At 67.3% G+C, this 54858-nt stretch carries 62 protein-coding genes and 1 riboswitch; of the genes, 24 read left to right on the top strand and 38 right to left on the bottom strand.

The genetic code is table 11. The features are described 5' to 3' along the window. Positions 1-246: 246 nt before the first annotated feature. The 3 genes from FE633_RS33470 to FE633_RS47490 form a co-directional block, all read right to left on the bottom strand. On the bottom strand, positions 247-555 hold the full coding sequence (locus FE633_RS33470) for a helix-turn-helix domain-containing protein (RefSeq protein ID WP_138048925.1): 309 nt from the start codon (positions 553-555) through the stop codon (positions 247-249). A gap of 243 nt (positions 556-798) precedes the next feature. Next, positions 799-1131: a hypothetical protein gene (locus FE633_RS33465; RefSeq protein WP_138048924.1), complete on the bottom strand. Its 333-nt coding sequence runs from the start codon at positions 1129-1131 to the stop codon at positions 799-801. Beyond that, positions 1128-1277 carry a hypothetical protein gene (locus tag FE633_RS47490; protein WP_171060213.1) on the bottom strand — a complete coding sequence of 50 codons (150 nt, stop codon included), beginning with the start codon at positions 1275-1277 and terminating at the stop codon, positions 1128-1130. Before FE633_RS47490 ends, FE633_RS33465 begins: the two co-directional genes overlap by 4 nt. Before the next feature lie 328 nt (positions 1278-1605). On the opposite strand from FE633_RS47490, the gene FE633_RS33455 reads away from it, so the two are divergent. From FE633_RS33455 to FE633_RS33450, 3 genes are all read left to right on the top strand, one after another. Further along, a complete protein-coding gene (locus FE633_RS33455) occupies positions 1606-1833 on the top strand; it encodes a GntR family transcriptional regulator (protein ID WP_138048922.1) in 228 nt (75 codons plus the stop codon). Between the two features lie 30 nt (positions 1834-1863). After that, positions 1864-2007 carry a hypothetical protein gene (locus FE633_RS47485; RefSeq protein ID WP_171060216.1) on the top strand — a complete coding sequence of 48 codons (144 nt, stop codon included), beginning with the start codon at positions 1864-1866 and terminating at the stop codon, positions 2005-2007. Between the two features lie 235 nt (positions 2008-2242). Then, entirely contained in the window at positions 2243-2788 is a 546-nt protein-coding gene (locus FE633_RS33450) for a hypothetical protein (protein WP_138048921.1), read from the top strand. 42 nt (positions 2789-2830) lie between these two features. Here FE633_RS33450 and FE633_RS33445 read toward each other — a convergent pair whose 3' ends face one another. The 16 genes from FE633_RS33445 to FE633_RS33370 all read right to left on the bottom strand — a co-directional run bounded on the left by FE633_RS33445 (position 2831) and on the right by FE633_RS33370 (position 19234). Then, positions 2831-3481, bottom strand: a complete 651-nt coding sequence (locus FE633_RS33445; RefSeq protein ID WP_138048920.1) for a hypothetical protein — start codon at positions 3479-3481, stop codon at positions 2831-2833. Positions 3482-3487: 6 nt separating this feature from the next. Continuing rightward, positions 3488-4876, bottom strand: a complete 1389-nt coding sequence (locus FE633_RS33440; protein ID WP_138048919.1) for a putative T7SS-secreted protein — start codon at positions 4874-4876, stop codon at positions 3488-3490. Next, entirely contained in the window at positions 4873-5175 is a 303-nt protein-coding gene (locus FE633_RS33435; RefSeq protein WP_138048918.1) for a hypothetical protein, read from the bottom strand. Before FE633_RS33435 ends, FE633_RS33440 begins: the two co-directional genes overlap by 4 nt. Next, complete coding sequence (locus tag FE633_RS33430) at positions 5172-5837, bottom strand: hypothetical protein (RefSeq protein ID WP_138048917.1); 666 nt, start codon at positions 5835-5837, stop codon at positions 5172-5174. Before FE633_RS33430 ends, FE633_RS33435 begins: the two co-directional genes overlap by 4 nt. Before the next feature lie 491 nt (positions 5838-6328). After that, entirely contained in the window at positions 6329-7621 is a 1293-nt protein-coding gene (locus tag FE633_RS33425) for a hypothetical protein (protein WP_138048916.1), read from the bottom strand. After that, entirely contained in the window at positions 7611-9794 is a 2184-nt protein-coding gene (locus FE633_RS33420; protein WP_138048915.1) for a hypothetical protein, read from the bottom strand. The genes FE633_RS33425 and FE633_RS33420 overlap by 11 nt, the downstream gene beginning before the upstream one ends. Before the next feature lie 73 nt (positions 9795-9867). Continuing rightward, positions 9868-10398 carry a hypothetical protein gene (locus FE633_RS33415; protein WP_138048914.1) on the bottom strand — a complete coding sequence of 177 codons (531 nt, stop codon included), beginning with the start codon at positions 10396-10398 and terminating at the stop codon, positions 9868-9870. A gap of 39 nt (positions 10399-10437) precedes the next feature. Further along, a complete protein-coding gene (locus FE633_RS33410) occupies positions 10438-11328 on the bottom strand; it encodes a hypothetical protein (RefSeq protein WP_138048913.1) in 891 nt (296 codons plus the stop codon). A gap of 47 nt (positions 11329-11375) precedes the next feature. After that, positions 11376-12041, bottom strand: coding sequence for a hypothetical protein (locus FE633_RS33405; protein WP_138048912.1), 666 nt, complete (start codon positions 12039-12041; stop codon positions 11376-11378). Positions 12042-12092: 51 nt separating this feature from the next. Beyond that, a complete protein-coding gene (locus tag FE633_RS33400; protein ID WP_138048911.1) occupies positions 12093-13307 on the bottom strand; it encodes a methyl-accepting chemotaxis protein in 1215 nt (404 codons plus the stop codon). 2 nt (positions 13308-13309) lie between these two features. After that, on the bottom strand, positions 13310-13612 hold the full coding sequence (locus FE633_RS33395; RefSeq protein WP_138048910.1) for a hypothetical protein: 303 nt from the start codon (positions 13610-13612) through the stop codon (positions 13310-13312). Positions 13613-13752: 140 nt separating this feature from the next. Further along, complete coding sequence (locus tag FE633_RS33390) at positions 13753-14838, bottom strand: hypothetical protein (protein ID WP_425473260.1); 1086 nt, start codon at positions 14836-14838, stop codon at positions 13753-13755. Further along, positions 14835-15506, bottom strand: coding sequence for a hypothetical protein (locus FE633_RS33385; RefSeq protein ID WP_138048909.1), 672 nt, complete (start codon positions 15504-15506; stop codon positions 14835-14837). The genes FE633_RS33390 and FE633_RS33385 overlap by 4 nt, the downstream gene beginning before the upstream one ends. 349 nt (positions 15507-15855) lie before the next feature. After that, positions 15856-16878 carry a hypothetical protein gene (locus FE633_RS33380; protein WP_212747315.1) on the bottom strand — a complete coding sequence of 341 codons (1023 nt, stop codon included), beginning with the start codon at positions 16876-16878 and terminating at the stop codon, positions 15856-15858. Positions 16879-17010: 132 nt separating this feature from the next. Then, positions 17011-18234, bottom strand: coding sequence for a PQQ-binding-like beta-propeller repeat protein (locus FE633_RS33375; protein ID WP_171060215.1), 1224 nt, complete (start codon positions 18232-18234; stop codon positions 17011-17013). A gap of 190 nt (positions 18235-18424) precedes the next feature. Then, positions 18425-19234 carry an ArsR/SmtB family transcription factor gene (locus FE633_RS33370; RefSeq protein ID WP_138048907.1) on the bottom strand — a complete coding sequence of 270 codons (810 nt, stop codon included), beginning with the start codon at positions 19232-19234 and terminating at the stop codon, positions 18425-18427. Positions 19235-19339: 105 nt separating this feature from the next. On the opposite strand from FE633_RS33370, the gene FE633_RS33365 reads away from it, so the two are divergent. The 5 genes from FE633_RS33365 to FE633_RS33345 all read left to right on the top strand — a co-directional run bounded on the left by FE633_RS33365 (position 19340) and on the right by FE633_RS33345 (position 23117). After that, a complete protein-coding gene (locus FE633_RS33365) occupies positions 19340-19774 on the top strand; it encodes an SMI1/KNR4 family protein (protein WP_138048906.1) in 435 nt (144 codons plus the stop codon). A 174-nt stretch (positions 19775-19948) separates the two neighbouring features. Beyond that, positions 19949-20596 (top strand): hypothetical protein, encoded by a 648-nt coding sequence (locus FE633_RS33360; RefSeq protein WP_138048905.1) that lies wholly within the window; start codon positions 19949-19951, stop codon positions 20594-20596. A 300-nt stretch (positions 20597-20896) separates the two neighbouring features. Further along, positions 20897-21196, top strand: coding sequence for a hypothetical protein (locus tag FE633_RS33355; protein WP_212747314.1), 300 nt, complete (start codon positions 20897-20899; stop codon positions 21194-21196). An 863-nt stretch (positions 21197-22059) separates the two neighbouring features. Then, complete coding sequence (locus tag FE633_RS33350; RefSeq protein ID WP_138048903.1) at positions 22060-22356, top strand: zinc-ribbon domain-containing protein; 297 nt, start codon at positions 22060-22062, stop codon at positions 22354-22356. Positions 22357-22487: 131 nt separating this feature from the next. Continuing rightward, entirely contained in the window at positions 22488-23117 is a 630-nt protein-coding gene (locus FE633_RS33345; RefSeq protein WP_212747313.1) for a hypothetical protein, read from the top strand. Here FE633_RS33345 and FE633_RS33340 read toward each other — a convergent pair. Then, positions 23036-24016: a phosphotransferase enzyme family protein gene (locus tag FE633_RS33340; protein WP_138048901.1), complete on the bottom strand. Its 981-nt coding sequence runs from the start codon at positions 24014-24016 to the stop codon at positions 23036-23038. The genes FE633_RS33345 and FE633_RS33340 overlap by 82 nt on opposite strands. Positions 24017-24591: 575 nt before the next feature. Continuing rightward, positions 24592-24742: riboswitch (cyclic di-AMP (ydaO/yuaA leader) on the top strand. 2 nt (positions 24743-24744) lie between these two features. Between FE633_RS33340 and FE633_RS33335 the strand changes: the two genes are divergently transcribed. Then, positions 24745-25539 (top strand): transglycosylase SLT domain-containing protein, encoded by a 795-nt coding sequence (locus FE633_RS33335; RefSeq protein ID WP_138048900.1) that lies wholly within the window; start codon positions 24745-24747, stop codon positions 25537-25539. Between the two features lie 66 nt (positions 25540-25605). On the opposite strand, the gene FE633_RS49590 is transcribed toward FE633_RS33335, so the two are convergent. Both FE633_RS49590 and FE633_RS49585 read right to left on the bottom strand, forming a co-directional pair. Next, positions 25606-25953: a hypothetical protein gene (locus FE633_RS49590; protein ID WP_342791230.1), complete on the bottom strand. Its 348-nt coding sequence runs from the start codon at positions 25951-25953 to the stop codon at positions 25606-25608. A 17-nt stretch (positions 25954-25970) separates the two neighbouring features. Continuing rightward, positions 25971-26171 carry a hypothetical protein gene (locus FE633_RS49585; RefSeq protein ID WP_342791229.1) on the bottom strand — a complete coding sequence of 67 codons (201 nt, stop codon included), beginning with the start codon at positions 26169-26171 and terminating at the stop codon, positions 25971-25973. 149 nt (positions 26172-26320) lie between these two features. On the opposite strand from FE633_RS49585, the gene FE633_RS33325 reads away from it, so the two are divergent. Next, on the top strand, positions 26321-27082 hold the full coding sequence (locus tag FE633_RS33325) for a hypothetical protein (RefSeq protein WP_246113956.1): 762 nt from the start codon (positions 26321-26323) through the stop codon (positions 27080-27082). 375 nt (positions 27083-27457) lie between these two features. On the opposite strand, the gene FE633_RS33320 is transcribed toward FE633_RS33325, so the two are convergent. Next, positions 27458-28414, bottom strand: coding sequence for a hypothetical protein (locus FE633_RS33320; protein WP_246113955.1), 957 nt, complete (start codon positions 28412-28414; stop codon positions 27458-27460). A gap of 435 nt (positions 28415-28849) precedes the next feature. Here FE633_RS33320 and FE633_RS33315 point away from each other — a divergent pair, with 435 nt between their 5' ends. From FE633_RS33315 to FE633_RS33270, 10 genes are all read left to right on the top strand, one after another. Further along, positions 28850-29584 carry a hypothetical protein gene (locus tag FE633_RS33315; protein ID WP_138048899.1) on the top strand — a complete coding sequence of 245 codons (735 nt, stop codon included), beginning with the start codon at positions 28850-28852 and terminating at the stop codon, positions 29582-29584. Between the two features lie 23 nt (positions 29585-29607). Next, positions 29608-30435: a hypothetical protein gene (locus FE633_RS33310; RefSeq protein ID WP_138048898.1), complete on the top strand. Its 828-nt coding sequence runs from the start codon at positions 29608-29610 to the stop codon at positions 30433-30435. Further along, complete coding sequence (locus tag FE633_RS33305; RefSeq protein ID WP_119100324.1) at positions 30432-31742, top strand: TadA family conjugal transfer-associated ATPase; 1311 nt, start codon at positions 30432-30434, stop codon at positions 31740-31742. Before FE633_RS33310 ends, FE633_RS33305 begins: the two co-directional genes overlap by 4 nt. A gap of 2 nt (positions 31743-31744) precedes the next feature. Further along, positions 31745-32794 carry a type II secretion system F family protein gene (locus tag FE633_RS33300; protein ID WP_246113961.1) on the top strand — a complete coding sequence of 350 codons (1050 nt, stop codon included), beginning with the start codon at positions 31745-31747 and terminating at the stop codon, positions 32792-32794. Next, entirely contained in the window at positions 32791-33714 is a 924-nt protein-coding gene (locus FE633_RS33295) for a type II secretion system F family protein (protein WP_171060214.1), read from the top strand. Before FE633_RS33300 ends, FE633_RS33295 begins: the two co-directional genes overlap by 4 nt. Before the next feature lie 69 nt (positions 33715-33783). Next, positions 33784-34035, top strand: a complete 252-nt coding sequence (locus FE633_RS33290) for a hypothetical protein (RefSeq protein ID WP_055610899.1) — start codon at positions 33784-33786, stop codon at positions 34033-34035. A 97-nt stretch (positions 34036-34132) separates the two neighbouring features. After that, positions 34133-34513: a TadE family protein gene (locus tag FE633_RS33285; RefSeq protein WP_246113960.1), complete on the top strand. Its 381-nt coding sequence runs from the start codon at positions 34133-34135 to the stop codon at positions 34511-34513. Beyond that, on the top strand, positions 34514-34978 hold the full coding sequence (locus FE633_RS33280) for a TadE family protein (RefSeq protein ID WP_138048896.1): 465 nt from the start codon (positions 34514-34516) through the stop codon (positions 34976-34978). 8 nt (positions 34979-34986) lie between these two features. Then, the gene (locus FE633_RS33275; protein WP_138048946.1) at positions 34987-35487 is read left to right on the top strand and encodes a pilus assembly protein TadG-related protein; all 501 of its coding nucleotides are present in this window, start codon (positions 34987-34989) and stop codon (positions 35485-35487) included. A gap of 67 nt (positions 35488-35554) precedes the next feature. Further along, complete coding sequence (locus FE633_RS33270) at positions 35555-36208, top strand: hypothetical protein (RefSeq protein ID WP_138048895.1); 654 nt, start codon at positions 35555-35557, stop codon at positions 36206-36208. Positions 36209-36320: 112 nt separating this feature from the next. On the opposite strand, the gene FE633_RS33265 is transcribed toward FE633_RS33270, so the two are convergent. From FE633_RS33265 to FE633_RS33225, 8 genes are all read right to left on the bottom strand, one after another. Beyond that, entirely contained in the window at positions 36321-36953 is a 633-nt protein-coding gene (locus FE633_RS33265) for a hypothetical protein (RefSeq protein WP_138048894.1), read from the bottom strand. Positions 36954-37082: 129 nt separating this feature from the next. Then, complete coding sequence (locus FE633_RS33260; protein ID WP_138048893.1) at positions 37083-37436, bottom strand: hypothetical protein; 354 nt, start codon at positions 37434-37436, stop codon at positions 37083-37085. A gap of 57 nt (positions 37437-37493) precedes the next feature. Further along, the gene (locus FE633_RS33255; RefSeq protein WP_246113954.1) at positions 37494-38153 is read right to left on the bottom strand and encodes a hypothetical protein; all 660 of its coding nucleotides are present in this window, start codon (positions 38151-38153) and stop codon (positions 37494-37496) included. A gap of 14 nt (positions 38154-38167) precedes the next feature. Then, positions 38168-38794, bottom strand: a complete 627-nt coding sequence (locus FE633_RS33250) for an SMI1/KNR4 family protein (protein WP_138048892.1) — start codon at positions 38792-38794, stop codon at positions 38168-38170. Between the two features lie 14 nt (positions 38795-38808). Continuing rightward, entirely contained in the window at positions 38809-39615 is an 807-nt protein-coding gene (locus tag FE633_RS33245) for a hypothetical protein (RefSeq protein ID WP_138048891.1), read from the bottom strand. Continuing rightward, positions 39615-41210, bottom strand: a complete 1596-nt coding sequence (locus tag FE633_RS48815) for a putative T7SS-secreted protein (RefSeq protein WP_246113953.1) — start codon at positions 41208-41210, stop codon at positions 39615-39617. The genes FE633_RS33245 and FE633_RS48815 overlap by 1 nt, the downstream gene beginning before the upstream one ends. 61 nt (positions 41211-41271) lie before the next feature. Beyond that, complete coding sequence (locus FE633_RS33230) at positions 41272-41475, bottom strand: DUF397 domain-containing protein (RefSeq protein WP_138048890.1); 204 nt, start codon at positions 41473-41475, stop codon at positions 41272-41274. A gap of 8 nt (positions 41476-41483) precedes the next feature. Then, positions 41484-42335 (bottom strand): helix-turn-helix domain-containing protein, encoded by an 852-nt coding sequence (locus FE633_RS33225; protein WP_138048889.1) that lies wholly within the window; start codon positions 42333-42335, stop codon positions 41484-41486. A gap of 236 nt (positions 42336-42571) precedes the next feature. On the opposite strand from FE633_RS33225, the gene FE633_RS33220 reads away from it, so the two are divergent. Then, positions 42572-42985 carry an ATP-binding protein gene (locus FE633_RS33220; RefSeq protein WP_138048888.1) on the top strand — a complete coding sequence of 138 codons (414 nt, stop codon included), beginning with the start codon at positions 42572-42574 and terminating at the stop codon, positions 42983-42985. 46 nt (positions 42986-43031) lie between these two features. Here the strand turns inward: FE633_RS33220 and FE633_RS33215 are convergent, their stop codons facing one another. From FE633_RS33215 to FE633_RS33205, 3 genes are all read right to left on the bottom strand, one after another. Beyond that, positions 43032-44114: a hypothetical protein gene (locus FE633_RS33215; protein WP_138048887.1), complete on the bottom strand. Its 1083-nt coding sequence runs from the start codon at positions 44112-44114 to the stop codon at positions 43032-43034. Beyond that, on the bottom strand, positions 44111-44764 hold the full coding sequence (locus FE633_RS33210) for a hypothetical protein (RefSeq protein WP_138048886.1): 654 nt from the start codon (positions 44762-44764) through the stop codon (positions 44111-44113). The genes FE633_RS33215 and FE633_RS33210 overlap by 4 nt, the downstream gene beginning before the upstream one ends. A 187-nt stretch (positions 44765-44951) precedes the next feature. Further along, a complete protein-coding gene (locus FE633_RS33205) occupies positions 44952-45371 on the bottom strand; it encodes a MerR family transcriptional regulator (protein WP_138048885.1) in 420 nt (139 codons plus the stop codon). 53 nt (positions 45372-45424) lie between these two features. On the opposite strand from FE633_RS33205, the gene FE633_RS33200 reads away from it, so the two are divergent. Beyond that, positions 45425-46378: an oxidoreductase gene (locus FE633_RS33200; protein ID WP_138048884.1), complete on the top strand. Its 954-nt coding sequence runs from the start codon at positions 45425-45427 to the stop codon at positions 46376-46378. A gap of 103 nt (positions 46379-46481) precedes the next feature. On the opposite strand, the gene FE633_RS33195 is transcribed toward FE633_RS33200, so the two are convergent. From FE633_RS33195 to FE633_RS33185, 3 genes are all read right to left on the bottom strand, one after another. Further along, a complete protein-coding gene (locus tag FE633_RS33195) occupies positions 46482-46883 on the bottom strand; it encodes a hypothetical protein (RefSeq protein ID WP_138048883.1) in 402 nt (133 codons plus the stop codon). Positions 46884-47076: 193 nt separating this feature from the next. Further along, positions 47077-48156: a hypothetical protein gene (locus tag FE633_RS33190; protein WP_171060218.1), complete on the bottom strand. Its 1080-nt coding sequence runs from the start codon at positions 48154-48156 to the stop codon at positions 47077-47079. Beyond that, positions 48156-48797, bottom strand: a complete 642-nt coding sequence (locus tag FE633_RS33185; protein WP_138048882.1) for a hypothetical protein — start codon at positions 48795-48797, stop codon at positions 48156-48158. Before FE633_RS33185 ends, FE633_RS33190 begins: the two co-directional genes overlap by 1 nt. A 325-nt stretch (positions 48798-49122) precedes the next feature. On the opposite strand from FE633_RS33185, the gene FE633_RS33180 reads away from it, so the two are divergent. Further along, positions 49123-52119 (top strand): BTAD domain-containing putative transcriptional regulator, encoded by a 2997-nt coding sequence (locus FE633_RS33180; RefSeq protein WP_138048881.1) that lies wholly within the window; start codon positions 49123-49125, stop codon positions 52117-52119. Positions 52120-52315: 196 nt separating this feature from the next. Here the strand turns inward: FE633_RS33180 and FE633_RS33175 are convergent, their stop codons facing one another. Next, positions 52316-53725 (bottom strand): cytochrome P450 family protein, encoded by a 1410-nt coding sequence (locus FE633_RS33175; protein ID WP_138048880.1) that lies wholly within the window; start codon positions 53723-53725, stop codon positions 52316-52318. A gap of 154 nt (positions 53726-53879) precedes the next feature. On the opposite strand from FE633_RS33175, the gene FE633_RS33170 reads away from it, so the two are divergent. Next, on the top strand, positions 53880-54611 hold the full coding sequence (locus FE633_RS33170) for a prepilin peptidase (RefSeq protein WP_246113952.1): 732 nt from the start codon (positions 53880-53882) through the stop codon (positions 54609-54611). Positions 54612-54858: the final 247 nt, after the last annotated feature.

The following is a 54858-nucleotide window of genomic DNA, read 5'->3' as shown; positions in this document are numbered from 1 at the left end:
CAAAGGTTCAGTCAAGAGTAATGACGGTATCTATGTGGCGATCAGTTTGGCCACAGTGAAGTTCCTTGCACGGCTGGGCGGATGGGGAGGAAGCAGGGCAAGTTGATTGTGCTGCGGCCAGCTTGCACCTGTGCATGTGATGGCTCTGAACGCCGCGTGTGCCTTCGAGTCAGGATATGAGCTGTTGTGTGCCGGGTTCCGTGCGTTGCTTGAGCGACCAGCGCCGCGATGCTGTGATGTGGCCGTTCAGGCCTTGAGGTCCTCGAAGTGGAACTCGGGTTGGGTGTCCGGAGTGAACCGCGCCGCCGACTTGAGAGCCGCGGCCAGTTGTTCCGTGAGTTCGAGAGTCGGGTCGACCCCGCTCGCTTCGATGGAATCGATGTCTGCTTCGGGCATCCCGGCCCGGCGTGCCAGCTCCGATGTGGTCCAGCCCAGTTCCGAGCGCCGGTTGTAGACCGCCTGGGCGAAATCCATCCGCCGCCCCGCGGCGCGGTAAGCGGGGTCTTCGCGGTGCTCGGGCGGGACCTTCCAACTGGTATGGCATCCGCTGCTCATCGCGCCTCCTCGCCCTTACTGCAGACGTCGTGCTCGTCGGACGGAGGGTACTCGGCTGCGGGGGATGACAGATCTGGCAGATGTGTCATCCCCCGCAGCCAACATCCCGCCAGAGACACCCTGGGGTACACGGGCGCGTCTGCGGGAGTGGCGTATTGCCGAGCGTGTGTCGACTGGCGGCGCTACTCGGAGAACCCTCGCCCCGAACAGCCCTCTCACGTGGTACTGGCCGCCCTGGAGGGGTTACTGGTTCTGCGTGGAGGGGTGGCCCGCAGGCGACGTGTGCGGTGCTGGGGCGGGGTGGCTGCCGGCCAGGATTTCGATCTCTCCCCGGTCCTCGGTGACCGCGCCTTGCGCGTTGAGTTTGTAGACGCGGAGGGTGAGGCGGGAGCGGCGGGGGAGGGCTTCCAGGAGTTGGAGTGCGTCGGTCATGGGTGGGTAGTGGTGGGCGCACTCCGGGCAGGCGTAGACGTTGAAGCCGGGGCCCGTGGCCGCGTGGACCTCGTGGACGAGTACCGGTTCGCTCGTCGTGCACTGGCAGCGGGCGCACATCCGTACCGGTGGGCGGCCGTTCACCGGGCGGCCGCCGGGACGCGTACGCCGTGGATGTGGTCGGGCCCTGCGTCGATGCCGAGGGTTGCCAGGTAGAGGGCGTGGCGGCGCTCGCGTTGGCGGCGGCGTTCCAGGTGTGCCTCAGGGGTGCCGAGAAGGTACGGGCGCACCAGGGGGGAGGCCGAGCCGTCAAGTGGTGCGCTGTAGAGGGGGAGTCGGGGGCAGCCGGGTGTTGGAGCGTGTGCTGCGGGGCTCGTTGCTCGATGTCGGCCCCGCGGCTGTGGCGTTAAGCAGGTCAGGATCCATTCGAGGAGTCGGAGGATAGGGTTTCGCATGTCGGCGCTCCTTCGAAGCGTTCGGCCATGCCCCCGGACCGTCCCATCGGTCGCGGGGGTCTGCTGTTGTCTCACCGTAGGCTGACATGTAATCGCCTGTCTATACCTAGGCTATTAAAGGGGCTGCTATGCCTAGCTCCACGTGCCTACGTACAGTTCGCCTGTGTTCGAATTTGACCCCACCAGGCCCAAGTGGCAGCAGATTGCCGAGGTGATCCGCCAGAGGATCGCCAGCGGTGAGTACCCCGTGCGCGGGCTCATCTCCGAGGTGAAGCTGGAGCAGGAGTTCGGCGTTTCCCGGGTTACGGTGCGGAAGGCCACGGCCGCGCTGCGCGAAGAGGGCCTTATTACTACGACCCCCGGCATGGGCTCCTTCGTCGCCGACCGGTGAACGGCCCCTCGGCCCTCATGAAGTGACGCCGTGTACATACCTTCCAGCGCCCTCAACGGCAGCCGACGCCACCGCCTCGCCGTCGGCACGTTGCTCTTCGTCTCCATGCTGCTCGCCGGCGTGGCCCTGACCGTCACCGCGTTCCAGTCGATCGGTGGTGACGCGCCGCGGTGACAGCAGCGGGTGGTTCGGTATCGGGCTCGCTGTGGTGTTCGGGTTGCCCACCGTCGTGTGGCTTGTTGCGGCGGTGCTGCTCGTGTTCTTCCGGAGCGGGAGCGATGACGCCTCCGCCGCGTCCGCTCGTACGACCGCGCCGCCGAGGCCACGTCGCGACTGGGGTCCCATCGGCTGAACGTGTCGCCGTTGGCCAGCTATCCTCTACCGGACCTCGCGAGGAATGGGAGAGTCCATGTCTGTTGGATCAGGGGCCGGAGAGTCCCAGGCGCAGAATGGTGGGCGCTCGTTCGCAGGGAACCTCGCCTTCGGCGTGGGGCTGCTGCTCGTCCTCGCGACCATGACGCTGGGCGGCTATGCGGGCGTCGGCCTGGCCCTCGGCCTGTCGGATGACTCGTTCCTGTCGTCGGCGGTCCCTGACGACGGACGCAACGCGGTGGTGGTCGGGGGTATCGGCGGGGGTGGCATCGTGGGGCTGATGTTGCCGCTGATCCTGTTCGCCGCGGTCCGAGGGACCGAGGAGAAGCCCAGGCTCCGGCCCGGCGAGGCCCTGCTCAAGATGCTTGGTGCCCTCGTTGTCGGCGTCTATCTGCTGGTCGTGTCCCTGGTCGCCGCCCAGCTCGGGTGGATCCTCCCCAAGGGGCTCGTCACCCTGCTGAGCGTCTTCGTCGTCGGCTTCAGCTGGATGCCGCTGGCGCTGATCCCGTGGGAACGGCTCGGGCTCGGGGGCATGGCAGGCCTGATCGATGTCTCCCGCGATCGGGGCAGTTCGGATAAGTGAGGCGGCTCAGGCAAGCAAGGCCGTTCAGGCAAGCGAGGCGGTTCAGACAAGTCGGAGTGACGCCGCCAACTCGTCGGCCATCTTCCCCAGTTCCTCGCCCAGTCCCATAGCTCCCCACAGGAGCCGGCACTCCAGCGCGGTGGGGTGTGCCCGGGGCAGGACGTAGTGGGCCACACCTTCCAGTACCGAGCCGCTGTCTGCATCAGGGTCCGTCGGTTCCAGACGATGCACTCGCAGCGCGGCACCCAGGGGGAGTTCGACCTCCGTGATGCGCGGGGGCACGAAGTACGGTCCTTCGGCGCTCTCGGCCTCCGCTCGCAGCACATCCAGGCGCAGCGACTCGGACGGGACGTTCAACTCCCGTACGGAGTAGAACGCGACGACCCCGCTGTCCTGCGGCGTGAGAAGAGCGGCGCAGAGCGACTTCTGCCGCGCCGCCGCCACCCAGTACCAGAGGACATCCTGGGCGAACGCCTCGCGCCATTCGGCGGGTACGTCTGCCGGTACGTCTGCCGTGAAGTGTTCGTCGGCCACCGACCGCGCCCATGCGTCGGGTTGCTGGGTGGTGAGGTCGAGGACGAGCCAGTTGTGCGGGGCAGGGAGGGTGACGCGGCACTGCTGCCAGTCCGCGTCCGCCGCGGCGCCCGCTCCGGCCGCGCCGCCTGGCGCGTCCGCGGTGTCCCGGGTATGCATCAGCCGCTACCTCCCGGCCAACGAAGCATCGGGCCCGGTCACATCGATGTCGTTGCTCTCGAAGAGCCCGATGAAGCTGTTGGTGTCCGAGGCCGCCCCGGTGCCGGTCGCCCCGATGGCCCAGGAGTTGTACTGCATGGCCTGTTTGAAGGCGTCGGGCGTGCCGATGAAGCTCAGATCCGCCGGATCGATGTTCTTGATGCGAGACAGTTCGTCGACCATCCCGGGGCCCGCGTACATGCTGGCCAGGCCGCGTGCCCCGCCCGCGTTCCAGGCCCCGCGGGCGGCGGCGAGGTTGTCGCCGGCCTTGAACAGGTCCCGCCAGTTGCCCCGGATCGTGCCGAGGTCGTCGGCGAAGGACCGAGGCAGGCCTCGGAACGCGGCGCCCAGGGACACATTGGGCAGCGCGGCGGTCGTGGTCGCTCCGGCGCGCGAGCCGACCATCTCCACGACCAGTGCGCGTCGCGCCGCCGAGCTGAGACCGGGATGCCAACCGCGTACGTACTGCGTCGCCGCGGTCCAGACGCGGCTGCGGCCGACCGTGGCGGCCATCTTCGCTCCGGCCGAGAAGACGCGCCCGATTCCGAAGGTCGCGAGGCCCAGAACGTCCATGGCGACGTCTCCCCACGACCCGTCGCCATTGATAGCGAGGAGCAGATGGCAGACGAGGGATATCGCTGTCGCGATCAGCGCGATGGTGCCCAGTACGCCGGCGATCGCCTGCCCGATGATCGGGATCCAGCCGACCAGCAGTGCCACCAGCCCGCAGACGGCCGCGACGGCTCCCGCGATGTCGGCGACGATGTTCAGGGTGTCGCGCAGCTCGTCCAGCCAGGAGTCGTTGAGGTCATCGCTCTCGGTGATCTCATGGATCCGCTTGGCGGCCGCGTCCCCTGCTGTGCTGTGGCGGCTCTTGAGCGTGGCGAGCTTCCCGCGCAGCCCGTCCAGGTCGCCCTGCAGGTCCGTCACCTTGGTGTCGAGCTTCTTCTGCCCGCCCTCGTCGGTGTCCTTGGGCGGGTTGTCCGCCTGGGACTTGGCGGAGGAGAGATCGCCGCTCTTCGTCTCCGCCTGTTCCAGAAGCCGGTCCGCTTCGCCCTGGATCGTTTCGAGTTCGGTGTAGTACTCCTTGAGAGCGGCACCTGCCTCGCTGTAGCGGTCGTGCGCCTTGCTCACGGTCTTGGCCGTGTCGTCGGCCTTCTCGGCGAACTCCCGTCCCGCATCGGAGTCCCAGCTCTTCTGGTCTCCGAGGCGGCGCAGTGCCGCGGCCGCGTCCGAGATGGTCTTCGCCGTGGCGGTGAAGCGCTTGGAGAGCGCCTGGAGGTCGTAGACGTCACCCGGCACCGGGTCGTCGCTCTCGCCCAGTACCTCCCAGCGGTAATCGGCCGGGCGGGTCACTTCTTCTTGTCCTTGCCGACGAGGGCCTTGTAGAGCTCCGTGTCGATCTCGGTGTACGCCTCGCCGGCCGTCTTGGCCACCTCGCCCAGGCCCTTGATCTCCTCGATCATCTTCTCGCGGTTGTCGTTCCAGCCGTCGGAGAACTCCTGCAGCCGTTCCTGCAGCAGGTTGTGCCCGACCGTGCGCCGGTCGTAGGAGTCCATGAGCTTGTCGAGCCCCTCGAACTCCGTGGCCACGGTGCGCAGTCCGACCCCGGCCGTGTGCAGATCGTCGGTGGAGACCCTGAGTCGCTTGCTCATCCCTGTTGCCCCCGTGGTTTCCGTGGTTCCCGTGGTTCCCGTGATTCATGAGTGCTTTTTCGCCAGCGCAGAGTACCGGCGACCGCGTCGAAGAGCTCCACCATCGCGTCCGCGATCGGTTCCAGTGGCGTGCTGAACGTCAGCATCAGCACCTCGTCCCGATCCGGTACGGGGACGAAGTACTCCACGATGGTGTCCTCGAACTCGGTACCGAGCCGCCGGGCTTCCCGGGTTCGTTCACCGCGCCGCCGACGCGCCGCGCGCCCGGCGGCCGGCAGCCGCACCGGAGTCACCTCGCCCTTGCCCGCCAGCGCCGCGACAGCGTCAAGACTGTCGAATCGCTGGTGGAGTTGGGAGATCAGCAGTGACGCGGACAGAGGGATGCCGGCTGCTTCCAGGAACGACAGATAGAGGACCACGCCCCCTTTGTCGGCCCCCGCCTCGGCGGCACCCAGCAACTGCTCCTCGGACTGGCGGCGCAGCACCGGCTGATCGTCCACACCGGCGAACTGCCTTTTCATCAAGGCGCTCACGGACGCTTCCCGGCGCTCCAGAGGCTGGAGCGGAATGCGATACCAGTCCTCGGGGGTGATCAAGCCGAAGACGTTCTCGCCATCGGCGTGGGCGTCGGCGTTCCGGTCGGACGGCTCGGTCTGCTGCATGCTGACCGACGCTATCCGGGGGGTACGTGTTTTAGCCACAGCGAACTTTTCCGCAAGTGTCGTGAGGGACAGCAGACGGGGTCAATTCGGACCGGGTTGGCCGACGTCCTCGGTGCCGGAGCGTCCCGGGCTCGGGCCACGAAAAAGGCGATCAGCATCGGTAGTTGCTGAAGACCCAGCTGAGGGAAGTCGAGGATCCGCGGCCCCACTTGCCGCTGTCCTGGGCTGCAACCGAGAGAGCGGACCTTGTGCGTTTTCCAGGACTTCCAGTCCGGAGGAGGGCGACGCATCGGGCGTGCAGGGACAGGGGGGGCGAGGGCTGATCGTCCGGTTCTTCGGACGGTCGTGGCCACAGGCCTCGTGGTGGCGCTGGGGGCAGGCTTCCCGGCGGGCTTCCCGGCGTACGCACCTTGATTGCGGCTCGCGCCCGGCTTCTCGGACGCGGCGGGGCCGAGGCGTGCGATCCGTACCGCAGGCTCCGGGCTCTGCTGTCAGTCCCGCTCCGGGGTCGTGGAGGCCGGGAAGGTGCGCGAGAAGTCACCCCGCCCGACCAACTGCGCCAGCCCGCCGTCCGGGTCTTTGAGGAGCGAGCCGTAACCCGTCCTCGCCCAGAGGCCGTCGGACAACTCGAAGTACGGTAGCGGGCGGCCGTCCTCCGTCGTGTCCATGAGGACCTCCGGGGCGCGGCGCGTTCGCACCGCCTCAGCGCAACTCGTGCAGGCCGCCACACGGAGTGATTCGCGGCGGCCCAGGGCGCGCCAGGCGATGCGGTCGGTGGCGCGGCCGTGGAGGGGGTTGAAGAAGCAGAGGGGGAGCGGGGTAGGGGTGGCCTCCAGGGCGTCGCGGCCCTCCGCGGCCAGGGCCAGGACACCGGCCAGGTCCGGGAGACCGCGCGCCGCGTCGAGGACGGTGCCGGCGGCGGCGTAGGCGTCGAGGGCGCTTTGCAGGCCGGGGGTTGAAGGGGGCGCCGACTGGATCGACTCGCCCAGGGACAGGACCTCTGCCTCTGCTCGGCGGCGAACGTCCGCCTCGTCGGCCGTGCGGGCCGCGGTGAACACCGCCCGCGGGTACGTGAGGCGGGCGAGGCGGGCGCCCCTCCGACGTACGAAAAGGAAGGTGACGAAGCCGGCCGCGAGCGCCGGCACAGCGACCAGTGTCGGCCAGAGCCACGATGAAGTGGCCTCGCCACGAGGGGACTTGGGCGTTGATGCGGAGTCGCCGCCCTCGCTGCCCTCACCGCCCAAGTCCTTTGTCGCTTCTTCGTAGGCGTTCGTCCCGTCGCCGTCCTCGATCAGCTCGATCGCCTTCGCCGTCCGGTCCGCCAGGCCCGCGTCGTCCATTTCGTCCAGGAAGCCGACTGTGGCGACCGCGTCGTCCGCCTGGTGGGCCTCGCCAGGCCACTCGTAGCCGTTGAGGGAGTCCGTGAAGTCGCCGTCCGTGGTGATGAGGATGAGGTCGCGCACGCCGAGGCGGTCGTGGACGATCTCCGCGAGGGTGGACGAGTCGCCGTTGAAGGAGTCGCCCTTGGTGAGGGGCGTCAGAGCTACCTTGACGGGCAGGCCCGTTCGCGCGATCTGATGGGCCAGCTCCTTCTGGCGGGCGGGTGGGACAGAGCCTTCGTACGACGGGTCGACGTACACGGGTGACTCGCGCAGGGCGGTCGCGATGCGCTCGCCGGGACTCGGGTCCTTTGCCCAGGAGGCCGGGGCCGCCGAGATGAGCAGTACGGTCACGCAAGCGGCGAGGAGGGCTGAGAGGCCGGCGTGGACTCGCTTAGCGGACACTGACGAACTCCCGTACCTTGTCGATGAGTTGGGGAATCCCGTTGCGTACGGCGGGGAGAGGGCCCGTGGCCTCCTCGTACGGCATGCGCTCGCCGTCCCCCTGTCCTCCCTGCCCCGGCGGCAGCGTCATCCGAAGCGTGTGCACCGTGCTCGGCTCGACGATGGCCGTCTCGCGGCACGGCTGACAGACGGGGAGCAGGCGCCTGCGTACGGTCTCGGCCGGGCCGGAGACGCGTAGGTGATGGCGGCTGACCGCCGGGCCGTGCAGGGGGTTGAGGCCGCAGCACAGGTTGTTCGTGTCGCCGGTGAACGCCGCCCGGCCGGCGCGGGCGAGGACGATGACCGCCACGAGAGACGCGGGGTCCACGTCGTCGTCGGCGAGGGCGTCGATGTCGCCGTCGACGAGCAGCATCGCGGAGTCGAAGCAGTCCCAGGCGCGGATGTCTGCCAAGGGTTCGGCGCCGGCGCCGACGGGGTTGGGAACCTGGTCCTCGGTGAACATCCTTGCCAGTTCACTGAGTTCGGTCTGCGCGGTGCGGCGCAGATACGCGGTGGACGGATCGGTCGGCGCCTCGAAGGGGAGCGCTGCCGTGGGCAGGGGTGCAGGGTTCCGTCGCCGCAGCACCGCGCCGACGATCCCGAGCACGCCCGCGACGATCGCGAAGACGAGCAGCGCGGCAAAGGCACCGACGAGCAGCCCGGGCCAGAAGTCGCCGGAGAAGAGCGGGCGGAGGGCGTGGCTCTCGATGGGTTCCGGCTTCAGGTCGGGGTCGGGGGAGTTGGGGGCGTCCGTACGAGGTGTCTTGTCGAGGAAGGTCATGAGCCGGTCTAGGCGTTCGCTGAGCCGATAGCCGTCTGACTCGCCCGACTCGCCGGAGTCGTCACCGTCGCTGATGGAGTCCGGCAGGTCGAAGAGGAGGTGGTTGTTGTCGAGCCGCAGGCCGTAGCTGACGACGCTGATGCCGCCCTCGAGCGGGTCCGCCACGACGTACACGCCGTCCTTGCCCACCTTGGCGTGCACCGCCTCCGCGAAGACGTACGGGTCACCGGCGGACTCGTCCTCGTACATCTGCGGGACGACGAAGACGAAGACCGGGCCTCCGCTCCTGGACCTGCCGAACTCGCTTATACGGTCGCGTAGTCGGTCTTTCTCTCCGGCATCGAGAACCTGCGGGCTCTCCGGATCCGTGTAGACCGGATCCTGCTTCAGCCGTGCCGCGACCCGCTCGACCCGTGCCGACAGATCGGCGGCGGTGGGCGTCCGCGCGGCGCTCGACGTGGTCTGGTCGAAGGTGAGCCAGGCGGTGAGGGCGATCGCGACGGCGGTGAGGAGCGCGACGCCGGCCACCGCACCGCGGGGTACGCGGGATGCGGCGGCTCGCGGCTTTGTGCTGCCCGGCTTCGCTGCGCGCGCCGAGGGCAGACGGCGCCGCCAGCGACGTACGAAAGCTGTGAGCAGCAGCATCAGCAGAGGTACGCCGACGACCAGGATCCCGGTGAGGAAGGACTGGTTCTCGCGGTCGGCCGGGCCGATGTACAGCTGCTCGGGTTCCTCGCCCCCGTCGCTTCCGTACTTCTCTCGCGCCGCCTCCGCCCGCGCGGCCGCCTTCTCGCCGCCCTGCGCGACGACTTCGGCGAACCGCTCGAAGCTGCGCAAGGGCCCCGCGTCATAGGGCAGTTCATAGAGCGCCGCCGTCTCGGCATCCGCGGCCGGCGCCCGCACCCCGAACGCCACCGCGTTCGTGACGCCCATGTAGTCCACCAGCACGTACAGACCGTCCCGCCCGAGCCGGTCGTGCACCGCACCGAGCAGCGCGTCTCCGTTGGTGGTGGACTGTCCCGGAAGGACGAGGACGTAGGTGGGTACGCCTGTGCGTTTGGCGAGCCTTGCGAAGTCGGGGGCGGTGGAGTGGGGGATTTCTCGCGGGAGTTGGTCGGTGACGTAGACCGGGTTGGCGCGGAGACGGTCGGCTAGGTGGGCGGCCTGGCTCGTGTCGTCTGCGGCCTGAGGCGAGGCTTGTGCCGGGGTGGCGGTAGCGGCGCCGGTGGCGGTCCAGAAGGCGCACAGGAGAAGGAGGACGACCCCGAGGACGTGCCCCCGGTGCATCCGGTGCCTCAGGCGTACGTCGCCCGATGCGAACGCCGTTGCCCGTGCGTACCGTACGTCCCGCATGCCCCGTGGTCTCATTCGCGGCACTCTACTTATCCGTTCGCTTCAGCGAAACGGGTGTCGGCCGGCCACGGTTCTACGGCTGATCCTTCGGCTCCCGCTTCGGGCGCGGGTGAAGATATCCGCTGACCGTGCCCCAGAGGATGGTCACGAACATGACTCCCGCGCCGACGGCCAGCGACGACAGCCCGAACGTCGCCCGGTTGTCCTGGATCGTGAGGTACGGGCTGTCGGCGGATACGTATCCCTCGTCTATGAGGTACGTGCCGACCAGGAGAGCGAACGCGCCGCTGAGGGCGACGACGACCAGGAAAACGGTGCGCGCACGCAGCCAGACATTGACCAGTGCTCCGATGGCGAGGACAAGCGGAAACGCCGCACTGACCAACCGGTCGTCGTACGGCACGAGTTTCGAGGCGAACCACGCGCCGACGGGAACGCCAGTCACCGCGAGGGCGAGGACAGCGGCACCTCGCCAGGCCGCCCCGAAGGCTGTGCGGGGTGACCACGTGTCGTCGGTGCTTGCTTCGCGCATCTCGTCGCTCGGTGGGCTCAGCTCGGACTGCGGCATGGGGGCCTGACTTTCGTCGATCTCGTTCGCCGGCACGGCGTGATGTCCTGAGTCAGGTCATAGAAGTGACCCGCATTACAGTTCACCCGGTTCCGGCACCGCCGGGTCACCCGAGGCGTTCATCAAAATCCCATGCGTATCAAGAAGACCCTTTCCGGCTTTGGCAGGAGTGCAGGACTCGACGAGGACGATTCCGCTGGGAAGCCTGATGTACAGGGGTGGCTGTGCGGTTTCGGGGAGGTTGGACATGAAACGGGACACTCGCCGGCGCTGTGCTTCCGTCAGGGCACTTTCGGGAAGTGCCTCCACACGTCCGGAGAGGACCCCGGCGATTCTCTCGGCGTTGTTCGGATTGCCCGTGAAGAGACGGATCCAGGACTGATCAGTAAACGTGATGCGTACATCGGCGCCGATTTCGCTGAACTCCATGTGCCGAGCCCCGGCGATGGACTCCCGTGGGAACTCACCCAGGACGTCGGCTTCGTCGAGGGCGCCGCTGTGGGTGCCGAGGAAGAGCAGTCGTCGGCTGGTCAGCACGAGATCGGAGCCGTATCCCTCCGGACGTCGCCCGGGGTCCAGTTGCCACGGCACCGTACGGGCGAGGGCACCGGAGGCGGCCCACATCACGGGGAAGTCGTGGACCTCGTTCTCGGGTTCCTCTGGTTTTCCTCTCCCGGATACGCCACCAAGAGGTGAGCCGGCGGCGCCACCGATGTTGGCGATGAGGTTCGCGATCAGCGGGATACCTGTGAGGAAGGCTCGGCCGGTGCGGCGGGCGGCCTGGTCGCCCGCCGTGCGCGGGGTGAAGACGGGGCCAGGAGGCCACCCCGTCAACTCGTCCTGGATGTCGTTGCGTTCGAGGTCGCGGAACCATCTGCAACCGGAGACCGTGGGAGCCACACCGGTCGCGAATTTGACGGTGATGCGGAGAAGTAGGTGTTCATCGGCGGCGGGATACCAGTCCATCAGTACGTCATTTCTCCTGAGATTCCCCGTGGGCGAATTCGGTCGAGTCAGCCGAGCTGACCACTCTGCGCGGGCGACACCGGAAATTCCAACGATCCAACAATTCCGGCAATAGCGTGCGTGAACTCGTCCCACTGTGCCAGGGAAGCCGTATCCAAAGTGATCACAACGGTGTACGGGCCGGTCGAAAAGGGGACGTGCACCTGAATCTGCCCCATCGTCAGTTCCTCGTCGTTGCCGCTCTTCGTGTACTCGCCGTCCACTATGAGCTTACGGAAGGAGATCAGCGAGACTGCGGGACCACAGGGCAGGTCGAGCCAGGTCACGTCGCGCAGGGGATCAGGGCTGTGGATAGCGAAGATGCCCTGGGCGACGACATCCTGGTCCGTCTCGCCCGACTCGAACACAGCCACGGTGAGCGAACAGTGTGCTACGCCGCCGTCTCCGATGTCGTACAGGCCGATACCGAAGAATGAGACGCCGGCTGACGACATCTCCTGTGCTGTCGCGCTGTACACAGCGCTCATGGCCTCCCACAATGACTCCTCGCCTCGTGGGTAGATGTCCCGGACCAGCCTCGCTACGGCTTCCGTCCGCTCGGTCTCGTCCAGGGAGACCTCGATTGCGTGCATGCCCTCGGGGAGCCGAATGGTCATGGGCGGTAGCGCGATGCCTTCCACGCCCAGGACCTGGACTTCTTCGGCGTTGTCCATACTGTGGCTGTTTCTTTCTTACGGGCCGGTGGTGATCGAGTACGGACGCGCTCAGTTTCCGTAGTCGTTGTGGGCAATGGTGTTGGCCTTGTGACCGGTGAGCCCCGCCTTGATGGTGGCGTCCAGGGCACGACCCGCGTTCCCCATCGGCGCGATCACTTCAGCGCTCTTGACGAACGGTAGCTTTGATCCGATCAGGTTGATTCCCTGAGTACCGAGCCATTGCCCCTGGCGGATGTTCTGCAGCCCGCTCTCGACGGCGAGAGCCGTACGGCTGCCGCCTTCGCCGAGTTTGATGACGGGAATGGTCTTCGCGGGACCGAAGAGAACGAACATCTTGCTGGTGGCCTGAGCCCCTTCATAACCCGAGCCGAGCTTGGCAGCGCGTGCCATCGCGTTGGTGCCCTTGGCGAGCTCGGCGGTTCCGGTGAGTCCCTTGATGCCGGGAAGGATGCCGAGTGCATCGAACCCGATATCGACCCAACTGACATCCGCACCAGCCGCTTTGGCCACCAGGTGGGTGAGCAGGGCCGCTCCGCTCGTGACCATCGCCGCGGCGGCGAAGATCGCCCCGATCGGTTCGAAGGGAGCGGTGATGATGGCCAGGACGCCCAAGGCGCTGCTGATCAGACTCAGTACATCACCGATCTGTTTGATGAGGTCGGCGTGCTCCTTGAGCCAGTCACCGACGGCGTCCCACGCTTCGGCGACCCCCTGGGTGAGCTTGTCCCAGAACCCGGGCTCGTCCGGGGCGATGTCGCCGGCCTTGTCGAGCTCCTTGCTGATGTTCCCGGCGGCCCGCTTGTACCGCTCTTCGAGGTCGTGGACCTTGCTGGTGACCTCGTCCACCGCGCCGGAGGCCTTGCCGAGAGCCTCGCTGCCCTTGCCGTCGCCCTTCGCATCGGATTTCTGCTGGGCCGTCTCCTTGGCTTCCAGCTTCTCCCCGGCGGACTTCTCGAGCCGGTCCGCCTCATCCTGGAAGTCCTGGAGCTCTTTGGCCCATCGGTGCAGCGCGCGCGAGGCCTTGTCGAAGGAGCCGTGGCTCTTGCGGATGAGAGGGGTGACGTCCTTCCCGACGTACTCGGTGAAGGCGACTGCTGTCCTGCCCTTCCAGGCGCCGGCCTCGATCCGCTCCAACTCATGCAGAGTGGTGCTGAGTTCGCTCGCCAGCCCGCCGAGCTTCTTGGCGAGGTCCCGGGTGTCGTCGACGTCGCCGGGCGTCGGGTCCCAGCCTATGTTCGGAAAGGCGGGGCGCTTGCCTGCCACGTCTACTTGCCCTTCTTCTTCGTCGACTTGAGGGACTCGGCCAGATCGTGGTCGAGCTTGCCGAACTCCTGGCCTATCTTGTTGATCATCTTCACGGCGCCGTGCGTGTGCTTGCCGAGCTGTTTGATGCCGTAGCTCCAGTCGTCGGCGAATTCGTGGATCTCCTCAATGAGCTTGCTCTCGCCCACCGCCGATCCGTCGGCGCCGCGGAGTGTGCGGCGCGCGGTGTCCATCCGGTCGCTGATCGTCGAGAAGGTCTTCTTCAGATCCTCGAAGACGGTGTCTTCAAGGCGCAGGTCGCTCATGCTCTGGTCCGGGTTTCCTGAGTGGTTCGTCAGTGGGGGGGTGGTGTTTTCAGGAGGTGAGGGATGGTGTCCTTAAGAGGAGGCAGAGCTGCGGCCGGCTCCGTGGGGTGAACCGGCCGCGCGTCACGTGCTCCGCTCGCTCAGCGGTTGATGGACTGGATTTCTTCGACGGTGACGTTCTGGACGGCCTCGATCGTGCCGTCGGGCAGGTTGACCGCTCCGGCCTGGCCGGTGCCCGTCCAGCTGATCTCCCAGGTGAGTTGTGCCTTGAGAGGGAACGTGCCGCCGTTGGAGGAGCGGCGGTAGATGATGCCGCAGGGAGGGGTTTCCTTGGACTTGCCCTTGGCGTAGGGCTCGCCGATCTTGCCGTCGACGATGGGGCATTCGCCGTTGGCGGGGATGGTGGTGGCGTCTTCGGTGCCGGGGTCGAGGGTGAGGGACTTGGGGGTGGCGGTCGTTGTCGCCTGGATGTTGAATCCGGGGACGTTGATGGCCGCCGTGGCCTGGACGTCGTCGAAGACGGCGTCGTCGAGCCAGGCCCAAGTCGGCAGGTTCACCTTCGTGTTGCCGTTGGGAGCGAGCGTGACCTTGGTGCCGGGGAGCTCCATGTGCTGGTAGGCGAGGGCGGCAAGCATCTCCGGAGTGATGGCCTCTTCGTACTGGGGCGGCGGGGGCTCGCCGTTGTCGACCCAGAAGGGGAGGTCGCTGCACGAGTTCCGCTTGAGGAAGTCCGGCTCGTTGGGGTTCTCGACACCGGCCCAGAACATCCCCTCGCCGTCCTTCTCGACGTTGTAGTCCTTGTAGCCAGGGGTGTCGGTCCAGCCGTACTCGTCCTCGTAGTGGCGCTGCATCTCGCCGAACGCCGCGCCCGCGCTGCCCCCCATGCCGGGCGTGTTCTTGGCGTTGTCGATGTCCTTGGACATCTTCTTTTTGAAGTCCTTGGCGCCGAGGTAGGGGGCGTACCAGCAGGGCGGCGGATCCCAGTTGATGTCGGAGGACGTCACGTTCCCGGCGCTGCCGTCCTTGGTGACGGCTCCGGAGTACTGGACCTGTGCGGCGGCGTAGATGCCAGTGCCGTCTCCGCCGCCTCGTTCGTCGGTGCTGGCGCCCTTGCCGTTGCCCGTCTGCTCGGCCGCGTAGGCCGGTTCCGCGAGGATGAGGGAGCCGAGGGCCAGCATCAGGGCAGCCGTGCCGGTGCTGAGGGTCGTACGCCGTGATCTGTTCACCGGCACTTCTCCGCCTTCGTCTCGACGAACACCTTGGATGCCTGCCACAGGCCTTCACTGGTGGGGGACTTGACCATCACGATCTTGAAGTAGTCGAAGTCCGCGATGCTGGGCGTGCTCTTCAGGACCTTCCCGGTCTTGACCTCTTTGCCATAGAACTTGCTTGAGTCCGCGCAGAACGCGACCTCCACCGAGTTGCCGTTCGGGGCGGACCGGGTGGTGGCCTGGTAGTGGCGCCGGGTGCCGGTGGCCGTCCAGCCGCCGTCGACCCTGCTGTCGATCTGCGTCTTCGCGTAGTGCAGCCCCTCGCCAGTGGAGTAGGCGGTCACGGCCCCGTCCTTGGACGTGCGCTTGTCGACGCCCCGGTAGATGGCGCGGAGGTAGTTGGCGGCGTCGGCCATCGCGGCCGCTTCGTTCTTGTTCTTCGGCTTGTCCCAGTCGAAGACCAGGTTCATGTCCTTGGGCAGGGACACGTCCACGCCGTCCGGCTTGTCCTCCGCCGGTGCAGCCGCGGGGGCCGCCGACTTCTCCGGCTTCTCCGCTCCCTGATCGGCTCCCGCGATCTTGTCGTTGTCCTTCGACTTACCGTCCCCGCCGCCGCAGGCCGTCAGTAGTAGGACTGCGGTTGCGGCGAACGCTGCTGCAACGGGCAAAGTGCGGCGCTTCACTGTGATCTCCCCGTGAGACATGAATCCAGCCAAGAGTCATGACGGTATCCGTGGGGCGAATGGTTTCGCCACAGCGAACTTCCTTGCACGGCTGGGCAGATGAGGATGAACCGGGGCAGCTTGATTGCTCTTGTGGCCTGATCGTGTCTGGGCGCACGGTGACCCCGACGCCAGCCTCGTGTACGGGCCGTGGGGTGGGGTGTTGCTGCCTGTGGGGGTTGTGAGTTGCTTTCGTGACGAGGGTGCTGCGGCCCTGTGAAAGTTGCCGATTCTTCCCGTCGTGGAGGTCTCTCGTGGGTGATGGCCCGCGCCTCCTGAAAGGCCAGGGACCTGAATCGGGTCAGGTGGGTCAGGGAGCGGAATCGCTGACGTGATTCGTCCGCGTTGACGAAACCTCGACCCCTGAAGGCGGCAGCTGACGCGGTTTCATCAGCATCCGCAGCTCCTGCTGCGCGTCGGGCGAGTAGTCCTCCCAGTGGTACTTCATGAGGTCGACTTCAGCGCCGTCCGTGTCCATGAGCATGTCCCGGTCGGAGTGACCGAAGAACCCGTCGGCCGCGCTGGGAGCCAGAGCGGCGACCCGGCAGCAGCCGCACGGGTTCCGGGTGATCACGGGAGGTCCGGCGTCCGGTGCGTGCGCGGCCGCGAAGGCCTCGGCCGTGCTGCGCTGGGCCGGGGTGAGCGAGTCCAGGGGGACGAGGTCGGGCTGGTCGACGATGTGGCGCGTGAGGCGTTCCCGGCGGAGGCAGTTGAGCCGGCACCAGGAGCCGTCGGTGAAGACGACCTTCACGTCGTTGGTGCCCTTGAAGTCCCGTCGCTCGATCGTGCCGATGGTGGACCGGGGTGTCTCCCACAGCACCTCGTCATCGACGATCTCTCGGCGCTTCTCGCTGAAGGGAAGGCCCACGATGACCAGTCGGCGGTCGGTGACGATCGCGTGGGTGCGGTAGTGCTTCTGCTTCGCGCGTCCGGGGTCCAGCTGCCAGGGAAGGGTGCGGGCGATCGTGCCGGGCGCCGCCCACATCACGGGGAAGTCCTCGACCTCGTCGGCACGGTCGCGGGAGGAGTCCGAGCCCGAGCGTCGGCCGTCGCCTCCGACGCCGCCTCCTCCCTGGGAGGTGAGGATGCCCACGATCACGACGCCTACAGCGATCGCTCCGCCCTTGAGGACGTTGCGCGCCAGCGAGCCGCCGCTCGAACGGGCCGTGTAGACGGGTCCCTCCGGCCAGCCCGCCAGCTCGCTCTGGATGTCGTTGCGCTCGGTGTCGCGGAACCAGCGCATACCTCTCACACTCATCGCCGCGCCCGAGGCGAAGGTGACCGGGGTACGGGCGAGCAGGGTCTCGCCCGGATCGGGCTGCCAGTAGTCCATCTCTGTGCGTATCTTCCGGGACGGCGGCGGGCTGACGCTTCAGGAGTGGATTGTGCCAGCGCCTCACGCTGCCACGTCGCCTCGGTGGCAGCAGAGCCCCGCGGCCCGATCCGTAAGAGCTCAAACGCCGTCTCAGGTAAGGCGGCGGCCGGTTTCCGCGTCCGCGCAGTGCAGTCGGTTTACCCTCCGGTCCCGGGTTCTGGACCGGAACAGCACTCGGTCGGCGCCGAGTGGGATCGGCAGGTTGTCCGACACATCCGTGGTCGCCGCCCACAGCACTCGGCCGTCGCGGACCGCGGCCACCGCCTCCCAGTCAGCGACGAACAGATGTCCTGGACCAGCTGTGATCTCCGTCGGCCGCAGCACAGCCCGGTTCCATCCGTCCGGGGTTGCCACTGCCAGCCGTCGCAGCCCGCGTCGCGCGCCGACCTTGGCTGCGTACAGCCGCCGGCGCAGGGAGAGGGCGTACACCCAGTCGCCGACGCACACCGCCGAGTGGGAGAAGGAGGTGAGGCGCCACCTGCCCAGCCGCTGTTTCCCCAGAGTCACGGCTTGGTCGAGACCCGCATAAGCGCAGAGCAGGACGCGGCGCTCGAAGGGCTTGGAGAACAGCACGCGGCCTCCGTCGACCAGAGTGGGTGGACTGGAGAAGTCCTTCAGCGCTCGCTTCGGGAAATACGTTGTGGCCAGTGGCTTCCCGGTGTCCGAGGCACGGATGGCCAGCGCGGGTGAGAAGCCGCCGCTCCAGTCGTGGAAGACCGCTCCATCGCTGATCCCGTCCTGCTCGAGCAAGGTTCCGTACCCCTCGTGCCACACCTCCTCGCCGGTGCGGGCGTCCAGAGCGCGGTAGCCTCCGGCTTCGAAGATCACCCGGTCGCCGCGCACCAGCAGACCCCAGATCCGCTCGAACTCGTCCTCCCACAGCGTCTCTCCGGTCAGCGCATCGACCCCGACGATCCTGCTCCGGTCCTCCCCGGAGGCGTTCCACAGCACCACGGTCGAACCAGCGGCGGCTGCCTCGTGCAGCCCACTCTTCCGGCGCGTCCACCGCACTTCGCCGGTCGCCGCGTCCAGGGCGGTGAACCCGCTGCGGCCGTACTCCCGCAGCGCGGGGACGACAACCGCGCCGTCGGCGCACACCAGCCCGTCCGGATCCGGCTCCGTGAGTGCCTCGCCGCACCAGCGGATCCGGCCGTGCTGAGCGTCGAGGGCCGCTATCCGGCTGTCCGACACCTGTAGGTACACGGTGTCGCCGACGAGGACTGGTCGCCCCAGTGCTCCAGCTGTCGTGCTCAGCGTCCACAAGCCACGTTCGGCATCGGCTTTCATCGTCAACCGCGGTATGCCGTCTGCCACCACAGGCTCCCTCGGACGAAAGTGATCGGCATCGCGGAGCGTAACCGGCGGAGGCTTCCGGTGGGGAGATCCGTTCTGCGGCAAGCCAGGAACATTCCGGCTCCGTTGAGAGCGACGCCGTCGCGATGCCGGAATCTCCCGCCTCGACTCCACGAGACCCTCGTCTTCGTCGCCTGCAGCAGTGTTGGCGTCAGGAGCCTTGGTCGACGAGTTCGGCGCTGGGCAGCGTCTCGCCCGTCTCCAGCAGGGTCTTGAGGTCGGACAGAAGATGCGGCCAGCCATTGCTGACCATCTCCAGCACAGTGCTCCCGGGGTCGAAGTCGTCGTGCACGACGGTCAGCTTGACGAGCTGCCCGAGGGGTTCGATGGTGAAGGTCACCTTCGAGCGGCGCTCACTGGCCACTTTGGTGAATGCCTCACTACTCACCCCGGCGGCCTCAGCCCATTCCGGTGTGAGGGTGTGCCAGGTGTACGACAGCCTGCGAGGGGGATCGGATTCGAGGATGACCTGGGCGGGATCCTCGGTCTTCCCGCCATGCCCGTCCCAGACCATCGTCGATCCCACCTTCCAGTCCGTTTCGAAGGTGGTTTCCCAGTAGCGACGGGTGAAGGACGGGTCGGTCAGCGCCTGCCACAGTCGTTCCGGCGTGGTGTTGATGTAGGTGGTGTAGACGAACTCGGTGTTGCCCATGGACTCGGACTCCAATGCTGTCTTCAGGTCCGCGAGCGCGCGCACCCGCTCGCGGTCGTATTGATTGATCCAGCGCTCCGCGATGGCGTTGATCGGCACGGCGTTGAGGTGGTGCAGCTTCTCCCGGCCGCGCCGCACCGTGGTCACCAAGTTGGCCGCTTCCAGCACGGCCAGGTGCTTGCTGACGGACTGCCGTGCCATGTCCAGCCCCGCGCACAGCTCCCGCAGGCTCTGCCCGTTGCGGGCGTTCAAGCTGTCCAGCAACCGGCGGCGGCTGGCATCGGCCAGTGCCTTGAACACCTCGTCCATCTCACGCCGTCCTCGAACATGCAGCCGGTTGGCTGCCTATAGCTGTCTCTATTTCAGGCAGCCAAACGGCTGCATGTCAAGGGGGCGCCTCATAAGCTGCCCCTCATGTGGACAGAGACGGCCCTCCAGGCCTTCCCCGAGGCCGAGTTCAGGGATCCCGTCGACGCCGTCGCCATGGATGCGGCGGAGCAGCGGCTCGGACACTCGCTCCCGGCCGAGCTGCGCGCCCTGCTCCTGGAGACCGACGGAATCGTCGGTCACTACGGCACGGACACGGTCTGGCCCCTGGAGCGGATCGTCGAGCAGAACCTGCACTTCCGGTCCTCCACCGCCTTCGCCGAGCTCTACATGCCCTTCGACCCCCTTCTCTTCTTCGGTGACAACGGTGCCGGTGACCAGTTCGCCTTCGTACGCACACCCCGCAGGCCGGACATCTTCGTCTGGGAGCACGAGGACGACAGCAGGCGCTGGGTGGCGAGCGGGCTCGTGGACTATCTGTCGCGGTCGCTGGAGGAGGGCGAGGACGAGTGGTACCGGTAGTGACGGCCCGATGGCCGGCGTCCAGCCTGGTACGGCGGGTTCATTGCCGCGTGCTCCGTCGCGGCCGTGGCGATGGTGACGTGGGGAGCGTACGTATGAGCCGTCGGGACGAGGAGTACGTGGCCTCGTAGGCTTGACGCACACCAGCTCGCTTCGGAACCGGGGGAGAACAGCATGGCCCGCTACATGGAGGCGCTCACCATCGAGCGCGGCGGCTTTCGGATCAAGGTGCCGGAGTCGTGGTGGGAGTTCGACGTGCGGCCCGAGTCGCGGGACGACTCCATACGCAAGATGGTGACCGAACGGGTCCAGCAACGCCCCGAGTTGGCCAAGTACCGGGACACGTACGTCGCCTTCCTCCAGAAGTCCGCCGCCGACGCGTGGAAGTCGGGCGCGCTGTACTGCGGTTGCATGGCGGAGAGCTTCGGCGGCGACACCCCGATCACCGGCTCGATCACCGTCTCGCTCGTCGGCGGGCGTACACAGGCCGGCGAGCCCCTGTCGACCGACCCCCAGGTCATCGCGAGCCAACTCGCCGTGCGCGAAGCCAAGAAGGAGGGCGACGCGTGGCGGAAGGTCACGACGGTCGACATCCCTGGTGTCGGGTCGGTCGCGCGTACGCACGGCATCGAGGACATCCCGGTCCCCGGCGACAGCCTCAACCGCACCATCCGTGCCGTACTCATGCAAACGTTCATCCCCGTGCCCGGCCAGGAGGGCAAGGTGGCCCTTGTCGCCGGGAGCAGCCAGGTGCTCGACCTCGCGGACTCGTTCTTCGACATCTTCGACGCGATCACGTCTACGTTCCGCTTCGCGGAATAGCAGCGGTATGTGTGCCGGATGTCTGGGTCTCGCCTTGCAGCGCAGGGAGATATGAACTGCCCATCGGAGCTGGAACCGGAGAGGTTGACAGGACTGTCTGTCCGGGACCTGGAGGACCTGATCTCGGACCCCACGAGATCGCCGCTCACGGCGCGGTCGTGGTCGATGGTGCGAGTTTGGTGCGTCGGTCTCATGCAGCATCAGGACCTGCCCGACGCAGAACGGATCCGATGGGGCGCACTCGCTGTTGAGGCAGCCCGGCGTAAACATTCCGAGGGCGGGGTTTCCAGGGTGGACTCGGTGGCTGAGGAAGTGCTGTCCAGGTCCTACCTGATCAAGACCTTCGGGGCAGGGGGCAACGGCTCCGTGCGAGATCCGGCCGAGGTGCTCTCCTGCGCGGTCGGCGTGATGGGGAAGAGCCGGGAGGATATCTCCCGAGCCGCCGACGACTGGCGGAGGCTTCCGGTGGAGGAGATCTGTTCTTTGCGGCAAGTCAAGAACATTCTGACTCCGTTGACAGCGATCGTGGGTCACCTTGAGGACGGATCCGAGCGCCGGCATCTGGACGCCTGGTTGGATCTGATTCCGAAACTCCCCTGAGAGGGAAGGCGCTGATTCCTTGCCTGCCGTGGTCGGTGCGTGGAACTACTGGACGGGTCTGCTGCGATGACGGAAAGGCGCGCGCCGAGTTCGGAAACGGGGCTCGGCTACGACGTGTTCGCTCCGCTGTGGGGAATTACAATCGTGAGGTGACGGCTGGGAGTTTGATGCTGTACTCAGGATGCATCGAACGCTATCCCCCTGACACCGATGACCCTGCCGTGCTGCGGCGTATGGTTCGCATGGGTGGTGACCCTGCAGTTGGCCACTCTCATGCATGCTCTGGTGGGCGCTGCCACAGTGCGAGGTCCTGGCCTTGAGGCGGCATCGGTACTCGTTCTCGCTGCTGTGCGTAGGGCGGGTTCGTTGCTGGGCGTCGACAGCGAGCGGGTGGCGTCGGACACCTTTCGGATGGTTGGCGCGTCACCTTCCTGCCGGACATCTTGCGTCCCGATGCACGCTCATGTGAGGGAGCCAGAGTCAATTTCAGGAAACATGCTCACGCGTTGGAGGACTTGATTGATCCGTATCGAGCGGATCGGTGAATGGGCCAGGCACATCTGGCGCCGAGGAACTCGCCGGCGTCGAGGGCGTACCCGAGGATCTGCTCACGTTCTATCGTGCCGTGGCTCTGGTCAGCCTTCCGGACGTGGGCTCGGGCTTCGTGCGATCCCGTGCGAGGTCGTCGCCTCCGACCTGGCCGGCTTTCTGTGCCTCCTCGAACGCGAACTTGCCTGACTGATGGTCGGTACCTGGGGCGTACGTTCTCTCGGTCGGTCGACGTGTACGAGACTGTGCTTCGTGACCGCGCCTCGCTGCTCGCCGGCACTCGGTCGGCAGGCACTGACCCGAGAGGGACCAACATGATCATCTTCGGCACCAGGGGATACCTGTACCAGCTCGCGATACTGACGCTGATGTGCGGCCACTGTGGCAATCCCGCCGCGCACACGCTCAAGAAGCGCGTCACGAAGTTCACGCTGTTCTTCGTGCCGCTGTTTCCGTTCTCCACGAAGTACGCGACGCAGTGCACCTTCTGCGGTGCGGAGCAGAAGGTGACCAAGGAACAGGCTGAGCAGCTGCAGGCGCACGCGCAGGGCGCGAGCGGCCACGGCGGTCAGACGTACGGGCAGCCGCAGCAGCAGCCCTACCAGTCCTGAAGCAGGTGGCAGGACAGACGGGTTCCTCGACGCCGGGTGACCCCCCTGGCCCTCGCCCTTACTCTGTCCCGGAGGCGAGGCTCGCGCGCGAGATCTTCGGCCCGCTCGGCGGCATCGTGGAGATCGGGGCCGTGCGCGCCACCGGCACCTGGGCGCTTCCTGACGTGTCGGTGGGCGACTTTCTGACACGCCGGCAGAACGAGGTGGATCGCCTGCTGAACGGCATCCGCACGGTCTGTGGCTTCAGCGACGCGGCCATGGCGATCAACGACGACCTGGGATGGCTCAGCGATTACGAAGTGGCGGCGCCCTTCCTGCTTCTCTGGTCCGGCGGCGTCGAAGGGGTTCCGGAACGCCGGGAAGAACTCGAAGAGCCCGCGACAGTGCGCCGCATGTGCCACATGGGTGCGGACCTGCAGCTCACACACTTCCTGCAAGCGCTGATCAGCGGGGCCCTCACCGCGGGAACCGAAGCGCAGCAGGGAGCGGAGGAGGTCGCCGAGATCCTCGGGATCGCGGTCGACCTGGCGGACGGGACGGGGCGAAATACTCCGACGAGCGTTTTCAGGACCTGGAGGGTCGCTTTCCTACCGGGCATCCTCCGCCCCGACTCGAGCGCGCCCGAGAGGGGCAGAGCAGGGTTCCGCGCCTACGCCCGCGCCCTGGAGGAACTCCTCGATCACCACTCGGTCTCGAGAGCTTCTGCCAATCGGGAGACCGCAGTCAGGTCTGGAAAGTTCTGCAGAGAAGCGACGACCTGATTGCTCGCGAACTCACGCTGCTCGGCAGTCACGTTCGGATCGACCGCACACTCCGCCTGCACGTAAACGTAGTTCAAGGCCGTTGCGAAAAGCATCGAGAACGATTCCAGGTTCTTGATGACCGCGCTGCCTCCGGCGCCCAGATAGGCGCGCACCAATCGCCGGGCGGAATCGGCATGGAAGTGGTTCCCGCCCGCCCAGACGTATACGGCACGTGCGAGCTCGCGTTCCGCCGATATGGAACCGGCGTTGTCCCAGTCGAGGAGAACCGGTCCAGTCGGACCGACCAGGACATTCCGTGGCTGCATGTCGAGATGGGACGTCACCACATCATCTGGGGCGGACGGAGTCACATGGTGGGCCATCTCCACCGCCGAAGTGGCGATGAACCGGCCCAGCGCGTCCGACCACGGCATGGCGGCCGGGCGAACTTTTTTGTGCAGCTCTGCCCAGTCGGCCTCCTGGTGGCACTGTTCATACCAGGAGTCCGGTGTCTCGCTGGCGCCCTCTCCGGCTCTGTGGAGGACGGCCAGGGTCCGGCCGCACCAGCTCAGGAGGTCCGGATCAGACGCGTCTGCCTCGGTTCCGTCGACCCAGTCGTACAGCTTCACATAGGACCCGCCCAGTGCGGGGGTGAGTTGGGAGACGTATCCGTCGTTGCGATTCGGGATGAGCCGTGGCGCTGAGATCCCCAGCTTCTCCGTGGCGTTCCGCAGTGTGGATTCCCGGTGGACCTGCCGCTCGTCACAGCCGAAGAGGAGCTCTTTCACTGCCCATGAGGTGCCATTCCCGGACAACTTCCAGATCTGCCCCAGCGCGCCACGGGTGACCGGTGTCATCGTCCACGATCCAGTGCCCAGCTCATAGGTATCCGCAATGAAGTCGGCCGTGCTTTGCATAGAGGCGCCTCTCTGGCTGCTGTGCGGGGTGGCCGCCACTTGCGGCTCAACTATAGAAATACCGCCAAGATGGCGGGCGTTGCGCCGTATTTTCACTGCGCGGGGCACAGGCGTTCCCGAACGCCGGGGCTTCGGCCGCCACTTCAAGCCCGACTCGGGCCGGGGGTGGGGCGGCTCTCCGGTGGCGACCTGGACACGGATCTCTCCCCGGCGGAGGTCCGGCGGGCTCCGCCCATGAGGCATGGCTGTTTGGGTGCTTGGAGCGTAATGCCCGAGTTGACTTGATTGCCGCTTTGGCTGCACTTACAGGCGCTTGGTTGTGCTTGGTTGCGCTTGATCGCGTGAAATGAGTCACGTTCGGGCGGATCGGGCGCTGTGGCGCGTCTGGCTACTTTGCCTTTGCGGAAGGCAAGTTGAGTTCTGTGCCGCGACGTAATCGGGTGATTTGCCCCTTCGTTCTGACCGGGTTGGGCGAATCTCGACCTGATTTCGGGGCTTGTTCCTGCTGTGTGCTCTCGCATACGTTCTCGTCGATCCGGGCGGATCGCCGAATCCTGCCGCCGCCCCGGAACCCATCCATCCACGCGCTACGGCAGGAGCGGGGGACCCAGGTAATCGCCGATCCGGATACCGGAACGGCTTGGGGTGAAGCCGCACGCACCGTGCGGCCGGGCATCTCCAGCCCGAACCCGACAGCTCACCTCGCAGGCGCCGGAGAGGAAATCGTCATGCCCGCACGAGGTAAGCACCGTCGTCAGAGAATCCACCCCCTCACCCGTGGCATCGTCGCCGCGGGAGCGGGCGGAGTCGCGCTCGCGCTCCCGATCGCGGGGGCGACCGGCGCCCACGCCGCCGAGTCGGCGCAGGTCGCGCAGGTCGCGCAGTTCGCAAAAGCGGCGAAAGTCGCGGTTCCGGATGTCAGGCTCATCACGTACAAGGTGGTCCCGGGCGACACGCTGTTCAAGATCGCGCGAAAGCATCACACGAAGGGCGGCTGGAAGAAGCTGTACAAGGCCAACCGCGCGGTCATCGGCAACGACCCGGCGATGATCTACCCAGGCCTCACGCTGACACTCGGCACGAAAAAGGTACAAACGTCTACAAGTAAGGCCAAAGCGACACCTGTGGCCCCGAAGGCCTCGGCGACCCCCGCCAAGCCCGCGGCGGCGGCAGCCGCCGCTCCCGCCGCCGCGAAGACGTACACGAACAACCTGGACGGCTGGATCAAGGAGGCTCTGGACGTCATGGCCAAGAACGGGATCCCGGGCACCTACGACGGCATCTACCGCAACATCATGCGCGAGTCGTCGGGGAATCCCCAGGCCATCAACAACTGGGACTCCAACGCCGCGGCCGGGACGCCGTCCAAGGGCCTCCTGCAGGTCATCGATCCGACCTTCGCCGCCTACCACGTGCCCGGTACGGCAAACGACCCCTTCGACCCGGTCGCGAACATCGCGGCGGCCTGTAACTACGCCGCCGACAAGTACGGCTCGATCGACAACGTCAACGGGCCTTACTGATCAAGCCCAGAGGTCGTCATGCCGGCCCCCCTGGCGGGGGGGGGGCCGGCATTTCACCGCCGTTCGTCAGGCCTTCGTATCCACGAACAGATCTTCCGCTGTGGCAGCCGTGAGGGAGCGCTTGAGCCAGGCTCGGAGGATTTCCAGGTCGGTGCAGCTCGTGATGCGCGCGTGTACCTCGTCCGGGACGTCGATGCCGCGCTCGCCCAGGACCAGCAGGATGTCCTCGGCATGACTCTCTACGCGGCCCTCTGTGCGGCCCTCGGCGCGCAGGCGCTGGGAGGTCTCCGAGCGGAAGAAGGAGAGGTCGACGGACATCAAGTGCCTCCAGGTCTTGGCGGCCGGGGCGGTCCCGAGGCCTAGTTCGGTGAGCTCGGCGAAGATCCTCGCGGTGTCTTCGTCGACGGTTTTCAAAGCGGCGGCCAGGGCTTTCAGGATGGCAGTGGCGTTGTCGTCCTTGCCATGAGTGATGGCGGAGAGTGTCGCGAGGGCTGCTCCGTGAGGTCGGTGGGCATGAGGGACACCGCGACCGGGTCCGGGAAGGGGAGATCGAGGGCCCGGAAGGTCCGCGCGAAGGCGCCGGGGTCCTCCTGGAAGATGCGGTGCATCGCCTCGTGGGATGAGCTGACCATGTGGCGGACGTTAATGACCGCCGATCAGGCCGGACGGGTATATGCCGCTGGCTCACTCGTATGGATGATCAGCGGGAGGTACCGCGCTCCGGCGGAGGAGGTCAGGACGATATCCGTACGGGTTTTCCGCCCGCTCGTAGGGTGGGGTCGTGGACCCTCAGACCGTGGACCTTCCGGCTGTTGTCGCCGGCTTTCGCAATGTGACCCAGATCGCCGGGCTCGACGGAGCCTGGCGCTGGTCGCCGGTGCCGGGGATCGAGTTCGCCGGGGCGCTCTCCGCCGACGGGACGCGGCTGCTCCAGCTGAGCGGTCGCGACTCCTACGATCACGAACTGGCCGTGGCCACCCTGGAGTTCGCCCGCGAGAGGGAGAAGGAGATCTTCGCCCGGAATCCGTATCTCGGTGCGCTGGAGGGGTTCCGGACGCCGACTGGTCGTCACGGGTTCGACGCGGTTGTCGGTATAGCCCCCGAAGTGCACGACTTCTATCACGTCCAGCACCCGGAATTGACGCCGCATGTCCGGCTGACATTCCCGGCGTACGCCTGTGAGTTCTCCGGTCAGGAGACGCTCGACGAAGCGATCACCCGCTATCGCATGCTCCGCCTGAACAACCTCGATCGGGAGCCGCTGCCCTTCCTGAGGATGCGGTACGCCAACACCCGGACCAAGGGCCGAAGCACCAATCCCGGGAGGGGCTTCACCGAACCGCGTCGGCTTGTGGAGGAGATCGAGTGGATGGAAGGCGCGGGCGGCAGTTTCGTCGAGTTCGAGAACCGTCATGGAGGGGTGTGGCGGGTTGAGTGGCACGGGACTTGGTTGCTTGCGGAGTGGGGCGCGCGGCCCGGTACCCCCCGTGAGATCGGGCTCGGAGAACTCCTCGAGTTCGCGTCGTCTCGGCTCAGGGACTGAGCATGCCCTTGGTGAAGATGAAAGGGCAGCGGCGGCAGCATGTGCCGGGAGATGTCTTCACTCTCCAACTCGAAGGCGCGTCGCCCCCGTTGCCCCCGTCGCCCCCCGTCATCCCACCGCGACAGCGGTCCGTACCGGCTGATCCCGGAGCGGAGCGAGCCGTGCGGCTGGTTCGCGCTGGCCAACTTCGAGCACTTTCAGTGGGAGTTGGACGCCTCGCTCGGCCATCGTCCCCCACCGCCGCTCCCGCCGTGTCCCGCGCAGCCGTCCGAGAGAGTGCTCAGGCGAATGGCGAAGGAGAGGGCGGCGGAGGAGGGGTTGGCGGAGGAGAGGTTGGCGGGGGAGAGGTTGGCGGGGGAGTAGGGCCGACAGCCCTCAGGCCGCCTGGTTCTTCTCCTTCTCCGTCTCCTCCTCCAGCAACTTCTGCAGAACCGGCGACAGTTCGGGGACGCGTGCCCCCGCCGCCTGGGCCGCGGAGAGCGCGCGTACGTACGCCACAGCCGCCTCCCGGAGGCGTTGCCTCTCACGGCCCTGGCGGCTACCGGCCACCCAGATCGAGATGGCGACCGGAACGGCGACGAGGGCCGCCAGGTAGCCGAGGGGGTTGTCCGAGGAGACGGCCCACGCCACAGCGACGATCCCCGCGAAGAGCAGCAGCCACCCTGTCTCGTCGTGCCAGCCGCCCTCGTCCGCCATGGCCTCGTACGACATCACCGACGCGGGCTTTGTGGGAACGTCCGGCGCCGTCGACGGTTCTGCTTCTCCTCTGGGCGACGACCCTTCGGACGACGACCCTTCGTACGACAGCCCTTCTGACGACGGTCCGCCAGGCGACGGCTCCACCTCCGCATACACAGGAATCGGCACCGTCTCCCGGTCACCGCTGAACGACCGCCCCACCAGCCACCCCGGCACATGAGTCACCGGCACCCCGTGGGCCCGCGCCAGCCCGAGCACCTCGCGGTAGCCCGCGAGCCTCGCGTCCAGCAACTCCCTTTTCCAGCGCTGCCGTACCAGCGTGAGGGCAGCCACCGCCACAACGAGCAGCGGACCCGCCGGGCCGAACGCCAGTACCGGTTTACCGGAGAAGGCAGGCACCACAGGACCCAGGAACGGCCACATGACGCCGACGGTCAGGGTCAGCGCACCCAGCCACACCAACGGCCCCCGCTCACAGGCACGCAACGCCCGTCGTCGCTCCGCGAGCATCGCCGCCGTCGCCGCGTCGTCCGTGTAGTCGAAACCATGACGTGCGCCGATGGCGCGAACCGACGGCAGGAGGCGGGCGTCGGCCGACAGAGCCCCCGCGTTCACGGGGAGAAGCCCCGACACAACAACCAACTCCACCCGTACCGACCGACGTCCCGACTTCGTTCCCGCGGTGGAAGATCATGGCACGGCGGCGCACAAACTCCGCCAGGGAGCAGAGCCGCGATGCGTGAGCAGTTCGTGCAGGAATGGTGTCTTCCGCGCAACGAGTCCATGTCATCCCACGGGCGGATGATTCGCGCCCGCACAGCGACAGGCGCCTACGCAGGCAAGTCCTCAACGGGGAACCGAACGGCCCGCGTTGCGCGTGGTTAACGTCGAGCTGTGTGAGGTCCGCGGTCGTGGACGCGCCTTGAGGGGCTTATGCGCTGCTGATACGGTGCGATGACTTGACACTCATTCCAGCCATGGCTATCCGACCTGGTCGGACGGTACGTCCGATGGGAGTGCAGTGTCCCAATTGACGGAAACCTTCTTGGGTGTACGGGGAGCGGTTGCGTGAAGATCCAAGAGCGTACGGGGGCGGGCAACCACCGTTCCGCGGCGCCGGCCCAGCCGGCGATGGGTGAGCGCCTTCCCGCGCCGCCTCGCGAGCGCAAACCGGCGCTGGCCGCTCTCGCCGTGCTGCTCATCCTGGTCGGTGCCCTGGGCGCCACCATGCTCGTGCTGCGCGCCGGGGACCGTATCGAGGTCGTGAAGGTGACCAAGGACATCCAGGCCGGAGAGTCCGTCACCGATAGCAACGTGACCTCTGTCATGGTCTCCGCCGACTCCGGTGTCGACTACGTCGAGTGGTCCAAGCTCGGCAGCCTCAAGAAGCTCAAGGCCAAGTCGACCATCTTCAAGGGCAGCGTCGCCGTCGGCCAGATGTTCGGGCCGAAGAGCACCCTCCCGGCCGGCAAGGCCGTCGTCGGCCTCTCCCTCAAGGAGGGCCAGTACCCGGTGGGTATCAAGGAGGGCGACGTCGTGGCCGCGTACGGCGTCGGTGACAGCGCTGGCTCCACGCCCTCGGACGACGCGACCGGCAGCGGAGACACGAGCACCGACACCGGCAGCGATACGCCGATCGTCACCGACGCGCGGGTCACCAGCGTGCCGGACGCCGGCGGTGACGCCACCATCAGCAGCACCAACAAGCAGATCACGGTGACCGTCGACGAGAGTGACGCCGCCGCGCTCACCCGCGCCGCCGCGGCGAACCAGGTCTCGCTCGTCAAAGTCCCCGGCAACTAAGGGCGAGAGAGACAAACAGAGACATGGCGCTCATCGCTCTCGCCGCCGACAAGGGGTCACCCGGCGTCACCACGGCCGCCGTTGCCCTCGCCGCGGTCTGGCCCCGCCGGGTTCTGCTCGCCGAGACCGACCCGGCCGGCGGCGACCTCGTGTACCGCAGTGCCGCCGCGCACGGCGGTCCGCTCAACCCCAACACCGGCATGCTGTCCATCGCCGCCACCGCGCGCCGAGGACTCGTACCGGATCAACTCTGGGATCACGTACAGCCGTTGAGCGGTGGACTCGAGGTGCTGGTCGGGCTCGGGAACGCCGAGCAGGCCGCCGGGCTCGCCGGGCTGTGGCCGACCCTCGGCCGCGCCTTCGCGCAGCTCGCCGACTCGCCCCACGCGCCCGCCGACGTCATCGCCGACTGCGGCCGGATCAGCGGGGACACGCCCGCCGTCGAGATGTTCTCGCAGGCGGCCCTCGTGCTCCTCATATCCCGTACGGAGCCGGAGGCCATCGCGCGCGTACGCGACCGGGCCGCCGCCCTCTCCGCCAAGTTGCACGGGGGCACGCGCGGCGCGGCCTCCCTGGGGATGCCGCTCATCGGCGTCATCCTCCTCGCCGACCCGAGTGACTCCGCCAAGCTCGTCCACCAGGTCAACGACATGCTGGTGGCCGCGCAGACCGGCGCCCGCGTCGTGGGCACGCTCGCCGACGACCCCGCGGGCGCCGACCAGTTGGCCGGCCGCAAGCGCGGTCGGCTGGACAAGTCGCTGCTCATCCGGTCGGCGCGCAAGGTGACCGCGGACCTCTACCAGCAGTTCGGGGCGGCCTGGACAGGGCCCACCGCGGGGGCCGGCCGATGACCGCCGTTGACCACCAGCTGGTCAAGCGGTTCCGGCAGGAAGCCGGTGACCGCATCGCCGAGCAGCGCCGCCTCGACCAGGTCTCCGGCGTCACGCCGATGTCCACCGAGGACGAGCGGCAGTACGCCCGCGCGGTCATAGCCCAGATCCTCGAGGAGTACGCCCGGACCGAGATCAACTCCGGTCGTACGCCGCTGGATGCCGACACCGAGGAGCAGTACGCGGCCGCCGTGCACGCCGCGCTCTTCGGAGTCGGCCGGCTCCAGCCACTGCTCGACAACCCCGAGGTCGAGAACATCGACATCAACGGGTACGACCAGGTCTTCATCGGATACGCGGACGGGCGGGAAGTAAAAGGCGATCCCGTCGCCGAGAACGACGAAGAGCTCATCGAACTCATCCAGATCCTCGGCGCGTACTCCGGTCTCTCCTCCCGGCCCTTCGACTCCGCCAACCCGCAGCTCGACCTGCGGCTGCCGGACGGATCGCGACTGTCCGCCGTCATGGACGTCACCCGGCGCCCGGCGCTCTCCATCCGCCGCGCCCGCATGGGCAAGGTCTTCATGTCGGACCTCGTCGGCAACGGCACGCTCACGCCCGAGGTCGGGCACTTCCTCGCGTGTGCGGTCCGGGCGCGCAAGAACATCATGATCGCGGGCGCGACGAACGCCGGTAAGACCACTCTGCTGCGGGCCCTCGCCAACGAGATCCCGCCGCACGAGCGCCTCATCACCGTCGAACGCGCCCTGGAGCTCGGGCTCGACACCTTCCAGGACCTGCACCCGAACGTCGTCGCGTTCGAGGAGCGCCTGCCCAACTCCGAGGGCCAGGGCGCCATCTCCATGGCGGAGTTGGTGCGCCGGTCGCTGCGTATGAACCCCTCGCGCGTCATCGTCGGTGAGGTGCTCGGCGACGAGATCGTGACCATGCTCAACGCGATGTCGCAGGGCAACGACGGCTCCCTGTCCACGATCCACGCGAACAGCTCCAGCGAGGTGTTCAACCGTATTTCCACCTACGCGCTCCAGGCCAACGAGCGACTGCCCATCGAGGCCAGCCAGATGCTCGTGGCGGGCGCCGTGAACTTCGTCGTGTTCATTCAGCGGCGCAACAACTACCAGACGGGCGGCCGACTTCAGCGCATGGTCACCTCGATCCGTGAGGTCAACGGCGTCGACGGACGCGTACTGTCCAGCGAGGTGTTCGCCGAGGCGTCGGACGGCAGGGTCGTCCCGCACGCGCCCCTCTCCTGCCTCGACGACCTGACCGCGTACGGCTATCGCCTGCCCGGCGGGAACTGGGGGTGACCATGACGCTCGCCGCACTCGGCTCGCTCGGCTCCATGGGCGGGCTCTTCTCCAAGACCGTGCTGTACGCGCTCGCGTGCGGCATCGCCGTCGGCGGCGGCCTCGCGCTGTTCGCCGTCGCGGTCCGCGGAATGCCGGCCAAGCCCGAGCACGAGAAGCAGAAGGCCGGTGAACGCGCCGGTGAACTCATCCGGTTCGCCGGTCGGCGCGGTTCGATCGCGGCCGGCGCCGGAATCGTCGTGCTGCTGCTCACCCGCTGGGCGGTGGCCGGTATCGCGACCGCCGTGCTCGTCTTCTTCTGGGACAAGCTCTTCGGCGGCGCCTCCGAGGAGAAGGCCGCCATGCGCCGCGTGGAGGCCCTCGCGTCCTGGACCGAATCGCTGCGCGACACCATCGCGGGCGCGGTCGGCCTGGAGCAGGCCATCCCGGCGTCGGCGCGCGCCTCGGCCCCGGTCCTGCGCCCGCACCTCGACGGGCTGGTCGACCGGCTGCGCTCCCGTACGCCCCTGCCCGAGGCCCTTCAGCACCTCGCCGACGAGATCAACGACGCGTCCGCCGACATCATCGTGGCCGCGCTGATCCTCAACGCGCGGCTGCGCGGCCCGGGTCTGCGCCAGGTGCTGGGCGCCCTGGCGAAGTCGGCGCGCGAGGAGGTCGACATGCGGCAGCGCGTCATGGCCCAGCGGGCCTCGACCCGCCGGTCCGTGCAGATCGTCGTCGCCGTCTCGATCGCCTTCGTCCTCGGCCTGTCGATCTTCAACCGTGAGTTCGTCGAGCCGTACGGCACGGCGGTCGGACAGGTCGTACTCGCCTGCGTCTGCGGCCTGTTCGCCGCCGGCTTCCTGTGGCTGCGCAAGCTGTCGACGATCGAGACACCGGAGCGGTTCCTGGTGCGGGACGAGGCGGCGGTGCAGTTCGTACGGCCGCGGACGGCTGGGGCTTCCGGAGCGTCCGGGGCTTCCGCCACGTCCGGTGCGACCGGCGCGCAGGCCACGCCTGGTGCGCAGGCCGCGCCCGGTGCGCCCACTGCCGAGGAGGGAGTACGCCGGTGAACCTGACCATGCCGATCGTGATCGGCGCCGTCATGGGCCTGGGCGTCTACGTCCTTGTACGGGCCCTCATGCCGTCGAAGCGCAGCGCGATCTCCCAGGTCGCCCGCATCGACGCGATGCGGGCGCGAGGCGCGGCGTACGAGTCCTCGCATCGCGCCGCGGACACCGGGCGCTTCGGCGGCGTGCGCACTCAAGTGGGCGCGAGGGTCGCAGAGTTCTACCTGCAACAGGGGTGGGAGCAGCGGTCGCTGCGGGCCGACCTCGCGGTGCTGGACCGGAGTTGGGAGAACTTCCTGGCGACGAAGGTCCTGCTGTCCGCGGCGGGACTGTTCTTCGGACCCTTCATCTTCGCCGTGGTCTGGACGCTCGGCGTCGGCAGCAGCCCGATCATCCCGGTCTGGCTGGCGCTGCTGTTCGCCGGCATCTTCTTCCTCCTGCCGGATCTCGAGGTACGCAGGGACGCCGCCGACAAGCGGCGTGACCTGCGGCGCGTGATCGGCGCGTATCTGGACCTGGTGTCCATGAGCCTGGCCGGCGGCCGGGGTCTCCCGGAGGCCCTGATGGCCGCCGCCGAGATCTCCGACGGCTGGGCGACGCAGCGGATCCGCAACGCGCTGGCCGACGCCCGGATCACCGGCATCAGCCAGTGGCAGGCGCTCGGTTCGCTCGGCGAGGAACTGGGCGTCGAGGAACTCAAGGACCTGTCGGCATCGTTGGCGCTCGTCGCGGACGACGGTGCGAAGGTGCGCGAGTCGCTCGCCTCACGCGCCGAGACGATGCGGCACCGCGAGCTCGCCGATATCGAGGGCAGCGCGGGTGAGAAGTCACAGTCGATGCTCGTGGCGCAGCTGCTGCTGTGCGCGGGGTTCCTGGTCTTCCTGATCTTCCCGGCGGCGATGCGCGTGTTCCAGGTCTCGTGATCAAGGTCCAGATCCAAACGGCTAAACGGCTCCGAATAGCTTGAAATTGTTCTGAGAGGACAACTCACCATGAACGGACGGAACTTCAGCACCGGGATCCCGGGGGTGGACTTCCTGATCACCTTCCTCCAGGGCCGGGTGCAGCGTGCCCGCTCCGGCGAGCTCGACCGCGGTGCGTCCGCGGTGGAGTGGGTCATCATCTCGGCGGTCGTTGTGGCGATCGTCGGCGTGGTCGCCGCGATCATCAACGCCGCGCTGAGCGACGGCGCCAACAAGGTGGGCGACTGCATCAAGGGTGCCGACGCCGGCAGCACCTGCTGACTTCTTCCACATCCACATCCATACGGGGTTACTGGTGAGCGTACGACGCTGGGTACGCCGCCGGGTGGAGGCCGCCTCCGCCCGCGGCGACTCCGGCATGACCGCGATCGAGTTCGTGCTGCTCACGCCCGTACTCTTCTTCATGATCTTCGCGACGGTGCAGTTCGCGCTGTACTTCTTCGCCGACCATGTGGCCCAGGCGGCGGCCCAGGCGGGCGCGCGGAAGGCACGCGCGACGGCCGACGAACGGCCGGGCGCGTGGCGGGGCGAGGCGCGGGATGTCGTCGACAGCTACATCACGCAGCTGGGGCCGCAGTTGGTCCTGGGGCCCGACGTGGCCATGCTCCAGCCGGAGCAGAACACGGTGGGCGTGGAGATCACGGCCCGCGTGCCCACGGTGTTTCCGGGGCTGGACCTGACGGTGCACGCGCAGTCGGTGGGGCCGGTGGAGCGGTTCGTGGAGGAGGGCCAGAACTAGATGCGCTCTTTCGTACGTGCGCGGGTGCGGGCTTTTGCTGACGCCTGGGACCGGGACCGGGGCCGCGGCCGGGGCCGGGACCGCGGGCTGTCCACCATCGAGGTCGTGATCCTCGCCCCGGTGATGATCCTCTTCATCCTCGTCCTGGTGGCCTTCGGGCAACTGGTCGACGGGCGCGGGGCGCTCGACGGGGCGGCGCGGGACGCGGCTCGCTCGGGCTCTCTGCAGCGCGAGGTGGGCCCCGCGATGGCGGAGGCGACGAAGGCCGCGGAGGCCGATCTGGCTGACGTCTGCTCGGGCCCGGTGTCGGTGAACAAGACCAGCGTCGGCTTCGCGGACGCCGACCTGTTCACCGTCGAGGTCAGCTGCGAGGTACGAGGCCTGGCCATGCTCGGCCTGGACGTGCCGACCACGCTGACGTCGTCGTTCACCGCGCCGCTGGACCCCTTCAAGAGGAAGGCGTGATGGGGGAGATGGCGGAGACGGGGAAACTGGAAGAGGCGACTGGGCGCATCGGAAGTGCCGTACGCGCTTGGGCGGACGCACGCCGCGCACGCCTCGACGACCGGGGCTCGGGCGCCGGCGCGGTCATCATCTTCGCGCTCGTCTTCCTGTCGTTGTCGGCGTTCGTCATCGACGGAGGCCTGTCCATCTCCAAACGGGAACGCGCCGCCGACATAGCGGAACAGGCCGCCCGCTACGCCGCCCAGGACGTAGACCTCGAGGACCTGTACGAGAACCCGGGGGCCGGCGCTCCCATCCTCTACGAGAACTGCAACGCCCGGGTGAAGGCGTTCGCCCGCGAAATGGGCATGACCGGCGCGGACATCGGCGCCACGCACTGCGTCGCCGCCAACCCCGACGAGGTGGAGGTCGACGTCCAGCTCACGTACTCCCCGGTCTTCACGGGAATGTTCTACGGCGGCGACGTCGTGGTCCACGGCCAGGCGGTGGCGGAGAACGAGGTTGGCTGATGCCGAGACCGAGCCGCGGTGCAGTGTGAGTTTCCGTTTCCCCCAACCCATGGAGGTACTTCCCCCGATGCGCAAGCACACGACCATTGCCACTGTGTGCCTGGCGACTGCGACCACGCTGCTGCTCACGGCATGTGGTGGCGGAGGGCCCAAGGAATCCTCGGATGACGAGATCGCGGGAGCTGATACGTCGTCCAAGTCGGCGTCACCGTCGCCGTCGGCGTCCGAAGACGAGATCGAGCGTCCGGAGATCACACTGCCGAAGGACGTGGACAACGTTTTTGAGGGGGACTCGACGGGAGACGCGAAGAAGGACGCGGTACTGGCGGACAACGAGCGACGGATCAACTCGATCGACGAGGCGATCACGGTCGACGCCGATGAACATCCGGCGTTGAAGTTCTATTCGAAGGGCGATGCCCTGATGTCGGCTGCCTCGTACATCAAGTCCTTCTACGACGACGGCAGAAGCTTCACCGGCAAGACTCGTTACTACGATCGCGAGGCCACGTTCCTCAAGGACGGAGCGGCTGCGGTCACGTACTGCATGGACGCGACCGGGACGTATCCGAAGGACCGCAAGACCAAGAAGGTGGACAAGTCGGTCAAGGCATCCCCGAGCGACTACGTCTTCTACAACACCCGCTTGGAGAAGAACGCCAAGGGCGTCTGGCAGACCACCAGCGTGGCTTCGACCGAGGCTGCCAAGAGGTGCATGTGATGCGCATGGGCGCATTGCGGAGATGGAAGATCTGGGTCAGACACGTACGGCGGTGATCAGGCCTTCCAAGGAGGCTCGGTGACCCAGATCTGCCAAAACGTGAGGTCTGCGATCAGCACGCTCCCGGTTCCGTCTCGACCGTCATGGTCTTCCAGACGCCGTTCGCTTCTTTACCGAGGCTCGTCCGGTACTGCACTTTCGGGGACTCACCCTTGGGGGTTCCGGCAGTCTCGCCCGTCGTGAGGTCCTTGCTGTAGCCCTTGCTCTCGTCGACGCAGTAGAAGAGCGTGGCGCGAGTCTTCTTCTTGCCGAGATAGGCGATCTCGGGGTTGTAGACCTTGACTTCACCGATGATCGTCAGCCCTTTGTAACCCTTGACCCACGACGAGCCGGTGCTCATCGCTGCCTGTCCGCTGTAGAAGGACAGGTAACTGGCCTCGGGATCGCCGTCGATGATGGCGGCGTACGAAGCCCGAAGGCGTTCCTTGCCGTCGTTCAGGGCCCTCTGGAGTTCGAGGTCGCTGTTCGTCCAGCCCGCGAAGTCCGCCTGGAAACTCTCCGGAAGCTTGATGACGGGCCGTTCCGCGTCCGATGAAGCAGAGGCAGAAGCCGACGGACTCCCGCTCGACTCTTGCCCCGCCTGCTTGACGTCATCCGACGGGTCGTCGCTCCCACCGCAGGCGGTCAGGAGAAGCGCGCCCGTCGTGGCGAGGGCGGCGGCGGTGGGCAGGGTGTGGCGAGCCACGAGGCTTCTCCCCCAGAATGCGGTGACCATGTGCAACAGGGAACGAAGCTATCAGGGCGAGCAAAGGGCAGCGGCAGCGGACGCAGAGGGGACCGCGGGGGAGCATGGGCAGTGGTGCGCTCGGCGGTTCTACTTGTCGCCGCCGCCCTTGCCCCCGCCCCCGTCCTTCTTTCCGCCCTTGCCCTCGTTCTTCACGCCCTCCGAGACCTGCTTGGCCAGGTCGTCGTCGAGCTTCTTGAACTCCCGTACGACGGCCTCGGACATCTGGGCCAGCGCGTCGAGCTGCTGGTTGATGTCCTCGCGGCCGTCCTCCCAGTTGGACTCGAAGTCCTCGAGCTTGTCGTAGACACCGCCGTCGCCTATGTCGTCCTTGTAGGACTCGAAGAGCTTCTTGGTGTGGTTCATACGCTGCTTGATGTCCCGCAGCCGAGTCCCATAGTCCTCCAGCTCACTGAGCGGCAGCGCGAGGTCCGGCTTGGCCATGTCTGATCCCCCTGTGGTGTCCGTGCCGCGGGCGGCTGGTGTCCGTACGAGTGGTGCCTATACGAAGCGGAAGGTACCCGTCACCGCGTCGAAGATATCGTGGAACGCCTCCGCCAGGTCCAGGACCGGGCTGGCCCCGGAGACGAGCACGACCTGGTCGGTGGTTCCGGGGACGGGTATGTACGTCTGAGTCAGAGCCATGCGCAGGGTGCGGCTGTCACCCTTTGCCAGGGGTACGTCCTCGACACCGAACGTGCGGGCGACGGGGCCGACTTCGGGGATGTCGACGGTCGTGACTTTGCGCCAGGCGTCGCTCTCACGGCGGGGCGTGATCGTGCGGAGGCTGTCGGCGATGGCGCGGGGGTCGGTGGAGAGAGCCACGCCCTGCTTGTTCTTCGACCCCAGCACACTCACGGTGACTGTCGCGGACAGCGGCACGCCGTCGAAGTTCTCCGCCATACAGCCCATGTAGATCGCGCCGGAGTCGTTGGCGTCCTTGGCCATCTTGCGGAGCATGTTCGTCAAGTCGGAACGGTACGGCGCGAGTTCGGGTATCTCGCGGGTCCGCTCGTCGACGAGGAAGCGGATTGTCGATTCGCGCCCCTCGGGGCGGATGTCGAACTCCCACCAGGACTCCGGGACGGACAGGGAGAATCCGAACGAGGCCTGAGTCCCGGCTGGCGACGAGTCGGACGATATCGGTATGTGGTCCGGCATTGTCCGCCGCTCCTTCACTCCAGGTGCAGACGGATGTTCGCACCGTCCGGTAGGCCTGTGATCTGCTGGGCAATGGGGCCGCGAATGCGCATGGCGGTCACCGCGTCCCGTACCACGAGATTGTCGAATTCGTATCCGCCGCCAGCGACGAAGAAGGCCAGTGGGATCAGTCGTTGGTCGGGTTCCAGCGGGCCGTTCTGCTTCTGCCACGCATACGCGAGATTGGCCGTCGCATGCACGGCAGGATCGCCGAACAGCCAAGTGGCCCAGGCGTCCAGCGTCTTGCCGATTTCCCTAGTCTCAGCGGTTTCCGGGTCGAACGTGACGATCGTGTCTCCGCCGACAATGGCGAACTGAGTTCCGAGCAGGTCCTGACCGAAGCAGAAGACCTGATCGGCGAGGCTGCCGTAGGTTTCCTTCCACGCCTCCTCGCTGTTCCACTCGATGAGCTCGGGCCCCAACCCCTCATCTCCCACGCGGAATACCTGAATTCCCGCATCGAAGGCGAAGAACCCATTCACACGGGACAGCAGGTCGGAGAGCTCCTTCAGAGGGCCGCTGTCGACACCGAAGTCAAGAGCGACGCGAGGTCCCAGAGGGCCGCGGGCCCGCTCGACGAGATCCTCGAGCGCTGACGTCATCGTGGTCTCTACTTTCACTGGGATGGGTCAGGTAGGGGGTGAGTCAGGTAGTGACTTCGGACCCGCGGCGTGGCTGCCTCGCGGAGCACCGGCTGGAGCACTGGGCCTTCGGGGAGGACATCCCAGAGTTCCAGGGGGTGCCAGACGTCCAGCGCCTGTACGAGCACCTCTTCGGCGCTGCTGGTGGAGCCTGAGTACTGGTACCAGCCGGCGAGCCAGAGGGCGCTCTCGTAGGTGGGCGGATCGCCCTGCTCGTGGAGCGTGCGGGCGAGGTCGAACCGGTTGGCGTTGCGCGTAGCTTCCCAGAGTACGCGGCGCTCCGGCCGGCCGAGTTCCCCGTACGGACGCCGGAGGTGGGCGGCAGCGGGCCCGACGATCTCGGATGCCGGTCCTCCACAGGTCTGCGGGCTGGCGAGCAACTGTTCCAAGGAACGGTCCGGCATTGTCTTGACGAGCCACCGGAAACGCTGGCCCATCACACTCTTCTCAGGAAGGCGGGCCTGGAGCAGCTGCATTCGGGGAGCAGCCCTGACGCCGGCGTACTTTTCAGCGGCGAGCAGAGCCATGTCGAACGGAATGTCCATGCGCGCCAGTCCCTTGCAGGTGCTGCCGTGCCGCGAGATCACTTCCTCGGCGAGATCAGCGGAATCCGCGAACCTGTCGAGCCAGAAGAGGATTTCGATCGCGCATGCCGCGTACTGGTATGCCAGATCGGCCGCTGTTTCATCTGCGAGAGCGAGATCGACGAGTTCTGGCATGACCTCGCTGCGGTCTTGTCGATAGGCTCGATTCAAAGGCGTGATGTCGGACTCAGTGCTCATCAGATTCCCGGTAGGTCTGTGGGAGTAATCTTGATCCTAGCTCCGTCGGGAAGTCCCCGAAGACGGTTGCCCATACTGGAGCCGGCGCCCTGGTTGTCGCCCGAGGTGATGTATTTCACGCTCGCGCCCTCGCCGCCTTCCTTGAACATCGCCGGCGGGTACTCGTCGCGGTCCAGGCCGTCATTGCCGCGCCCCTGTATCCCGCGCAGGGAGTCGTCTCTGTTGGCATCCGCCCCCGCCCGGTCGATCGTCAGCACGTCCGGCTTCGGCTCCCCCTCTGTCATACGGTCACCGCGCCAGATCTTGCCGTCCTGTGCGTCCTTGATGTGCTGAGCCGACTCGGGCCATCGGTTGGCGGTGAGCTTGATCTCCTTGACGTACGAAGCGGTCCCGTCCTGGAAGGCGCCCACCCTGGACGCGATCCCTGTGGGATCACCGCCCAGAGCCAGCGCGCCACCCGGGCTCACGTGCATGGCCGCCGGTTGGGGCACGGCCGATGAGGCGGACCTCAGGCCGTTGAGGAACTTGCCGCCTTCGTACGAGATCCGGTTGCCCACGCTGCGGAGGGCATTGGCCGTGTTCTTGAGGCCGCCACCGATGCCGCCCATGAAGCCGGCGCCGAGAGCCTTCAGACCGCCTGCCTTCCACAGCTTGCCGATCTTGGCGAGGCTGGTGAGGCCTTTGGTGGCGGGGATGCAGTCCAGGACTGCCCATACGAGGTCGCCCCAGCCTGCCGTGCCGTTGAGGACTTTTCTCAATGTGTCGGCGAGGACGACCAAGGCCGCGGCGAAGACGAGCCAGCCCAGCGGACCGCCGACGATCATGACGATGATGCCGACGACGGCCACGACCCATTTGCAGACCGTGACGATCTCGTCCCAATGGTCGGAGACCCAGTCGGCGGCCTCCTCCCACCAGTGGCGGTTGGGGATGCCGGCGTCCGAGGCTTCCTCAAGCTTCTTGATCGTGCGGCGAGCGGCCTCCTCGCGCAGGCCCTTCGCCTGGTTGGCGAGCTTCTTGGCCGCGTCCAGCGCGTTCTGCGCGGCATCTACGTCTCGCTGGGCAGCCGCCTGCTTCTCCTGGGCGTGCTGGGCGTTGCGAGTGGCCCGGCGGACCTCGGCCTCGTCCGGCTTGGGCACGTTCTTGCCGGGGTTCTTGTCCGGGTCGTACGAGTCAGTCTTCTCGGTGGCCGTACGGACCCAGTCGTTCGCACCCGTCAGCGCGGTCGTCGCGGTGGACAGATCGTTGCGGGCCGCGCGGCCGTCGCGCAGGGCCTTGTCCGCCTTGGCCTGGGCGTCCTCCAGGTCCGGCCAGTAGGAGGCCAGGGCATCGCCGGCGAGGCCATAGGACTTCTTGAGCTTCTTCAGCTTGCCCGGGACATCCTCGAACTCCGCGGTGAACACGTCGGCTGTCTTGCCGGCCCAGGCGAGGACCGCGTCCTCCTTGGCCATGCCCTTGACGTCCCGTAAGACTTGGCCGACGTCATCGGCGAAGTCATGCAAGCTGCCCGCGAGTTTCCTCACTCGCTGCGGATCGCCCGGAGTCGGGTCCTTGTCCAGGTCGAGTATGTGCCAGTCCGTCGGCCTGTACGACACGCGTTCCCCCGTAACACCTGCAACGCCTACATCAGTACTTACGTGTGAACGTAGCGCACGGTTACGTTGAGGGCGTGGTGAGGGCCCCGGAGCGTATGGCGTGGAGAAGGTATGCGAGGGGGGCGGGGGTGGTCGTGAGGTGGGTGGTGGGGGTGTCGCTTTCGCGGAGGTGGATGGTGGTGGGGGTGGAGGTGAGTTCGACGCAGGCGTTGCCGTCCCCGCTGCCGGAGAAGGACGACTTCTGCCAGTTGTCGTGCGTGCTCACGGGGCGCCTCACAGTTCCTTCGCCAGCCTGTCGATGAAGTCACGCGACCGCTCGGGTTCGAGTGACACTGCCTCCATTCTACGGAAGAGTGTTCGAAATGCGCCGAGTTGGGCTTCGGAGTCGATGAGGGCAGTGCCGTGTGGTGCGTCGCGCACGACCGTGTCCAGCTTGGGGACCGCTCCGCCCGCATACACCATGGTGCTGTCGGCGCCGGCGAAACCGTCCAGGTCGAAGGGGATGACGCGCACGGTGATGTGGTCCGCTTCGGAGCGTTCCAGGACGCGGGCGAGTTGAGTCTGTGCGGCGGCGCGGTCGCCGACCCTGATGCGCAATGCCGCCTCGTGGATCACCGCTTCGTACGGGATGGGCGTGGGGCCCTCGATGATGACCTGCCGTTCCATCCGGTGGCGGACACGCAACTCCAACTCGGAGTGGGGGAGTTCAGGCACCCTGTGGCCGAGGATCCGGTGAGCGTAGTCCTCTGTCTGTAGAAGGCCGGGGACATGCAGGAAGTTCACGTCCCAGTAGTAGGTGGCGTGGTGCTCCAGCTCCGACAGGTCCAGAAACGACGTGGGCAGCAGACCTCGGTACTCCTCCCACCAGCCGCGTGTCCGTTCGGTCGCCATCGCGACCAATGCCTCGATCAACTCGCCATCACTGCAGGCGTAGTGAGCGGCAAGTCGTCGTACGCGCTCCTCGCTCACGCCTGCCGTGCCGAACTCGATCTGGCTCATCTGAGCCGAGTCCGTCCCGAGCAGTACGGCTGCTTCGCGTCCTTTGAGTCCTGCGGCTTCACGCAGTTTGCGCAGTTCAGAACCCAGACGCTGCTGGCGTGCGGTGGGCTGTTTCCGGCGCGCCATGACTTTCTCCTTGCCCCAACTGCGATGAAGCGGTGACTCGTTCGAGGGGCAGATTACGACAATGACTTGCGTCGTCCCAAATTGTGTCCGTACTTTCAGTGATGCGTCGCACACGCTGCGGAACCACGGGACTCCGGAAGTGCACCACTCCGTCATGCCATGACGGCTGCGGTAATGCCACCGCCCGCCGCCCGCCAGACGTTTTCTAACTCACCTGACTCAATCGGAGGTAACGCATGTCCCAAACCAAGGGCGAACCCTGGGAGTACACGCTCCACATCCCGCACGACCTCCGTGCGGTCACAGTCTGTCGCCGCACCCTGCGCCTGGTCCTCACTGTGCACGGTCTGATCCGGCTCACCGACGTGGCTGAGCTGCTTGTGACGGAGCTGGTCTCCAACGCCGTAAGACATGCGAAAGGGCCCGCATCCCTGCGCCTGCGCTGGCAGAACGGAGTCCTGCGTATCGGTGCCTGGGACGCCAACCCTGAACCACCTTCGGCCCCACAGGAGTTGGCGTGCACCGTCTACGCGGAAGCGGGGCGCGGGCTCGAACTTGTCCGAGCCTGTGCCGACGACTGGGGTTGGTATCCGCTGCGTCAGGGCGGCGACAGGGGCAAATATGTGTGGTGCGACCTGGGGGCCGCGTGACGCGTTGACTGCATCACGCGGCACATGAGCCTGCCACGGGAGGGCGTTAGCGGTTGATCGACTGGACTTCCTGGACGTTGATGTCCTGGGTGGTCTGGAAGGTGCCGTCGGGGAGGTCGCCGCCTTCGCCGCCGTTGCCTTCCCAGGTGATCTGCCAGGTCACCGAGGCGCTGAGCTTGTACGGTTCTCCGTTGGTGGCGCGGAGGTACCTGATGCCGCACGGTGGGGTCTTGCCGGCGTCGGCCTTCTTGTACGGGGTGCCGATGGAGCCGTCGTCGTTGATCTCGCAGTCCCCGGAGGCGGGGAAGGTCTCGGCGTCCTCGGTGCCCGGCTCCAAGTGGAGGGCGACTGGCTTGGCCGTGGTCTCGGCCCACAGGTTGGTGTTGGGCAGCTCGGCGCGGACCTTGACATCCTTGAAGGTGCCCTTGTCCAGCCATGCCCAAGTCGGCAGGTTCACCGTGGACTTGGCTTCCGGCTTCAGCTCGATCTCGGTGTCGGGGACCTTGACCTTGTTGTAGGCGTACTCCGCCAGGGTCTTGGCGGTGGGCGCGTTGGGGACTTCAGGAATCTCGCCCGCGTCCTGCCAGAACATGACGCGGTCGCAGTCCCAGGAATCCTCGTTGGTGATGTCGGGTGCGACGCCGCGCCAGAAGTAGCCGTCCTTACCGAGGTTGTAGTTGTCGTAGCCCTTGGCAGTGGAGAGGGAGTCGTCGTCCCAGTCGGTGGCGTCCTTGCCGTCCCGGTAGTGGTCCGTCCACAGCTTCTCGCCGTACCAGGACACGTGAGGGCTGACGTCACCCTGCCCCTTCGTCTCCGAGAACTCCTTGAGCTGCTCTGGCGTGAAGGCGGGCTCGTACCAGCAGGGCGGCGGCTCCCAGGTCACGTCCGTCGAGGAGATGTTGCCGCTGTTGCCCCCGGTGGGGCCGCTCACCTGGGTGACCTTGATCTGGGATTGCCTGGCGGAGGCGAACACTTCGTTGCCCTGTGTGCCGGCAGAAGTGTCGGAGGGCGGCGAGGGGCGGTTCGCGTTGTCCTGAGGGCCGTTGGCATGAGCCGTGCCACCGACCCACAGCACCGCTGCCGCGCCCGCGGCCGCTCCCCAGCGCACCGTCCACCGTGGAGGCGTCATCGCTGGCACTCCTTCACCTTGCCCGTGACCTCGATGACCTGCGTCTTCCAGACCTGGGAGGACCCAGACGAAGGGGTCATGAGCATGCTGTACTTCTGGTAACTTTCCAGGTTCTCGTCGGTGTAGAGGATCTTCCCGCTCTTGATCTCCTTGCCGTAGAACTTGGCTTGGTTCCTGCAGAAGGTGACGAGGACGCGTTTAGTGCCCATTGTCTTGACGTCTTCGTCGTAGTACTTGTCCGTCCCGGTGGGCGTCCAGCCGCCCTTCACCCAGGCCTGGATCTGTGACTTGGCGTACTGGGCCGCTTGGTCGCCCGAGTAGTACTGGTACGCAGGGTCGTTCGGGTCCTGTGCGGCGAAGCCGTGGTTCAGCGCGCGGATGTAGTTCTCCGCGTCGGCGAGCGCAGCCGCCTGCTTCGTGTCGGACGGCTTGTCGAAGTCGAAGACGAGGTCCAGGTCCTTCGGCAACGAGAGGTCGGGCTGGTCCGCGTCTGCCTTCGAACCCGAAGCCGAAGCAGACGGACTGTTCGACCCCTTGTCCGCCCCCTTGATGTCGTCCGACGACGAGTCGTCACCCCCACCGCAAGCTGTGAGTAGTAGCGCCGCGGTTGCGGCGAACGTGGCGGCGGTGGTCACGGTGCGGCGGGCCACGGGCGTACTCCCCCTATGTAAGGCGTGTGTTGCGACAGAGAACGAAGCTATCAGGGGCGGGTAGCAGGCTTCGGAGCGGCGATGGGGGATTGTGTGGGGATCGTTAGATCTGTGACGTGACAGTTGCGAAGGGTGTGGGGCACCGCCAGCGGGTGGGCCTCGGGGCGTGAGCGAGGAGTTGGATGAGTCAGCGAGACGGTGCCGGCGACCAGACCCCGGCAGCGGTCCCGTCGCGGACGTGCTTCTCGTAGGCGACGACCTTGCTATGGATGACCTTCAGGTCTGCATTCAAGTCAGAGATCTTGGCTCGCACGGCCTGTTCATGCTCCCGTAGTAGCGCGAGACGTTCCGCTTCGTTGCCCGGGCCTGACCGGACGAGCTGGGCGAACTCCTTCACCATGGCGATGGGCATGCCCGATTCGCGGAGCCGGTTGCACAGTAGGAGCCACTCCACGTCTGCTTGCTCGTAAATCCGCTGCCTGCCGCTGGAACGGGGGATCGGCCGGAGGAAGAGGCCCTCGCGTTCGAAGAACCGCAGAGCGTGCACGCTCAGTCCAGTCGCCTTGGCGACGTCCCCGATCGACAGATCATCCGCGTGCTTGCCCATGCCACCGACAATACCTTGACCTAGAGCGCAGTCTAGAATCTAGCGTCGCCGACATGATTACGCAGCAACACAAGTCCGGCACCGGATTCGGCGCCCACAGTACGGCGGACGACGTCCTCGCCGGGATCGACCTGTCGCGCAACACCGCCCTGGTCACCGGCGGTTACTCCGGCCTCGGACTGGAGACCACGCTTGCCCTCATCCGGGCGGGAGCACACGTCATCGTTCCCGCACGCAGGCCCGCCGCAGCGGAAGAGGCCCTGCGCGGCGTCCCTCGGGCCGAGGTGCACGGCCTCGACCTGGCGGATCTGGAGAGCGTCCGGGCGTTCTCGGCCGACTTCCTGGACACTGGCCGCACCCTCGATCTCATCATCAACGGCGCGGGCATCATGGCCTGTCCGGAGACACGCGTGGGCCCAGGCTGGGAGGCGCACTTCGCGGTCAATCACCTCGGCCACTTCGCTCTCATCAACCGTCTCCGCCCGGCATTGACGGAAGGGGCGCGGGTGGTTTCGGTGACCTCGTCCGGTCACTTCCTCTCCGACGTGCGCTGGAACGACCTCCACTTCCGCGATGGCTACGACCGGTGGCTGGCCTACGCGCAGTCCAAGACCGCGAACGCCCTCTTCGCTGTGCATCTCGACACGCTCGGCGCCGACAGCGGGCTGCACGCCTTCGCGGTCCACCCAGGCAGCATCCTGACCCCACTGCAGCGGCACATCCCCCACCACGAGCAGGTGGCCCAGGGCTGGATCGCCCCGGACGGCGCGCCGGCAGCCGGATTCAAGACGCCGGCACAGGGCGCGGCGACGGCTGTATGGGCGGCGGCCTCACCGCTGCTCGAGGGCCACGGTGGGGCGTACTGTCAGGACTGCGACATCGCCAAACCCGCCCACACCGACGACATGCTCATCGGCGGGGTCAAGCCCTGGGCCGTCGATCCCGATGCGGCATCCCGGCTCTGGCAACTCTCCAGCGAACTCACCGAGCTGGACTCGTTCATCTAACGGCAGTCATCAGCAGTTACGGGACACCTCTTAGTCGGGCTTCGGAATACCCACCTTGAAGGGCCCAGGGATGTGAGTCACGCGCTCACCGCCGCCATCCTGCTCACTGGTTCCGGAAGTCAATTCCTGTCACTTCCTGGAGAATGGTGAACAGGGTGTCCTCGTCGAGCTGCGGAACGGTGTAGTTGAGGTCTCTGATCCTCCGCAGGAATCCCTCCGGAAGGGCCAGATGGTATTCAGTGACGTAGTGAGGGAGGTCGTACCTCCAGACCCACTCCCCGTCGGTCTTGAGGGAAGCCCCTCCTGGGATCACAATCCTGTCCGCCGAAAGGACATCGACTTCGGCGCCCATCTCGCTGAAGATGTCGACCCCATTGACGAGGTAGGCGGCGATCTCGTTCTCGTCGGATTCCCCGCTCTTCCGCACGAACCGGTGGATGGACTCGTCGTGCTTGATCCCCCACTGAGCCGGCTGCTCTGGGAAGAATCCAACCGTCCGGATCATTGAATGTCCTCGCGCTGAAGGGCGGCCCTGAACAGATGGGCGGGCGTGGCGGTCTTGCCAGCGATGAGGAAGGCTGCTCCTCCCGGACCAGCGAACGGCTGCTGGCGGCAGAGGTAAATACGTGTCATGCGACCAGGGTGCGCGCGACGCGTTGACCGCGTCGCGCGGCACATGAGCCTGCCACGGGAGGGCGTTAGCGGTTGATCGACTGGACTTCCTGGACGTTGATGTCCTGGGTGGTCTCGAAGGTGCCGTCGGGGAGGTCGCCGCCTTCGCCGCCGTTGCCTTCCCAGGTGATCTGCCAGGTCACCGAGGCGCTGAGCTTGTACGGCTCTCCGTTGGTGGCGCGGAGGTACCTGATGCCACACGGCGGGGTCTTGCCGGCATCGGCCTTCTTGTACGGGGTGCCGATGGAGCCGTCGTCGTTGATCTCGCAGTCGCCGGAGGCGGGGAAGGTCTCGGCGTCCTCCGTGCCCGGCTCTAGGTGCAGGGCGACCGGCTTCGCCGTCGTCTCCGCCCAGATGTTGGTGTTGGGCAGCTCGGCGCGGACCTTGACATCCTTGAAGGTGCCCTTGTCCAGCCACACCCAAGTGGGCAGGTTCACCGTGGATTTGGCTTCTGGCTTCAGCTCGACCTTGGTGTCGGGGACCTTGATCTTGTTGTAGGCGTACTCGGCGAGTGTCTTCGGGGTGGGGGCGTTGGGGTCGTCTGGGACCTCACCCGCGTCGACCCAGAACATGATGCGTCCGCAGTCCCACGAGTCCCGGTCGGTCTTGTTGGGGGCGACGCCGCGCCAGAAGTATCCGTCCTTGCCGAGGTTGTAGTTCTTGTAGCCCTCGGCGGTGCTGTTGGTGGGCGAATTCATATCGAAGTTGTCTGCCGGTTTGCCGTCCCGGTAGTGCTCGGTCCACAGCCCTTTGCCCCACCAGGACTCGTGGATGCCCACGTCGCCGCCGCTGTCCGTATCCACGAACTTCTTGAGCTGGGCGGGCGTGAATGCGGGCTCGTACCAGCAGGCAGGAGGCTTCCAGTTGGGGTCGACCGTACCGAGATTGCCCTGCTTGCCGCCGCCGTCCCCGCCGCTCGGGTACTTGAGCTGGATGTTGGAGACGGAGGCCGACAGGCTACCGTCGCTGCCGACGTTGCCTTGGGCGTTGTCCTGGGTGTCCTCTTTGGAGTCACCCTCGCCGACGGCCGAAGCCGACGTGGCGGCGAGGGCGACCGTCACGGTCGATGCGAGAGCGGCGGCCAGGACCCTCTTGGGCAACTTCATCAGGAGCAACCGCCCCTCTTCGACGCGGTGGATACGGCCTGCCACACGCCCTGCCTGCTCTTCTGCATGGTGACGGTGTAGAACACTTTGGGGTCGGTGCCCTGAGGGTTGCCCACGACCTTGCCACCCTCGCGCCTCTTCGTAGCTGCCTTGCTCTCGTCCGTGCAGTAGCTGAGCTGCGCTTTCGTGTTCTTTGCGAAGAGCTCGGCCTTGGGGTCGAACACCGGGAGCTCACCGATGACGTTGAGGTTCTTGTCCGTGTAGGACTTGATCCATTTACGGTCTTGGGAGAGGCCGGCTTCGGTGTCGTAGAAGGCAAGGGCGTCACCGCCGTCGGGGTCATTGGCGATGATCGCTGCGTATCCCGCCCGGAGTTGCTCCTTGCCGTCGTTGAGGACGGCCTGCTCGTCTGGGTTGCTGCTCGTCCAGTTCTCGAAGGTGAGCTGGAAGCTGCTAGGGATCGTGATCTTCGGACGGTTGACTTCGGACGGCGCGGACGCCGAAGCCGACGGACTACTAGACCCCTTGTCCGCCCCCTTGATGTCGTCCGACGACGAGTCGTCACCCCCACCGCAAGCTGTGAGTAGTAGCGCCGCGGTTGCGGCGAACGTGGCGGCGGTGGTCACGGTGCGGCGGGCCACGGGCGTACTCCCCCTTGTAAGGCGTGTGTGCAACAGAGAACGAAGCTATCAGGGGCCGGTTGCGGGATTCGGAGCAGCGATGGGGGATTGTGTGGGGATCGTGAGATCTGTGACGTGACAGTTGCGAAGGGCCTTGGATCCCTTGTGGCGGCGCGGTCCACTCTCGATGGACAACTCCGGCTTAGGGGGCGTGGGGTGAGCAAACAGGCGGTCGGTAAGAGGCGGCCCCTGTCTGACCTTCGACTCCCTCAATAAGATCTCGGTAGGCTCAGTACACCCCCAACTCCACTCCCTCCACACACCACACAACACCAGGACACCCGCCATGGCGCGACGCACCACTTCCAGCTCGACGGGCAGTTCGCCGGGTCCGAGGAATCGGACGCCGCAGCCACTGCCCCGGCGGAGGCGTAGTTTCGGGGACTTCGTGAAGGCGTTCTTCGCCTTCGTCGCCCTGCTTGTTCTTCTGGTCGGAGTGCCCGGGGCGCTGGCCACGCAGATCGGGTGGCCGTTGCCGAGCGGGACGCCGAGTCTGAGCTGGCTGCAGCAGGAGATCACCGTAGGCACGTTCATCAACGTGCTGACCGTCGTCGTCTGGTTCGCCTGGGCCCAGTTCACCGCCTGCGTCCTCGTCGAGATGAAGGCCGCGCTGTCGGGCGTCGGGCTGCCGAACCGCGTGCCCGGCGCCGGGCCGAGCCAGTTGCTCGCGCGGCAGCTTGTCGCCGCGCTGCTCCTCGTCGGTGCGACCGCGGCCAGCTTCACGCCGGGACTGTCGCAGCTGGGGCAGCAGTTGGAGGGCAACCAGCGGCCGGCCGCCGCCGCGGCGCAGCAGACGCCGGGTGGGCTGCTGGGGCAGCAGCAGGAGCAGTCCGCTTCCAGTGCCGCCGCCGCGCTGGCCGAGCAGGCCGCCAACGCCGCGTCCCACGCCGCCGACAGCGGGAGCACCGCTAAGGGCGACGACACGAAGTTCTACCGGATCCAGCCGCCGGAGGGGCGTCACCACGACTCCCTGTGGGAGATCGCCGAGCGTCATCTCGGCGACGGGCGGCGGTACAAGGAGATCTACCAGCTCAACAAGGACCGTGAGCAGCCCGACGGTTCGAAGCTCTCCGAGGCCAGCCTCATCCGGCCCGGCTGGATCCTGGAGATGCCCGGCGACGCCCGGGGCGGCGACCTCGTCGAGATGCCCGACGAGGCCCCGAAGGTCTCGGAGGAAGTCCAGCAGCAGATCTCCGACTACGCCAGGACCGGCGGCGGCGATCAGCAGCAGGGCGCGGACCGGCAGGGCGAGGGGGCCGGCGATCGCGACACCACACAGATCACGATTCCCGAGCAGCGTCCGTCCGGTTCGTACGAACAGGGACAGCAGGGTCAGCAGGGGCAGCAGGGCCAGGAGCACGCCAGTTCCGGCGCGGAGGCCGGGGACGAGAGTGGGTTCGGGCTCCCGCAGGCCCTCCTCGGCGCGCCCCTCCTCGCCGCCGGTCTCCTCGGTGCCCTCGGCCGCCGGCGCCGTCAGGCCCTGTGGCAGTCGGCCCTCGGTGCCGTCGGCGGGCGCCGCGGCATGATGGAGCCGCCGACGCCCACCGGTGCTGCCGCCGACGTCCAGGACGCGCTGCTCGTCGGCGCCGACCCCGAGGGCGTACAACTTCTCGACCGGTCCTTGCGCGGTCTCGCCGCCTCGCTCGCCGAGGAGTCGCGGCCGCTGCCGACCGTGTACGCGGCCTGGATGAGCAACGGCGATCTGCATCTGCAACTCGCGCAGCCCGCCGGGCGGCCCCCGGCGCCGTGGCAGCTCGGGCAGGACCAGACGTTCTGGATGCTGGCGCGGGACGACGCCGAGCGCTACGAGGAGGTCGACACGGCGGCCCCGTACCCGGGGCTCGTCAGTCTCGGCACGATGGACGACTCGCGGCTGCTGCTCAACCTGGAGTCCGTGCCCGGCATCGTGTCGCTGAGCGGCAGCGAGCAGGACCGCGCGGGCGTGTTCGCCTCCGTGGCGGCCGAGTTGGCCACCAACGGGTGGTCCGACCGCATGACGATCACGCTCGTCGGCTTCGGGCAGGACCTGACTCCCCTCGCGCCCAACCGGCTGCGCCACCTCGACGACATCGAGGCCCTGATGGAGACCATGGAGGCCGAGACCCGGCAGCGGCGCGGGGCGCTCGGTGCCGCCGGTCACGACTCCGTCCTCACCGGACGTACCGGGCCCGCGCAGCACACCCGTTGGGCCCCGCACCTCGTCCTGCTCGCCGCCGAACCGTCCGCCGACGACGCGGTCAAGCTCGCCGAACTCGCCGCCGACGCGAGCCGGTTGGGCATCGGCTATCTCGTCGGTACGGAGTCGGGCGATCTGCCCGGCGCCGCCTGGGAGATGGAGATCACGAGCGAGGGCAAGCTGCTCGCACCGCTGCTCGGACTCGAACTCGACGCGCAGCTGCTCCCGGTGGCGCAGCAGCGGGCCGTCGTCGAGCTGTTCGTCGAGGCGGATCCCGAGCGCGAGGAGACCGGCCCGTCCTCCGCTCCGCCGTTCCTCGTCGACATCAGCGAGCAGGGGCGCCCCGCGGTGTACGCGCGGCTCGTCGGGCCGTACGAGATCATCGGCCTCGACACACCGGACGGCGAGCGCAGTCCGCTGATGCACGAGGCGCTGGCGCTGCTCCTTCTGCACCGGGAAGGTGTGCACCCCCGGGTGCTGTCCTCGGCCCTGTGGCCGCGCGGCGTGACGGAAGACGTACGCGACGCGCTCGTCGAGCGGCTGCGCGACTGGCTGGGCAAGGACTCGGACGGTACGCCGCGGCTGGCCGCCGACGCCACCGGGCGGCTCACGCTCGCCAAGTCGGTCGTGTCCGACCTCGATGTGCTGCGGTCGCTGTACCACGAGGCGACTCAGGGGCGCGGGGTCAACAGCCGTGCGGTGCGCGGGCGGTTGCTGACCGATGCGCTCGTGCTGGTGCGCGGGCCGTTGCTGGCCGAGCGGCCCGCCGGCCGGTACGGCTGGCTCACCCACGAGATCATCGACGCCCAACTGCCGCTGCTCGTCGCGGACATCGGGCTCGCCCTGTCCGCGTTCCACCTGGAGAAGGACCGGGCGGAGAAGGCGATCGAGGCGCTCACCGCGGCGCTGGGCTCCGCCCCGGGTGACGAGCGGCTCTGGCACGAGCTGCTCCGCGCGACACACTCGACCGGGGACGACGACCGGCTGAAGAGGCTGGCCGCGGACCTTGTTTCGCGCAGCGGGGCGCGAGGGCTGCCGCCGCGTACGGAGGCGCTGCTGGACGAGCTGCTGCCGACGTGGCGCAGCGCGGTCGTGGCGGCCGGTTAGGGCTTGGCCCGCGTCGTATAGGGCCTGGCCCGGCCCGGGTACATTGCGAAACGGGGGCTGCGCCCCCAGACCCCCAACACGGCTCGCACCTCGGGTGCGGGCCGTCTGGGGCTGGTCGCGCAGTTCCCCGCGCCCCTGAAGGGCCGCGCCGCTTGCCCGGCGGCGTGGGTGGTGCGACCTCAGCGCCCGCCGGGCCTCACCGCCCGCCGGGCATCAGCCTCCGCAGGGCCGACAGCAGTCCTCCCGTCTGGCTGTCGGTCGCCTGGCGGGCCTCGACCCCCTCGGCGCCGTCCCGTTTCCGGTCGGCCGGTATCGGTTGCCGCGCCGTGCTGGTGGCGGCGAGCTCGTAACGCACCGGAAGTTGTCGCAGACCTCGCACCATCGGCCCTGACCGCCACAGCAACCGATACTCCGGAACCGCGAGTTCCGCCCAGTCGAAGTGCTCGAAGAAACGCCCCACAGCGGTGGTCACGATCATGCTGCCCAGCTCGCGGGCGGCGCCGGGGCACTGGTGATGCCCGGCACCCCAGCCCAGGTGTGCCCGCGTGCTGTTCACGGAGTCGGCGATGTGGGAGGAGCCGGTCGACAGCATGTCCCGGTGGGCGGCCGCGGCCGACGGCATGGCGACATCGCCGGCTCGCACCCGGAAGTTGCCCAGCCGTACGTCCCGCGCGGCGAAGCGGAAGGGCAGGTTGGCGGTCGGCGGATTGATCAGCACCGCACGGTTGAGCGTTTCCTCGAGCTGTCCGGTCGACAGGGTGCGGCGCACCGCCATGTTGCCGAGCAGCACCTCCAACAGCGTGTTCAGCACCATGGTGTTGGTGATGTCGTTGAGGTAGACGGCGTTCATGAACAGCTCACGGCCGAGCTGTTCGTCGGAGAGGCCGGGGTCAGCGAGCAGCATGTGCGACGTCAGGTCGTCGCCGGGGCGCTCCCGGCGGAGGGCGGCCACCTGGGTCATGGCCGCCAGGGCGCGCCCGGTGGCGGGCCCGGCGTCCGGACCGCCGTCGAGCATCCGCCAGAGATCCATGACCAGCTCGTCGCCGAGGTCGCCGCGGAAGCCGAACAGCTTGGTGGTCACCATCAGCAGCAGCGGCCTGGTGTACTGCGCGCACAGGTCGGCGATTCCGAAGGGCCCCGACTCCGCGCCCAGCGTGCCGACCAGCTCGTCCGTGTACTGGGCGACCGCCGTCCGCAGTTCCCACCCCTGCGGGGTGTTCCCGTCCTGGAAGGGGTGCAGCGCCGAGTTGTGGGTCTGCCGCGCGCGCCGGTGTTCCTCGTCGTCCATGAACATCGTCTGCCGTACTTCGTACCCCGCGAGCAGCGGCCAGTCGGGCGGCAGCAGGCCCTGCGCCCGCGCCCTCCAGTGCCGGACGTCGCGGCGCCACACGCTCTCGTTCCGCAGCACCTCCAGGACCTCGCGATAGCCGAGAACCAGCCACACCGGTACGCCCATCAGTTCCACCGGTGCCACGGGGCCGTACTGGCGACGCAGCCGCTCGTACACGCCGGCCGGATCGGCATCGAACTCCGGCGTGAGCAGCGGTTTTTTCGGTAGCGACTCGAGCGTCGGACCGTCGCCCGGCCCGCTCGTGATCCTCTCCATGGCGCAACAGATACCGCACGAATCGCGCCAGATGGTGATCGAGACGGCAACCGTTACGGGTTGGTGATGGCCGAATGACATGCAGTGACATCCGTACAAAGAGGCCGGCGCACACGCCCTGTGGCCGACGCGGGCGCATACGTAAGGTGTGCGGGTGGATCTCGATCAATGGCTGCCGGGCGCCGCCGCCATCTGGGGAGCCGCCCTGGGGTTGCTCATACCGCGCTGCGCCTACCGGTTCTCCGTGGAGCCGGAGGAGGACTGGCGCGACCGCTGCCCGGACGGCCATGTCATCGGCGGCTGGATCGGCGTGGCCCGCTGCCGTGACGGCGGTGCTCATGCCTACGGGCCCAGCGCGCCCCTCGTGGCCCTCGCCACCGCGCTCGTCTGTGCGGCCCTCGCCGCGGCGACCGGCACCCGGCCCGAGCTGGGCGTCTGGCTCCTGCTCGCCCCTCTCGGCGTACTCCTGGCGGTCGTCGACTTCACGGTGCAGCGGTTGCCGGACGTGCTGACGCTGTCGCTCGCCGGGGCGGCGCTCGCGCTGCTCGCCGTCGTCGCGGTGGTGCCCGAGCATGCCGGAGAGTGGCTGACCGCGCTGCTCGGCGCCCTCGCGCTCGGCGGCGGCTACTTCGTGCTCTTCCTCATCAATCCGCAGGGGATGGGCTTCGGGGATGTGAAGCTCGCCCTCGGGCTCGGGGCCGTGCTCGGCTGGTACGGGTGGGGGAACGTGGTGCTGGGCACCTTCGCGGGTTTCCTGTTCGGCGGGCTGTACGGGATGGGGCTCGTCGTCGTCCGCCGGGCCGGGCGCAAGACCTCGATCCCCTTCGGCCCCTTTCTCATCGCGGGCGCCTTTGTGGGGACCCTCATCGGGGCGTACGCGGCCTGACTCCGGCCTCGCGCCCGCCTGACGCCGGCCCGGCGCCCGCTGACTCCGGCCCGGCGCCGCCGAGGTCGGCCCGGCGTCGGCCTGACGTCGGGTGATCCAATCTCCTGGCGTACGCTGGATCGGTCCGTCCACACCCTTACGAAAGGGACGCTCCGGTGACCGAGAAGGCCGACCTTCAGTCCGTCCTCGACCGTGCCGCCGAGGGTGGGCGGATCACCCCCGAGGAGGCGCTCGACCTCTACCGGGA

This window comes from Streptomyces montanus (genome assembly GCF_005786655.1).
In the GTDB taxonomy this organism is placed as follows: Bacteria; Actinomycetota; Actinomycetes; order Streptomycetales; family Streptomycetaceae; genus Streptomyces; species Streptomyces sporangiiformans.
This window is presented reverse-complemented; position numbering and strand designations above follow the sequence as displayed.

Bases quoted from the DNA above. Each gene is read 5' to 3' on its own strand.
- FE633_RS33405 (WP_138048912.1), bottom strand. From the start codon at position 12,041: ATGGACAACGCCGAAGAAGTCCAGGTCCTGGGCGTGGAAGGCATCGCG.
- FE633_RS33435 (WP_138048918.1), bottom strand. From the start codon at position 5,175: ATGAGCAAGCGACTCAGGGTCTCCACCGACGATCTGCACACGGCCGGG.
- FE633_RS33175 (WP_138048880.1), bottom strand. From the start codon at position 53,725: ATGGAGAGGATCACGAGCGGGCCGGGCGACGGTCCGACGCTCGAGTCG.
- FE633_RS49585 (WP_342791229.1), bottom strand. From the start codon at position 26,171: ATGGTCAGCTCATCCCACGAGGCGATGCACCGCATCTTCCAGGAGGAC.
- FE633_RS33470 (WP_138048925.1), bottom strand. From the start codon at position 555: ATGAGCAGCGGATGCCATACCAGTTGGAAGGTCCCGCCCGAGCACCGC.
- FE633_RS33280 (WP_138048896.1), top strand. From the start codon at position 34,514: ATGCGCTCTTTCGTACGTGCGCGGGTGCGGGCTTTTGCTGACGCCTGG.
- FE633_RS33255 (WP_246113954.1), bottom strand. From the start codon at position 38,153: ATGCCGGACCACATACCGATATCGTCCGACTCGTCGCCAGCCGGGACT.
- FE633_RS33220 (WP_138048888.1), top strand. From the start codon at position 42,572: ATGTCCCAAACCAAGGGCGAACCCTGGGAGTACACGCTCCACATCCCG.
- FE633_RS33290 (WP_055610899.1), top strand. From the start codon at position 33,784: ATGAACGGACGGAACTTCAGCACCGGGATCCCGGGGGTGGACTTCCTG.
- FE633_RS33370 (WP_138048907.1), bottom strand. From the start codon at position 19,234: ATGGACGAGGTGTTCAAGGCACTGGCCGATGCCAGCCGCCGCCGGTTG.
- FE633_RS33350 (WP_138048903.1), top strand. From the start codon at position 22,060: ATGATCATCTTCGGCACCAGGGGATACCTGTACCAGCTCGCGATACTG.
- FE633_RS33270 (WP_138048895.1), top strand. From the start codon at position 35,555: ATGCGCAAGCACACGACCATTGCCACTGTGTGCCTGGCGACTGCGACC.
- FE633_RS33215 (WP_138048887.1), bottom strand. From the start codon at position 44,114: ATGACGCCTCCACGGTGGACGGTGCGCTGGGGAGCGGCCGCGGGCGCG.
- FE633_RS33445 (WP_138048920.1), bottom strand. From the start codon at position 3,481: ATGCATACCCGGGACACCGCGGACGCGCCAGGCGGCGCGGCCGGAGCG.
- FE633_RS33225 (WP_138048889.1), bottom strand. From the start codon at position 42,335: ATGGCGCGCCGGAAACAGCCCACCGCACGCCAGCAGCGTCTGGGTTCT.
- FE633_RS33430 (WP_138048917.1), bottom strand. From the start codon at position 5,837: ATGCAGCAGACCGAGCCGTCCGACCGGAACGCCGACGCCCACGCCGAT.
- FE633_RS33180 (WP_138048881.1), top strand. From the start codon at position 49,123: ATGGCGCGACGCACCACTTCCAGCTCGACGGGCAGTTCGCCGGGTCCG.
- FE633_RS33190 (WP_171060218.1), bottom strand. From the start codon at position 48,156: ATGAAGTTGCCCAAGAGGGTCCTGGCCGCCGCTCTCGCATCGACCGTG.
- FE633_RS33395 (WP_138048910.1), bottom strand. From the start codon at position 13,612: ATGAGCGACCTGCGCCTTGAAGACACCGTCTTCGAGGATCTGAAGAAG.
- FE633_RS33380 (WP_212747315.1), bottom strand. From the start codon at position 16,878: ATGGACTACTGGCAGCCCGATCCGGGCGAGACCCTGCTCGCCCGTACC.
- FE633_RS33250 (WP_138048892.1), bottom strand. From the start codon at position 38,794: ATGACGTCAGCGCTCGAGGATCTCGTCGAGCGGGCCCGCGGCCCTCTG.
- FE633_RS33285 (WP_246113960.1), top strand. From the start codon at position 34,133: ATGACCGCGATCGAGTTCGTGCTGCTCACGCCCGTACTCTTCTTCATG.
- FE633_RS33420 (WP_138048915.1), bottom strand. From the start codon at position 9,794: ATGCGGGACGTACGGTACGCACGGGCAACGGCGTTCGCATCGGGCGAC.
- FE633_RS33200 (WP_138048884.1), top strand. From the start codon at position 45,425: ATGATTACGCAGCAACACAAGTCCGGCACCGGATTCGGCGCCCACAGT.
- FE633_RS33305 (WP_119100324.1), top strand. From the start codon at position 30,432: ATGACCGCCGTTGACCACCAGCTGGTCAAGCGGTTCCGGCAGGAAGCC.
- FE633_RS33450 (WP_138048921.1), top strand. From the start codon at position 2,243: ATGTCTGTTGGATCAGGGGCCGGAGAGTCCCAGGCGCAGAATGGTGGG.
- FE633_RS33245 (WP_138048891.1), bottom strand. From the start codon at position 39,615: ATGAGCACTGAGTCCGACATCACGCCTTTGAATCGAGCCTATCGACAA.
- FE633_RS33195 (WP_138048883.1), bottom strand. From the start codon at position 46,883: ATGATCCGGACGGTTGGATTCTTCCCAGAGCAGCCGGCTCAGTGGGGG.
- FE633_RS33365 (WP_138048906.1), top strand. From the start codon at position 19,340: ATGTGGACAGAGACGGCCCTCCAGGCCTTCCCCGAGGCCGAGTTCAGG.
- FE633_RS33335 (WP_138048900.1), top strand. From the start codon at position 24,745: ATGCCCGCACGAGGTAAGCACCGTCGTCAGAGAATCCACCCCCTCACC.
- FE633_RS33340 (WP_138048901.1), bottom strand. From the start codon at position 24,016: ATGCAAAGCACGGCCGACTTCATTGCGGATACCTATGAGCTGGGCACT.
- FE633_RS33300 (WP_246113961.1), top strand. From the start codon at position 31,745: ATGACGCTCGCCGCACTCGGCTCGCTCGGCTCCATGGGCGGGCTCTTC.
- FE633_RS33205 (WP_138048885.1), bottom strand. From the start codon at position 45,371: ATGGGCAAGCACGCGGATGATCTGTCGATCGGGGACGTCGCCAAGGCG.
- FE633_RS33310 (WP_138048898.1), top strand. From the start codon at position 29,608: ATGGCGCTCATCGCTCTCGCCGCCGACAAGGGGTCACCCGGCGTCACC.
- FE633_RS33275 (WP_138048946.1), top strand. From the start codon at position 34,987: ATGGCGGAGACGGGGAAACTGGAAGAGGCGACTGGGCGCATCGGAAGT.
- FE633_RS33360 (WP_138048905.1), top strand. From the start codon at position 19,949: ATGGCCCGCTACATGGAGGCGCTCACCATCGAGCGCGGCGGCTTTCGG.
- FE633_RS33410 (WP_138048913.1), bottom strand. From the start codon at position 11,328: ATGGACTGGTATCCCGCCGCCGATGAACACCTACTTCTCCGCATCACC.
- FE633_RS33260 (WP_138048893.1), bottom strand. From the start codon at position 37,436: ATGGCCAAGCCGGACCTCGCGCTGCCGCTCAGTGAGCTGGAGGACTAT.